Here is a 55,931-nt window from a genome sequence, read left to right as displayed (position 1 = left end):
CCTCATCGAGGTGTCCCTGAGCGGGGCGGACGCCCTCACCGTCATCGAGCGGGCCAGGCAGACCCTCGGCCCCGACGCGCTGCTGGGCGCCGGCACGGTCCTGAGCGCGGACGACGCGAGCGCCGCACACCGAGCGGGAGCCGCCTTCGTGGTGACACCCGGCCTCGGTGACGGCGTCCGCGCCGCCCGGGACCTGGGTCTGCCCGTCCTCGCCGGAGTCCTCACCCCGACCGACGTCATAGCCGCCCGCGCCTGCGGCGCCGAGGCACTGAAGCTCTTCCCGGCCGCGCCCTTCGGCGGTGCGGACTATCTGAAGGCGTTGCGCGGCCCCTTCCCGGACGTGCCCTTCGTTCCCGTCGGCGGGATCGACGCGGCCGCCGCCCGGGCCTGCCTGTCCGCCGGTGCGACCGCGGTCGGTGTCGGCTCACCCCTGGTCGGAGACGCCGCCGACGGAGGCAGTCTCGACGCGCTGCGCGAGCGGGCCCGCGCCTACCGTGTCATCGCGGAGGAGTCCGGCCGATGACCACTCCCGCGCCCACCGCCCGCCCCGACCTGCTGGAACTCGGCGAAGGTGTCCGCTGGACGGGCGAGGAGGTCGTCCTCGTCGACCTCCTCGCCGGTCGCCTGTTCAAGGCACCGGCGGATCCGGCCGCCCCCCTCGAATTGGTGGCCCGACTCCCCTTCCCGGTCGGCGCGGTGGCCCCGGTGGCCGGGCACCCCGGCACCTGGATCGCCGCCGCCGGCACCGGCGTCTGCCTGCTGGCCCCCGGCGGCGCGATCCGCTGGCTCGCCCGGCCCGAGGACGGGGCGCGCTTCCGGATGCGCATGAACGACGCGGTCGCCGACCCGGCCGGCCGCTTCTGGGCGGGCAGCATGGGCTACGACGCCGACGACGACGCCGGTTCGCTGTACCGGGTCGACCACGACGGCACCGTCGTCCGCGTCCTGGACGGCATCACCGTCCCGAACGGACCCGCCTTCACGCCCGACGGCAAGGCCATGTATCTGGCCGACAGCGCGCGCGGAGTGATCCGGCGGTACCCGGTCGACCCGGACACCGGCACCCTCGGCACCCCCGAGGTGTTCACCACGGTCGACGACGGCAGCCCCGACGGCATGACCGTCGACATCGAGGGCGCCCTGTGGGCCGCCGTATGGGGGAGTGGCACCGTACGCCGCTACCTCGCGGACGGCACCCCCGACCGCGTGCTGCGGCTGCCCGCGCGTCAGCCCGCGGGGGTGTGCCTGGAGCACGACGTCCTGCACGTCACCACAGCTCGGCTGGGCCTGAGCGACCCACGCCCCGAGGACGGCGCCGTGTTCTCCGTCCGCGTGGACGTGCCCGGTATGCCGACGCCGGCGTTCCGACTCCACGACACCGTGCCGGTGCCCACGCCCCGGCTTCCGGCCGGGGAGGCCGCGTGAGCGCCCGGTGGCGGCCCGCCCCCGGCCACGTCGTGTGCGTGGGGGAGACGATGGCCGCCCTCGCGCCCGACCCGCCCGGGCCGCTGGAGGACGCCGAGCACCTGCGCCTGACGGTGGCCGGGGCCGAGTCCAACGTCGCGATGTACCTGGCCGACCACGGCATACCGGTGGCGTGGCTCTCCGCGGTGGGCGACGACGCGCCCGGTCGGCGCGTGCGGGCCGCCGTCGCGACGGCCGGCGTGGACGTCAGCCACGTACGCGTCGACCCGGACCGGCCGACCGGCCTGCTCCTCAAGGACCCCGGAAGCGACGGAACCCGCGTCCACTACTACCGCTCCGGCTCCGCGGCCTCCGCCCTCGGCCCCGGCCTGCTGGACACCGAACCCGTACGCACGGCATCCGTCCTGCATCTCAGCGGGATCACCCCGGCGCTGTCCCCTTCCTGTCGGGAACTGGTGACCCGGGCGCTCGGCACTCCGCCCGCCGAACGCCCGTACGCCGTCAGCTTCGACGTCAACCACCGGCCCGCCCTGTGGCGCGACGGCACCGCGAGCACCGTCCTGCGCGACCTGGCCGACCGCGCGGACGTCGTCTTCGTCGGCCTGGACGAGGCCCAGAACCTGTGGGGTGCCGACCTCACTGCCGACGGTGTACGGCACTTGCTGCCGCACCCGAGGATCGTCGTCGTCAAGGACGGCGCCGACCGCGCGACCGCCGACGTACGCGACGGGGACGTACGTATCGGGGACGTGGGCAACGGGGACATCGTCACCGTTCCCGCGTTGCGCGCGTCGGTGGTCGAACCCGTGGGCGCCGGCGACGCCTTCGCCGCGGGATTCCTGGCCGGGCTGCTCCGCGGCGAGACCATGACACGCGCCCTGCGCCTCGGCCACATCACGGCCGTCTCCGCCCTGAAGGTGACGGGCGACCATGGCCCACTTCCCGATCCGGGAGACGTACGCCAACTCCTGGCCCTGTCGGTGGAGGAGTGGGCGCGTGTGCCTGGCGGGGAGGCCACCGGTCAGGGCAGGTGAGCAGCATCGAGCCCTTGCGGTCGGCCCTCGCGCCCCGGCCGAAGAGCTGGACCCGCCGGGCGGGTCCTCATGGTCCTCGACCGCTTGGCGGGGTCTCCGGGAGGACCTCCCGGGGCGCGTCCATCCGCTGGGCGCCTGCCTCGCCCGGCTCATGTGTGGTTGACCCTCCGGTGAACCTCCATGACCGGCTCCCGGGGGGCGATCGCGGACCGGGCGCCGGCGCTCACGCATGGTTCTCCTCGACGGGGTTCTCGGTGGGGCACGGGGCGTCGGCCGGTCCGGCGGCCCATCAGCCGGCGGTCGAGGACGGTCAGCAACAGGACGGCGAAACCGGCCGCGACCAGCACGAGCCCGAGGGTGTGCAGGCCCTGGTCGCTCGCCCCGTCCCGGAAGACGAGGCTGCCCCGTGGATGCGGGCTGCTTGTTTCTCGCCGGGTTTGATCACCAACACCGCGAGCGGCGGTGGCCGGGTCGGTTCGAACCCGAAGCGGGGGAAGTCACGAGGGCCCGCTGAGATTTAGTAGCCATGTACATAGTATCCATGTACTGTATTGAGGGTGAGCTCAGCAACAGCGGAAAGATCGCCGCTGCCCGCTCGCCGGCGGCACCTGAGTCGAACCTTCTACGTTTCCGATCCCGCCCGCACCCCGGGCCCGAACGATCCACGCGCGGTGCGGCGCAAGGCGGTTGACCCGCGAGCCGGCGACCCTGCCCGACGCGCCTCTTGATTCGCACACCGACAACGACCGACCTCGGTCGCCAACCACAAGGAGCAGTCATGACCACCACCGCACCCGCGGTCAACGGCCGGGACATAGCCTTGGCGCACTATGCGGGGCGCGCCCTCCTGGAGGGCGTACTGGCCCGCCACGGCGCCACGTTCCACCAGAGTGTGACGCTCCGGGCCGTCGTGGTCGCGGGCGAGTCCATCGGCCGCGATGAACTCGTCCGCGACGTCACCGGCTCACTGAAGACCGACGAGTCGGTCGTGCGTGGTGTCGTCGAGGAGCTGGTGGCCGCGAAACTGCTGGAGCAGGACCCGGCGGAGGCGTCCCGGACGCGGCTCACGGACGCCGGTCGGGAGCTGCACGAGACCACCGCCGCTGAGGCCGCCGAGATCTCCGTCCGGCTGTACGCCGGTATTCCGGCCGAGGACCTTGCGATCGCGGGCCGGGTGTTGGCCCTGGTCACGGGGCGCGCGAACGCCGAGTTGGCCGGCACCTGAGGTTCTGTCCCGCCGATCATGATCGGTGTCGGCCCGTGCAGGTGAGGGCATCGCCCCCGTATGCACCGCGACCGAAGAGCACCCGAACGGGAAATGGCCCATGGCCCCGAAGCCGTTGCCCCCCTCATCGATGAGCAGCGGCTTCCGCCCCATCCTCCCGACCGTCAGCCTCCGGGACGGTGGCTGACGGTCGGCGTCGAGTGTCGAGTCAGGGCACCACCGTTCCCTCGGCGATGTGCGGCATTCCCTCGCCCGACGCGTTCCAGCTGCAGATGAACACCTGGTAGTGGTGGCCAGGGGTCAGGCCGGTGATGCGGCGCGGGGGTCTCGCCGTCGGGGCGTAACCGTAGACCTTCGCGAAGACCAGCGGGGTGTCCGTGTCGTAGACGTAGACGGCGTAGCGGGTCAGGGAGTCGTCGTGGACCGGGGTCCAGCCGACATCGATCTCACCCGGTCCCGCGGCGCCGGCGGTCACCTCGTCCGGTGGCTTGGGCGTGGTCGGATGGGCGATCCCCGAAACCGGCGTCGACCAGGCTGATGTGAGATTGTCGGCGTCGCCCGTGACCTCCCGTACCCGGACCTCGTAACGACGGCCGTCGACCGGCTGGAAGCTGTACTGCCAGGGCAGGTCCCACCGGTTGAACCGGGCCGGCGGCACGGCCGTCTCCCAGGGCTTTGCCGCGCGGGAGGCGACCTCCCTCCACTGCACGTCGTAGCTGTGCGCGCCGACGATCTTGTTCCATGTCACGGTGACGCCCTGCTGGGTACCGTCGAACACCAGGCCGGTGGGTGTGCTCACCTGCCGGTCGGGGACGCTCGCCGGGCTCTCGGGTGCCGCCGTGCCGATGCCGAACGCGTTGTGCAGGGCGGCGCCGAAGGCGGACGCGATGCGGTACTCGCCCAGTGGGTTCGGGTGGAGCCCGTCATAGGCGGTGGCACAGGCCGTTGAGGCCGGGTTGCAGCCCATCGCGCCGTCGATGTCGGCGATCACGACGGGTGACGTGGGAGAACTCCAGGTGGGTACCGCCCGCGCGAGAGCGGCGTTGTAATCCCTTGTGCGCTGGGGTAGTTGTGGGTTGGCGCTGCCGAGACTGGTCCGCTGCGGGACATCGGCCAGCACGATCTGCACGTTCGGGTTGGCTCTGCGGGCGTTGTCCACGAACGACTTCATGGTGTCGACCAGATCGGCCCCGGCACCCTGCCAGCCGATGTCGTTGAAGCCGAGCTCGACCAGGAGCATGTCGGGCAGGTGACCTTGGGCGCCCTGCGCGGCCATCACCGCTTCGATGGTGCCCACGTCCTGCCCCAGGGTGCGGCCCCACATCGCGTAGTGTGCCGAACCGCCCTGGACGAAGCCCGGATCATTGCTCCGGGCGTAGGCGCCCGTGAACTCCGACGGGTCCGGTTGGGCCGTCACGGTGTCCGGGGCGTTCTCCACCAGCGGTGGCGGCTCCGGCGGATGCGCCGCCCGCTGTTTCTCGGTCCCGGTCAGCGGCCCGACGAAATGGGCCTGCCAGTTCTGGTCGTCGGCCCACTGCCACAGCCGGTACCGCCAGGTCGCGTCGCCTTCGTACCCGTTGCTGACCGAGTCGCCGACGATCATCACGTCGTATGGCTTGTCCGCGGCGTTGTCGTCGCGGACGCACGTTCCCTTGACCACCCCTGTTTGGTGGGAGGTCTGCCGGGCGAACTCGGCCGAGGCGAACCGCCAGATCTTTTTGGCGTGGTCGTCCGGGGCGGCGAAGGGGGGCATCCGGAGGCCCGCGTCCGCGAGACGCATCTCCAGCGTCTTGTGTCCGTGCTGCCGCGCGTACTGCTCGGCCGTGGGTTTGACGCTGTCGTCCTCGCTCCCGCAGGAGCCGACCCGCCCGGTCCAGAACAGGTTGCTGCCCGGCGCGCTCGCCAGAGCGGCCCGCACCTGGTCCTGCGTGGGGATGCCGACGGCGCTCGCACGCGAGGCCACAGCGGTCTGCCCGAGGCCGAGCAGGGTGCCGACCACCATGAGCGTCAGCCGTCTGAGCCGTGACTGCCACGATCGGCTGTCACGTCGGCCGAGACTCGTTGTCAGCACTCGATGCACCCCGCTCCCGGCTGAGCGAGCACGGACGCACGCCGCGTCGCCGCCGCGAACCCGGTCGACCTCATGGGCCGCAGTCGCCCGGCGCCGACGACGGTCCGCGAGGCGGCTGTCCATAAGGGGTGTCCGGCCCGGCCCGCCGCGCCCGCGAACGCGTCCGGGGTCATGAATGCCGTCAAGGGGACTCCTCGGTGGGGGACCGCAGGGGGGCAGAGATCAGCTGCATTATGGAGGCCCTGTCGAGGCTCGGTCGCCAGCGCTGGCGGAGAGGTTGCGCGAAGTAGGACGCTGCCCAACTGTCGGTAGAACAGGCGAGTTGGAGGTTCGCGGCGTTCGAAAGTGATCGTCGCCCTCTCGGTGTCCGGGCCTGCGGTCCGCGGTCCTGCGGTAGAGGTGGCACGTCATGTCGGGTCCGTGCCGGAGTCGTCGGCTGAGCCGTTCGCCGATGCGATGGCTGCGCCACCGACACCGTCGATCCGACCGCTGAGCTCGGCGTTCTGGTTGCCGGTTCGCAGGGCGCGGTGGGTCGGGCGGCGGACTTCCGTCCCTGGACGGTGTGGCGGTGTGCGGGGAGCGGCTGGTCCGTTGGAGGGAAGCCGGCCTGGTCACCACGTTGCCGGGTTCCGGCTGTTCAGTTCCCGCAGGGCATGCGAAGCGGCAGGGTGCCGGGGGCGGGACTGAGGTCACCCGCACCCTCGGCCTGGACTCGCCCGGCCCCGTCATAGCGATCCGCAAGTGGATCTACTTGCTTAAATCGCCTCCGTGGAAAACATTTCGTTCATCGTGGTGGCGGTCATCGCCGCGGCGTTGGTATTCGACTTCACGAATGGGTTTCACGACACGGCGAACGCAATGGCCACGTCCATCGCGACCGAGGCGTTGCGTCCCAAGGTCGCCGTCCTGCTCAGCGGCGTGCTGAACGTCGCCGGTGCGTTCTTGTCCACCGAGGTCGCCAAGACGATCTCCGACGGCATCGTGGACGACAGGAAGGTGACCCCCGCCCTGATCTTCGCGGGTCTGGTGGGTGCGATCCTGTGGAATCTCCTGACCTGGCTGGTCGGCCTTCCTTCCTCGTCCTCGCACGCGCTGTTCGGGGGGCTGATCGGCGCGGTGTGGGTGGGCGTGGGAGCCTCCGCCGTCAACTTCTCCGAGGTGGTCGAGAAGATCATCATTCCCGCGTTCGCGTCGCCCTTCATCGCCGGCCTGGCCGCCTTGATGGCCACGTACGCCGCCTACCGGATCACCGCGCGTGCCGGCGAGCAGACGGTGACACGCGGGTTCAGGCTCGGCCAGACAGCGTCGGCATCCCTGGTGTCCCTGGCGCACGGCACCAATGACGCCCAGAAGACGATGGGCGTCATCACCCTCACTCTCATCTCCACCGGGGCGCTCCCGGCCGGTTCGGACCCTCCGTTGTGGGTGATCGTCACCGCCGGGTTCGCCATCGGACTTGGTACGTATCTCGGTGGCTGGCGGATCATCCGCACGATGGGCAAGGGGCTGACCGACATCGAATCACCCCAGGGCTTCTCCGCCGAGACGTCGTCCGCCACCGTCATCCTCGCCTCGGCGCACTTCGGCTTCGCGCTGTCGACCACCCAGGTGTGCTCGGGCGGCATCATCGGAGCCGGAATCGGCAAGAGGCTGGCCAAAGTACGTTGGGGCACGGCCGGGCGCATGGCGATCGCCTGGCTGGTCACCCTGCCCTCAGCCGGTCTCGTCGGTGCCGTCGCCGCGCTGGGAGTCACGAGCGGTGGCAGCCTCGGCATCGCCCTGGTCGCCCTGTGCGCGCTCGCCGTCGCCGCCGTCATCGTCGCGCTGGCTCGACGCAACGCCGTCACCGCCCAGAACGTCAACGAGGGCCAGTCCGTGCACGTGCGCCCCGTCGCCCAGCCGAGCGGCAACGGCCGGTGACCGGTCGACCGTTCACCTGGCGAGAGAACGAACCGAAGCCGTAAGGGCAAGTGAGCCGTAAGGGCAAGTGAGAGGAAGACGCCGGATGAACTTGCGCTGGGGTGCACTGATCCAGGTGGCCGTCGTAGGCGCGGGGGCATCACTCACCATCGTCGTCATCTTCGCGGCCGGTGTCCTCGCCCTGTCCCACCGGGCTGCCGCCCGCGAGCACAGTGGAACCGGAAACGTGGCGCTCGCGGCTGCGGGCCTGTGCTTCGCCTCCTGCGTGGCAGCGGTCCTCTACGGGATCTACCTGATCGTGCCCCAGTTCCACAGGTGACCAGGTTTCTGACGGGCGCGGAGGCTCGTACGACCTGGTAGGCGAACGGACGAGCAGGCGCGCGTGGTGGGCCGGGGGAGCGAGGGCGCCCCATGAGGACACCTGGCTGCGCTTGATCGTTAATGAGCAGTTTCCCCAAGTGTGGTGCAGTTTTGAGATCTTCACGCTTTCCGCTCTCACACTGCCGAGGAAACCCACATGGCCAAGCTGCCGGACCCGAGTATTGATGCCTCAGAACGGAACGTGTTCACTCAAATCGGCAGCCTCCCCCTGTGGCAGGCGGTGCTCGCGGGCCTCCCCCTGGTTCTGATCTTCCTCGGTGGATTGATCGGTGGCCTCCTCGGCGGACTCGGCACGGCCATCAACGTGAAAATCGCTCGCGGCGGACTGGCCCCCTTCCTGAAGGGACTCTCCATGGCGGGCGTGCTGCTCGGCGCCGTGATCATCGACGTCTGCATCGTCGTGGTGCTTGAGGCGACGTTGTAGGGGGTCTGTCGAAGGAATCGGCCGTCATCGGACTCGCTGCGTGGTGCGCCGGAAATCCAGGTGCGAAGGCCGCGACCGTCTCCTACCGTTTCGCGTATGCGCGTGGTTTTCACCAAGGGTCCTGGTACGAGTTACGGCATAGCGGTGCAGCGCGAGAGCGGGGCACGGCTCGCGCCGCGCAACGGGCCCGGCGGGCATCCGTATCTGCCGCATGACCTGGTGCACTTCCTGGTCGAGGTGGAGGCAGGTATCGAACTCGGGGTCTACGGGCGGCTGGCGGCCGGTGACAACGGCCTGTTCTGGCCCGCTGACCCCGCGGAGCGCGCCAAGGCCGCGCGGCGCCGCAGGTCGAAGCCGGTGAAGCCGTCCCCCCAAGCGCGGGCGGACATGGCCCGGTCGGAACAGTTGGCGGGCATCGCCGTACACGTGTGGGAGGTACGCCACGGCCACGCGCGGGAGTTGTCGGCCAAGGGCGTGGCCGGTGAGATCGCCACGGTGGTCGACCGGATCGTGTCGCGGTTCGACGACTACGCCGACCGCTGGCACACCCTGCCGGTCGGAGGTTCGCTGACCCTGACGTGGTGAGGGCGACCGCTACCCCGGCCGTGCCGACAGCCGGGGCCGAGGGCGACCGCTACTCGACCGGCTGCGCGATGCCGCTCGTCTGCAGGACGGTCTCACGGAACGAGGTGACCACGGGCCGCAGATCGACTCGGTGCCAGGCCGCCCACAGCTGGACGAACCTGTCGTGCCAGGGGAGTTCGCGCACGGCGACGTCCTCGGTCGTCGCGCGGACCATGCTCCTTTGCACCAAGGCCAGCCCGAGTCCGGAGGCGACCAGACCTAGCGCGGTCAGTGGCTCGGCGGCGTCCAGACGGATGTCCGGGGAGAAGCCTGCCGCGCCGCACGAGGCGATGAAGGAGTCACGCCAGGCGGGGTCTTCGGCGTTCTCGATCGCGATCCACGGCTGACCGTCGAGGTCGCCGGGGGTCAGTACTTCCCGCTCGGCGAGTGGATGCCGTGCGGGAAGGGCGAGGAGCAGCGGGTCCTGGAGCAGAGGCGCGGCCAGCAGGTCCGGGTCGTCCGTGGCCGGAGACTCCTGGACCAGCGCGATGTCGAGGCTGCGCTGCCGCAGGCCTTCGAACTGCTCGGCGGCGCGCAGGTTGTACAGGGCGACATGGACGCCGGGGCGCTCCTCGTGCAGCGCGCGCAGTGCCGCCGGCAGGATGCCGGTGTGCATGGCGTCGGCGACGTAGCCGATGCACAGCCCGCCCTCTTCGCCGCGGCCCAGCCGACGGCCCAGGTTCTCCAGACGGTCCGCGTGCCGCAACAGCGCACGGGCTTCGGCCAGGAACACCTGGCCGTCACGGGTGAGCCGGATTCTTCGCTGGTCGCGTTCGAACAGGGTCAGGCCCAGGTTCTTCTCGAGCTGAGCGATCTGTCGGCTCAGCGGTGACTGGGACATGTGCAGGCGCTCGGCGGCCTGGCTGACGTGTTCAGTCTCGGCGACGGTCACGAAATAGCGGAGTTGTCGCAGGTCAAGCATGTAAGACCTCAAAGGACTCAAGTGCGTCCAAGCAAGTCTTGGACAGTCTCAAGTCCCGATCCTAACCTCGTACGTGTCAAGCCGACGGATCAGCTCAAAAGCCGTATCCGTATCATTGCGACATAAAGAGGAATACGGATCATGTCCATCACGTCTTTCCTGCCCGGCCGCCTGGGTTTCGGCACCGCCCCGCTCGGCAACATGTTCCGGGCCATCCCGGACGAGGAGGCCGCGGCCACCGTCGAGGCGGCCTGGGACAACGGCATCCGCTACTTCGACACCGCCCCCTTCTACGGCGCCGGCCTGTCCGAGATCCGGCTCGGTGAAGTGCTGGCCGGCAAGCCCCGCGACGAGTTCGTCCTGAGCACCAAGGTCGGCCGCGTCATCCTCGACGAGACCGAGGATCCCGCGACCCGCGACCTGGGCGAGAAGGGCGGACTGTTCGAGCACGGCCGCCCCAACAAGATCGTCAACGACTACTCGGCGGACGCGACCATGCGCTCCGTCGAGGACAGCCTCAAGCGACTGCGGACGGACCGCCTCGACATCGTCTGGGTGCACGACGTCGCGCAGGACTTCTACGGCGACGAGTGGCTGGCCGCGTACGAAACCGCCCGCACCGGCGCCTTCCGCGTCCTGCAGGGGCTTCGCGACGAAGGCGTCATCAAGGCCTGGGGCCTCGGCGTCAACCGCGTCGAGCCGCTGGAGCTGACGCTCGACCTCGACGAACCGAAGCCGGACGCGTTCCTGCTCGCCGGTCGCTACACCCTCCTCGACCACGAGCGTGCCTCGCAGCGCTTGCTGCCGGCCGCCGAGGCGCAGGGCGTCGACATCGTCGTCGGCGGACCCTACAGCTCCGGCGTCCTGGCCGGCGGACAGCACTTCGAGTACCAGAAGGCACCCGCCTCGATCATCGACAAGGTGGAGCGCATCAAGGCGCTCGCGGCGCGGCACGGCGTGGGCATCAAGGCGGCGGCGCTGCAGTTCTCCCTCGCCCACCCGGCCGTCGTCGCCGCCATACCCGGTGCCACCCGGCCGAGCCGCATCGCCGAGGACGTCGCCGCACTGGGCGAGACCGTCCCGGCGGCCTTCTGGACGGCGCTGCGCACGGAGGGGCTCATCGCGCGGCACGCCCCCGTACCCACCGCCTGACCCCACCCCCACTCCCCACCCCCCAGGAGACGACCATGGCGACGACGGCCGCGACCATCGACCTCCCCGTACCGGCACACCAGGTCTGGCAGCTCATCGGCGGCTTCGACGCCCTGCCGGACTGGCTGCCGTACATCCCCGAGAGCGAGCTCGGCGAAGGCGGCCGGGTCCGCAGCCTCACCAACGACGAGGGAGGTGTCATCGTCGAACGCCTGGAGAAGTTCGACAACGACGCCCGCACCTACACCTACTCCATCCTCCAAGCGCCCTTCCCCATCACCGGCTACCGCTCCACTCTCGCCGTGCACGCGGTGTCCGAGGCGCAGTCCCGAGTCGACTGGTCCGGCACCTTCACCCCGGCCGGCGCGAGCGAGGAAGAGGCGGTCACCCTGTTTCACGGCATCTACACCGAGGGGCTGGCCGCGCTGAAGGACACCCTCGGCGCGTGACACAGGTACGGCATGGGCGGGGGCGGCGTGCGGCTTCGCTCGCTGCCCGACCGGCATGGGCTGACCGACGACGCGGGGCCCTGCGGGGTTCCGCCCGCTGCCGGCCGTCCCGCCCGTCCGCACGAGAGCCGCTCGGCTCCGGCGGTGTCCAGTCGCCGTGTGGTGACGCGGAACCGCCCGGCACCGGCGAGGCCGTCCCGCTCTCCCGGATCGTGCCGTCCAGGACCGACGCGGAACGGCTCTGATCATCGAACGGCTTCGAGCCGTGGCATCGAAGGGCGAGATCGAAGCCGAGGCCGCGCGGTCGTCGCGGCGTCGAAGGGTGTGTCCGCCGGGTTCTGCGGGATCGCTCCCGCAGCCTGGGTGCCGCCTACGGCCCCACGACGAAACGGTAGACCTGGGAATCGCGCCCCTGGAATCCCAGGCGTTCGTACAGTCGATTCGCTGACTGTCGAGACGGCCGTGACGTGAGGTCGACGGTACGCGCGCCGGACGCCTCGGCCAGGCGCAGTGCCTCTTTGGTCAGCGCCGCGCCGACACCGTGACCCCGGGCCGCGTCGTCGACCACGACATCTTCGACGCGGCACCGCAGCCCTGAGGGCAACGGAAACATGATCAGCGTCAGCATGCCGACCACTCGGCCTTCGGCGCGGGCCAGCAGCAGGGTGTTGGCGTCGCTGCGTAGCATCCGGTCCACCGACTCGTGGTCAGGGACGCCGGCCGTACTCGAAAGTTGCGGCAACAGACGTGCGACTGCTGCGACCACCTCGTCGGTCGCCTCGCGGACGACCTCCACCTCGACGCTCATGATCGTGACCCTACCGCCGGGCCCGGCACCTGTGGCCACGACGCCGTGCTCCTGCTCGACATGAGCGCCGCGCCCACCGAGCCAACGGGGTCCGGACCGAAGCGGTGACAGGCCGAACGGGCAGCTCCCTTCCCCCGACGGGAGGTCCAGCTCCGCCTCGAAGTCGGCCACTTGGCGTCGGAACAGGCGGGAAGCCCCGATGACCATAGCGGGCCGACGTATTCGACGCACCAGGCCCGAGGCCCGAGGCCCGAGGCCCGAGGCCCCGAAGCCAGAGGCCCCAGGCCCGTCACGAGCCGAGGTACTCAGCGCGCCCGGCGGGACAGCCAGGCCGCGGCCAGGGCGCCGGAGACGTTGTGCCACACGGAGAAGACCGCGGCCGGCAGCGCGGCCGGCGGGCTGAAGTGGGCGGTGGCCAGCGAGGCCGCGAGGCCGGAGTTCTGCATGCCGACCTCGAAGGCCATGGCACGGCTCGCCGGTTCACCCAACCTGACGATCCGTCCCGCGCCGTACCCCGGTGCCAGGCCGAGACCGTTGTGCAGTACGACGGCGACGAACACCAGCAGGGCGGCCGACTTGATGGCGGAGGCGCTGCCCGCCACGACCACGGTCACGATCAGGGCGACGGTCAGGCCGGACAGCCAGGGCAGCACCGGCAGGGCCCGCTGCACGTGGCGTCCGGCAGGAGGCGCACGGCGAGGCCCGCGAGCACCGGCAGCAGCACTGTCCTGAGGATGTCGGTGACCATGGAGCCCGCGTCGACGGACAGGTATTCACCGGCCAGCAGCAGCGTCAGCGGCGGGGTGAACAACGGGGCCACGAGCGTGGAGACGGTGGCCACGGAGACGGACAGGGCGACGTCACCGCGCGCCAGACAGGTCACCACGTTGGAGGCGGTGCCGCTGGGGGCGCATCCGACGAGGATCACTCCCGCGGCGAGCTGGGGCGGGAGCTGGAGCAGGTGGGCGATGGCCCAGCCGAGCAGCGGCATGATGACGTAGTGCGCCACCAGTCCGAGAGCCACCGCCCAGGGCCGCTCGGCGACACCGCGGAAGTCCTGCGGGGTCATCGTGACGCCCATGCAGAACATCACCACACCCAGCAGGTAGGGCACCGCCTCGCCCCAGCCGGTGAAGCTTCCCGGGATCAGGAGGCCGAGGGCGCCGGCCGCGAGGACGAGGATCGGGAAGACGGTGACGGCGCGCCGCGCGGAGCGGTCGGTGGTCCCGTCGCCGGTGCTCCCCGTCGGGGCGGGTCGCTCGGTGGCGCGGTCTGCGGGTTCTTCGGTGCGGGGCGTTCGGTTCTCACCCTGCGAGACAACCCCTGGTCAGGGACATGACGCAATGGTGTCTCGCGATGTGATCATCGATTACCGGTCGGGCCGTACGGTCACCGCGTGCGAAACCGGCAGGCAGGCGGCAGGTCGGCCGCAGGGTCCGGAGATGAGACAGGCCATCTCACCTGTTGAGAATGGAGTTTGACATTAGGCCACCTTATGGCTGATAAAGAACATGCTTTGGCCATCGATTCACGATCCGTGTCGGCCGTGCCCTTCTAGCTGAGTGAGTCCGCCGTGTCCCAGTCCAACGCCTCCCCGGCCTCCGTCGACCCCGGGGAGGAGTGGAACGCCTGGCGTGCCGAGCGTCGTCGCGCGCTCCCCTCGCCGACCGGGAACCTCGCCCTCGTGGAGACCCGCTGGCTCCCGGCCGGCGAGGAGCCCGACGTCGAGGCGGCCCGCGCCGGACAGCCGGACGGTGTGACCGTCACCACCCTGCGGCGCACCGACATCGTCACCGGCGAACCCGAGCACGGCCTGCGCTTCTGGGACGCGGACGCGCCCGCCATCCGTCACTTCGAGGACGTCGAGGCCTTCCCGTACGACCCGGCCTGGGTCCTGGAAGCCACTTACACGCCCGTGCCCGGCGCCCGTCGCATCGCCTTCGAACACCTCCGGGACAACGGCGGCACCCGCGACCTCGTGGTGCCGGGCGACATCACGGTCACCGTCGACGGCCGCGACTACACGCTCAGCGCCTTCGACGACGACGGCACCCTGCTGCTCGTCTTCGGCGACCCCACCAACGGGGACACCACCTACGACGCCGGCCGCTTCCTGTTCGTCCGGCGCACCGACGACGACAGCCGTGTCGTCCTCGACTTCAACCGGGCCTTCGTGCCGCCCTGCGGGTTCTCCGCTCAGTACAACTGTCCGATGCCGCCGCGGCAGAACCGCTTCCACCTGCCGGTCGAGGCAGGCGAGAAGCGCCCCGTCTTCCGCGACGGCTTCCTCGCGCAGCACTGACCGATCCGCAGCCCGCCCGCCTCTTCCCGCACGAAAGCGCCCTCAGCCATGAGACTCAACAAGTCGACCCTGTATGTCACCGCGACAGCGGCCGCCCTCGCCCTCGCGCTCACCGCCTGCGGCGGCTCGGGCGCGAACAGCGCCTCGGCCGGCACCTGGGACAAGAACGCCACCGTCAACATCGGCTCCCTGTACGAGCCGCAGAACCTCGACAACACCGCCGGCGGCGGCCAGGGCGTCACCGAGGCCCTCAACGGCAACGTGTACGAGGGCCTGTTCCGGCTCACCGACGACGGCAAGGTCGACAAGCTCCTCGCGCAGGACTACCAGGCCAGTGCGGACGGCCTCACCTACACCTTCACCCTGCGCGACGGCGTGAAGTTCCACAGCGGCAAGGAACTCACCAGCGCCGACGTCAAGTACAGCCTGGAGAAGGTCCTCGCGGACGACTCGCAGTCCGCCCGCAAGAGCAACCTCGAGGTCATCAAGGACATCGCCACCCCGGACGCGCACACCGTCAAGGTCACACTGTCCAAGAAGTCGATCTCCTTCGTCTACAACCTCTCCTACGTCTGGATCATCAACTCCCAGGCGAAGGACCTGAAGACCGGCGAGGACGGCACCGGCCCCTACACCCTCGCCAAGTGGACCCGCGGCTCCGCGCTCAGCCTCGACCGCTTCGCCGGCTACTGGGGCGACGCCGCCGCCAACAAGCAGGTCGTCTTCCACTACTACAAGGACGCCACCGCGCTGAACAACGCGCTGCTGACCAACGCCGTCGACGTGGTCACCAGCGAGCAGTCGCCCGACGCCCTGGAGCAGTTCAAGACCAACCAGAACTACAAGGTCAACGACGGCGACTCCACCACCAAGCTGCTGCTGGCCTTCAACGACAAGGCCAAGCCGTTCACCGACGTCAAGGTCCGCCAGGCCGTCTCGGCCGCCATCGACGACAAGAAGCTCCTGGAGTCCGTCTGGGGCGGCTACGGCAAGCTCATCGGCTCGATGGTGCCGCCCACCGACCCCTGGTACGAGGACCTCACGAAGGTCAACGCCTACGACGTCACCCAGGCCAAGAAGCTGCTCGCCGAGGCCGGCTACGCCAAGGGCTTCTCCTTCACCCTCGACACCCCGAACTACGACCCGCACCCCACCGCGGCGACCTTCATCAAGTCCCAGCTCGCGAAGGTCGGCATCACCGTCGAGATCAACACGATCACGCCGGACGAGTGGTACACGAAGGTCTACAAGAACCACGACTTCACGGCCACGCTCCAGGAGCACGTCAACGACCGGGACCTCGTCTGGTACGGCAACCCCGACTTCTACTGGGGGTACGACGACAAGCAGGTCACCCAGTGGGTGGAGCAGGCCGAGGAGGCCTCCACGACCGCCGAGCAGACCGAACTGCTGAAGAAGGTCAACCGTCGGACCGCCGAGGACGCGGCCAGCGACTGGCTCTACCTGTACCCGCAGATCGTCGTCGCGAGCAGCAAGCTCTCCGGCTATCCGCTCAACGGCCTCAACTCCCAGTTCTACGCCTACGACATCAAGAAGAAGGGCTGATGGGGCGCTATCTCCTGCGCCGCCTCGGCTTCCTGCTGGTGTCGCTGGCCCTGGCGAGCGTGGTGTTGTTCGTCCTGCTGCGCCTGCTGCCCGGCGACCCGGCCAACGCGCTCACCTCGGTGGGCGCGAGCCCGCAGCAGATCGCCGCGGCCCGCCACTCCATCGGCTCCGACCGGCCGCTGCCCGAGCAGTTCACCCACTGGCTCGGGCAGCTCGTGAGCGGCGACCTCGGCACGTCCTTCGTCAGCTCGCTGCCGGTCGGCCCCGAGGTGAGCGCCCGGCTCGACGTCACCGTCCCGCTGACGCTGGCCGCGTTCGTCCTGGCCGTCGTCATCGCCGTACCCGTAGGCTTCGTGGCCGCGTACAAACGCCACACCTGGTACGGCGCCCTGCTCAGTGGAATCTCCCAACTGGGCATCGCCATACCGGTGTTCTGGCTCGGCATGATCCTCATAGCCGTGTTCGCGCTGAACGCGGGCTGGCTTCCGTCCGGCGGTTTCCCGCTCGACGGCTGGTCCGCGCCCGCCGACGCCGTCCGCGCCCTCGTCCTTCCGGTCGTCACCATCGCCCTGGTGATGAGCGCCTCACTCATCCGCTACGTCCGCTCCGCCGCCCTGGACGTCCTCGGCAGCGACTACCTGCGTACCGCTCGCGCCCTCGGCGCGTCCTTCCCCGGGGCCATGTGGCGGCACGGGCTGCGCAACGCCTCCGTACCGGTGATCTCCGTCCTCGGCATCGAACTCGCCTCCACGCTGCTCGGCGCCGTCGTCGTGGAGTCCGTGTACGCGCTGCCGGGCCTCGGCTCGCTGCTCGCGACCGGCATCGCCCAGCACGACTACCCGGTCGTCCAAGGCGTCCTGTTCGTGTCCACGCTCGCCGTGCTCGTGATCGGCTTCGTCGCCGACCTGGTCCAGCGCGTCATCGACCCGCGGCTGCGCGGCCGCCTTTCGGGAGGTGCCCGGTGACCGGCACGGACGTCCCGCGCAAACCGACGGCGGCCCGCGGCCGCCGCTCCGTCACCCTGCTGGCCGGCTGCACGCTGACCCTTCTGATCGCGCTGCTCGCCGTCGTCTCGCTCGTCTGGCTGCCCTACGGCGTCGACGACACCTCCGGCGGCCGGCTCGCGGGACCGGGGGAGGGGCACCTGCTCGGCACCGACAAGCTGGGCAGGGACCTGTTCACCCAGCTGATGACGGGCTCCCGCATCGCCGTCGAGGCCGGTCTCGGCTCGGTCCTGATCGCCGCGCTCGTCGGCGTCACCCTCGGCGTGCTCGCCGCGTTCGCGCAGGGCTGGCTGGACGACACCCTCGCCGCCTTCCTCGACATCCTCATCGCGTTCCCGACCCTGCTTCTCGCGATGCTCGTCGTCGCCGCCCGCTCGGCGACCCTAGGCTCCGCCGTCCTCGCGATCGGCCTCGCCCAGAGCGCGATCGTCGCCCGCCTCGTACGGATCCTCGTCAAGCGGGTCCTGGCTCAGGACTACGTCACCGCCGCCCGGACCTCGGGCACCTCCTGGCCGCGCACGGTGGCCGGACACGTCCTGCCGAACATCTGGCCCACCCTGGTGGTCAACCTCGCCCTCCAGTTCGGTCTGGCCGTGCTCGCCGAGGCCGGTCTGTCCTACCTCGGCCTCGGCGCGCCGCCGCCCAACGCCTCCTGGGGCCGCATGCTCCAGGAGGCCCAGGCCACCTTCACCACCGCCCCCGCCGGCGCGCTCGCTCCCGGCATCCTGCTGGTCCTGCTCGTCGTCGGAGTCAACCTCATCGCCGACGGACTGCGCGACACCCTCGACCCGGCGACCCGCCGGAGGCGGACATGAGTCTCCTCGACGTGCGCGGCCTGACCGTGCGAACCGACGACGGGCGCACCCTCGTCGACGACCTGTCCTTCACCGTCGACACCGGTGAACGGCTCGGCCTGATCGGTGAGTCCGGCTCCGGCAAGTCCCTGACCACGCTCGCCGTGCTGGGCCTGCTCCCCGACGGGATGACCGCGACCGGCAGCGTGGAACTGGCCGGAACGCAGATCGTCGGTGCCCCGGAGAAACGGCTCACCGCCCTCCGCGGACGGGACGCGGCCGTGGTCTTCCAGGAGCCCCTGACCGCCCTCGACCCCCTGATGCGGGTGGGCCGCCTGATCGCCGAGCCCCTGGCCCGTCGCACCGGCCTCAAGGGGCGGGCCCTGCGCACGGGCGTCGCCGAAGCGCTGGCCCGGGTACGGCTGCCCGATCCCGAGCGCATCGCCCGCGCCTTCCCGCACGAGATATCAGGCGGCCAGCGCCAGCGCGTCGCCCTCGCCATGGCCCTGGCCTGCGAACCGAGCCTGCTCATCGCCGACGAGCCCACCACCGCGCTCGACGTCTCCGTGCAGGCCGAGATGCTGGAGCTCCTCGACACCCTGGTACGCGAACGGGAGATGGCCGTGCTGTGCGTCAGCCACGACCTCGCCGTCGTCGCCAAGGTGACCGACCGCGCCCTGGTCATGAAGGACGGCCGTGCCGTCGAGGAAGGCCCCGTCCTGGACGTCATCGGCACACCCCGGGCCGCGTACACCAAGGCGCTCGTCGCGGGCGCCCGCAAGCTGGAGTCCGCCCTGGACCTGAGGAGCGCGCCATGACACCCGTGCTGGAGCTGGCGGACGTGGCCGTACGCTACCGAGGCGCCGCCGCCGACGTCGTACAGGACGTGTCGCTCGCCGTGGAGCAGGGGCAGTCCCTGGCCCTCGTCGGTGAGTCCGGCGCGGGCAAGACCACCCTGCTGCGCCTCCTGCTCGGACTCGCCCGTCCCACGGCCGGCACCGTCCGCTTCGACGGCGAGACGCTGTCCCCGCGCGACCGGCAGCAGATGGGCCGCTTCCGGCGCAGCGTCCAGTGCGTGTTCCAGGACCCGTACTCCTCCCTCGACCCGCGTCGGCGCGTGGCCGCGATCGTCGCGGAACCGCTGCGGTCCCTGGGCCTCGACACCCGGACGACCGCCGCGCCGAAGGTGGCCGCGGCGCTCGAACGGGTCGGCCTGCCCGCCGATGCCGCCGCCCGCTACCCCCATGAGTTCTCCGGGGGCCAGCGCCAGCGCATCGCCATCGCTCGCGCGATCGTGTGCGACCCGCGCGTGCTGCTCGCCGACGAACCCGTCAGCGCCCTCGACGTGACGACCCGGGTCAAGGTCGTCGACCTGCTCGCCGAGCTCAAGGAGGAACGGCGGCTGACGCTCGTGATGGTCTCCCACGACCTGTCGGTCGTCGCCTCCCTGTGCGAACGCACGGCCGTACTGGAGCGCGGCCGCCTGGTCGAACAGGGCGACACGGCGCAGGTCCTGGGCGCCCCGGCCCACCCGTACACCCGCCGCCTGATCGACAGTGTGCCGCGCCTGCCGGCCTGAGCGACACGCGAGCCCGCGGCGCGGATCCCTGCCGCTATCTGTCGTGACCGGGCGCCGGACTCTGCCTCCGCGCCGCCCGGACCGGTGCTGCGGAGGCGCCGGTGCTCGCCCTGGCCGGGCACCGACACCCCTGCCCTTGCCCTGACCGGACGGGCACTGACATGTGGACGTTGCCGCGTTCCCGCCGCGGGAGATACGTCGTCCGGTGGCATGGCCGCCGAGTACCGCTCGCGGCCTGCGAACCGCGAGAGGCTGACGCGTCCTTGCCGCCGCGGCACACTGTGCACACGTGCGGGGCGGCGGACGGGGCGAGGGATGCGACGACAGCAGGCGATCGCACTCATCGGCGTGCTCTCCGGCTTGCTGTCCGTATTGCTCGCGGTCGCCGTGAACGTCGCCACCGGGGGCAGTCTGCCCGCCCCGCTGGACACGGTGGCGTGGTTGTCGTGGCCCGCCGTCGGGATCCTGACCGGGGTCGTGGGGTGGCTCGCCGTATGGCAGCAGCGACTGACCGGTCCGGATACCGGGCCGGGCGGCGGCCGGGTCCCGGCGGCCCGGCCGGCCGAACTGCCCGCCGCGCCGACTCTCACGGGCCGGGCACGGGAACTGGCCGACGTCGACGAGCTGATCGAGCGGGGTCGTCGCGTCATCGTGCTCGTCGGCCCGCCGGGCGTGGGCAAGTCCTCGCTGGCGCTGCGTATCGCGCATGACCGACGTGACCATTACCCGGACGGGCAGCTCTTCGCGGCGCTGCGCGGTGCGAGCGCGGACCCGCTCGCACCCGAAGCCGTACTGGCCCGCTTCCTGGGCGCGATGGGCGTCGCCGAGGACGAGCGGCGCGGTGGTGTCGAGGACCTCGCGGCCCGGTTCCGTTCCGAACTGGCCGACCGCAGAGTCCTGTTGGTTCTCGATGATGCCCGGGACGCGAACCAGGTGATGCCGCTGCTCCCGGGCGGCGCGGATTGCCTGGTACTGGTCACCGGCCGCCGTCTCCTCGCGGACCTCGCACAGTCCGCCGCGCAGGTGCTGGGCGGGCTGGCTTCGGACAGCGGGCTGGCTCTGTTCGCCGAGGTCGTCGGGGCGGAGCGGGTGGCCGGTGCCCCGCCCGGTGCCGCCCCCCGCATCGTCACCGCCTGCGGTGGCCTGCCGCTCGCGCTGCGGATCGCCGGCGGCCGTCTACGGGCCCGGCCGTCATGGGAACTCACTGACTTCGCGGTCCAGTTGGAGGATGAACGGCAGCGGCTCGATGCGCTCCGGCTGGGGGATCTGGCGGTCCGGTCCAGCTTCGAAGCGTCGTACAGGGAACTGCCTGTCCTGGATCGCCTGGTCTTCCGGCGCTGTGGTGCGCATCCTGGCCCGGCGTTCGGCCTCGACGCCGCCGCCGCTCTCGCGGGGGGCGAGTCCTCCGCGGTCGCGGCCGCGCTGGAGCGGCTCGTCGACGTACAGCTCGTGGAATCGCCCAGCCTCGGTCGGTACCGGCTGCACGACCTCCTGAGGCTGTTCGCCACGGAGAGAACCGAGGCCGAGGACACCTCTGATGAGCGCGCCACGAGCCTCGCCAGGCTGCTGGCGTGGCTGACGGAACACGTCGCCCCCGGGGCCTGGTTGGCCACGGAACGGGAGAACGCCCTGGCTGCCGTGCGCCGGGCGGTGGCCTGCGGGCTGCACGAACCCGCCTGGGCGCTGGCCGCCGCCGTGGGCCCGCTGCTGGGCCGCGCGGAGGACCACGCCGACCGGCTGGTCCTGTGGCGCGCCGCGACCGAGGCGGCCGAGGCGGCCGACGACGACCTGCGCAGGGCCCGGGCACTGCTCCAGGTGTCGTACGCGTACCGCAACTCCGGTGAGGTGATCCTGGCTCTGGACTCGGCCGCGCAGGCCGTCGCCGTCGCCGAGCCGCTCGGTGACAGAGCCGTACTCGCCGAAGCCATGTTGTGCCACGGGGAGGCCCTGCGTGACCTCTACCGCTTCGACGACGCGGTGAACGTGCTCACCGCGGCGGTCGACTGTTTCGCCGAGCTCGGGGACGAGGGCCAGGAGATACGGGCCCGCACGGCACTCGGCACGTTGTACATGCAGTTCTGGCACGCCGACCAGGCCGTCGCGGTGCTCGAACGCGCGGTGGCGCTGCTGCCCGTGGAGAAGGGACCTCAGCATGTCTGGACCGTGGGCGGGCTGAGCACCGCCTACCGGCTGGCCGGGCGCCGTGCCGAGGCGATCGAACTCAACGAAACGGCGGTGCGGATCGCGCGGAGCGGCGACGAGCACGCGTTCGCTCTCGGCTATCAGCTCGCGGGCCGCGCCTGGCTGGCGCACGAGGACGGCCGACCCGACGACGCGCTGACCGACATGCGGGAGATGCTTGCCGTCTTCGAACGGATCCGGCACGGCACCGGCGTGGGCCTCGCACTCGAAGGGATCGCCGGGATCGCCACGGTCGCCGGCCGCTACGACGAGGCGATCGAGGCGAGCGAAGCCGCTGCCGCTCAGTTCGCTCGCACCGGCGACAGGGTGCGAGCGGGCCGTAGCCGCCTTGTCCAGGCCGCCGCACTCGCCGCGGCCGGACGGGCTGAAGCCGCCGCCGTGGCGTGGCGGACTGCGGAGGACCTCATCGGTGACACGGAACCGCCGGAGGTACCGCCCCTGCGCGAACGGCTCCGCGGCCTCCTCGGCTGCCAGTCTCCGCCTGACCCCGAACCCGACCCGGCGACCGCCTGAGCAAGGGGTGGGTGAGGTATAGGGGACCGGACCGGACCGGCTCGGGCGTCGGCGTTTCGGATCCCGATCCCTACCGGGATTTCCCGGATCCCGGCCGGGCGGTCGAAGCCGCCCGAGAGCGGATGGGGCGGTGCACCGCCCGAGGTGACGCATGAGACGGGTGGGATTAGGCTCTTCGAGTGAAAGCCGCGACGCGGCGGAACACCGGCCGACGAGGTGGCACGACCGCGCACAATCAGGTCCCACGCCCCAGTGTGTCGACTTCTGCCGGGCTTGAGGACGTCTACTTTTACGGCGTCCGCCCACCTGCGACGTGGTGAGCCAAGAGACCGTCGCATGTCCCCCTTATATGGCGGCGGCCATCCGCCTCGCGCCTTCTCTTTCGGGAGTCGCGAGACACGATGAGAGGTACTTTCCCATGCGATCACAACGTGCGAGGCGCGTCTTCGCGGTATCCGCTGCCGGCCTGCTCCTTGCTGGTGGTGCCGCGATCGGCGCGGCGGGAACCGCTTCGGCGAGCCCGAGTCACGGCTACAGCTACAGCAGCTCCCACGACCACGGGGGATCCTACTGGGGCGATGACGATGACGGCGGCTGGGGTGACGGCGGCAACGGCGGCTGGGGTGGCGGCGGCAACGGTGGCGGCGGTGGCTGGGGCGGGGGTGGTGGCGGCAGGTGACTGCCGCTGATTCCCGGCCGGGATGAGGCACGCGGCTCTTTCAACGGGCCGCAACGGGCCGGTTCGTGAGCGCATCGCCACGGACCGGCCCTTCGCCGCAAGGAGATGGCCATCTCGACTTGGCGGGGTGCCCTCGAGGCGGGGGCGGCGCTGCTTGTGGCCAGGACGCGGAGCCTCGGCGTGGACGACGTGGCCTCCTGGACTTTTCCGCCCGAGCCCCTGTCGGTACGCAAGGCCCGCGGCGCGGCTCGCGACCGGCTGACGCGGTGGGGGCGGGAGGAGTTCATCGGCACCACCAACCTGGTCGTCAGCGAACTCGCCACCACGGTGATCCGCCACGCGACGGGCGTCATCAGGTTGCGCTTGATCCGCGACCGCGCGCTCACCGTGGAGGTCCCGGGGCACGTCATGAGGGGATCGGCAAGACCATCTCGGCCGAGCAGGCACCGACGTCGGCGTGACGCGGGTCCTGCTATCCCCTGCAGTGACTGATCGTGACTGATCTATCCGTCAGCAGCGGGCCGCCGCCGCCGGCGTGGGCTGGGCTGGGCTGGGCCGTCCGGCCGCGCTGTCAGCGCTTTGACCTCGTTCTTCTCATGCGGGCGGGCTGTGTCGCGCCGCGGCCGCCGCCGATATCCAGGGGTGGCTGTGCTGTACGGCACCTCGTATCCACGGCGCCCTCCCTTGCACCGGAGGTATGCCTCCGCTTAAAGTGGAGATGCTCCTCCGGTATAGCGGAGGAGTGCTTCCTCTTCAGCGTCCGGCTGCGCGTCTCGCGACGCCCGCCCTGGCTCGGTGCTCATCGGCGCCGCGTTTTCAGGAACAGAAGGCGAAACATCATGGACTACGCACTGACGAACAAACGCGCCCTGGTGACCGGGTCGAGTTCAGGTCTCGGCGCGGCGACGGCGAAGATGCTCGCGGCCGAGGGGGCTGCGGTGGTCGTGCACGGCCGTGACAAGGAGCGTGCCGACGCCGTAGCGGAGCCCGTCGTCGCCGATGGTGGTCGCGCCGACGTCGCCATCGGTGACCTGACCACCGACGAAGGCGCGGACGCGGTGGTGGCGGGGGCGCTGGCCAACGGCCCGGTCGGCATCCTGGTCAACAATGCCGGTTCCTACCGGAATGTGTCCTGGGACGACGCGACCGCCGAAGACTGGAGCGAAGCCTACGAGACCAACGTGATCTCGGCGCGTCGACGGCGGCCTGATCCGATCCCTCTGATCGGGTCGGGTGTCAGCGAAAACAGGCGCCACAGAGTGACGAAAGTCAAGGAAATCATGGAAAAGTCAACTCATCGCGCCAACCTGCGAAGGGTCCGCCTCCCCGGCACTGTGGCCCCGTCCGGGCGGTCCCGGGCGAGTGGAGGACAGCACTTCAGCAACTCGCCCGGCGAACAGGCCGGAGCCTCCGGTGAAGTCGTCGGCGCGGAGACCCTCGTGCGCACGCCCTGCACCGCGCAGGCCATGACGACAGCATGCTGACATCAGTTGGGGCAGAAGCGACGTGACTCTACAACCCTGCGGCGCTGTGGGGTAACGCGATAATCTCGATCTTCCGGTACGGGCCAGGGGGGCGAGGGCTCATCGGGCCGGCAATGTTCCTCGTCAACGGTGTTGCTTTGTATGGGTCGTTGTCGACGACCCTCGGTCCTTCCGGCTGTCGACGTGTGCAGGAGCGGCGGTGCCGCCCCTGTTGTTGCGTGCGACACCGAGACGCTCGGCTGGGAACCCCGGCCGAGCGTCTCGTGAAACTCCTGGCCATCAGCGCGTGTTCAGCTGTGGTGCAGTCACACCTCGCATGCGCCTCCGGGCGGCGGGCCATCAAGGTCTTCGGCGAAGCGGATCACCAGGCAGCTCCTACCAGGTGACCGGCAGCTCGATCGGGAAGCGGCGAATCGTCTCCGTGTCCCAGCGCACCTCCTCAGGCGACACCGCCAGCCGCAGCCCCGGGAACCGGTCCAGCAGCCGCCCGATGGCCACTTCCAGCTCCGCCATGGCCAACGGCACGGCGATGCAACGGTGTCCGCCCCAGCCGAAGGTCATGTGCGGCAAGGGGGGCCGGTCCGGGTCGATGAACTCCGGGTCCGGGTACCGTTCAGCGTCGCGGTTCGCCGTCAGGTACGACACGTGGACGAAGTCACCCTTCCGGATGAGCACTCCACCCATCTCGACGTCCTGCACCGCCACCCTGGGGATGCCGACCCCCTTGCGGAAGGGGATGACACGGAGCAGCTCGTTCAGGACGTCCGTCAGGTCCTCCGGCCGGCTGCTGACGTGCTTCATCAGCTCGGGGCGGGTCAGCAGGAGGTAGCAGATGTTGCTGATCTGGCAGGTCGCCGTGTCCTGCCCGCTGAGCGTCAGCGTCAGCAGCATGACCGCCAGTTCCTCGTCGTCGAGGACGTCCTCGCCGTCCTTGGCGGCCGCCAGCGCGCTGATCAGGTCGTTCCCGGGGGATCTCCGCCGCTGTTCGATCAGTTCGCCGAAGTACGCGCGCAGCTCGGCCTTGGCGGTCGCGGCGCCCTTGCGGCCGTCCGGGCCGGTGGCGAGCAACTGGTGGAAGTGATGCTGGGTCGTGGCCCAGTCGTCTCGGGGGATCCCGAGCAGATCGAAGATGGTCTGCTGGGGGAGGGGGTCCGAGAGGTGGCGCACCAGGTCCACCGACGGGCCCTGTACGGCCATCTCGTCCAGCAGGGTGTCGGCGAGCTTGGTGATCCGCCCGCGCATCTCGTCCGCCCGCCGCTGGGTGAACGCCTGCGACGCCAGGCGCCGGAGGCGGCTGCTGCGCGGGGGATCCATCACGTTGATCGACTCGCGGGAGACGATGGGTTCCGGCGTCAACCGCGGATAGTCGTGGTCGACGATCCCCGCCCTGCTGAACCGCTGGTCGGTGGTCACCTGTCGCACGTCGTCGAACCCGGTGACCAGCCAGGCGTCACCGTCACCGTACGGCAGTCGGATCCGGGTGATGGACTCGCGGTCCATGAGCGCCGTCAGGGAGGGATCGAACTCCAAGCCCTCGCTGAAGTCGAACGGACACGTGATCGCTTTGTCGCCTGAGGTCATCGCGCAGTTCTCCTTCTTACCGAATCTTCCCAGCTCCATGTATATGCCGGTCGGTGGTTCGAGGCCATCGGAAGGCCTCCGGTGCGGTGCGCCGCCCGCATCCCGCGCGGCGGTCGGCCGGCATCGGCCGTACCTGCCACTGGCGCTCTGTCCATAGCGTGCACCGCGGACGGGAATCGCGCGCAGTCGGCGGGCTGTCCGCGGAGACCGGGGCGCCCGACATCTGACGGCCGCCTGCCGACGGGCTGTCGGGCTGGTCCGGCTGTGTCCGGCCGGTCTCGCGGAACGACTGGGCGGAAGGCGAAGGCCACTCGGTTCGGCGCTGCCGACTGGCCGCAAGGTGTGCACGGGGCCTACGGCGGTGGAGTGATGGGCGACCGGTTCGTCGTCGCCCTTCGCAGGGTCCACCCGCTGCCGCGGCACCTACGGCCTTGTGTCGTCATCGACGCGGCCGCCGGTTTCGTACGGTTCACCCGACTGGACGACACACGTGTCGCGTCGCGGCTATGACGGGTGGCCCGCCGCCGCGGCTGCCGCCAGGCTCGGTTGCAGGCGGCGGGCGACATCGAGGTGGTCGGCCGTCCAGATGATACGGACGGCCGTGGCGGTGGCCTGGCCCTTCTCGTCGGTCAGGTCACGGCGCAGGGACTCCACCAACTGTCCCTCGGCCGCGGGATTGCGGGGCAGGGGATCCGGGAGGTCGCCAGCCCGGTTCAGCGCGGCCGCGAGATCTCTGTACCAGCCGCTCACCCGGCCGGCCGCGCCCAGGATGACGAGTCGGGCCTCTGCCCGGTCCGCTTCGGCACGCTGTTCCTCGGCGTGCTGCCACAGACCCAGCACCGCGTCCGCGGCGAGGCGCAGTCCCACGACGCCGGTCACCAGAGTGGACATGTCGGCGAGCGGTACAGGCTTCGCGCCGCGCTCGGCGAGGTAGCTGCGGAAGGCGTCGTCGAGCCGACGTGCCGCCGCGGCCGCCACACGCCCGTCCTCCAGCGCGGCATCCGCCACCGGGGCCGGGCCGGGGCCGCAGCGGCCCACCGCGAACGCCACCGAACCGGCGAGATAGCGGGCGCCGTCGGCGTACGCCTCGGCGAGCGCCCGGTTCACGGCGGCCGTCGCTCCACGCGGCCAGAAGAACAGGCCCACGAGCAGGCTTACGGCGCAGCCGATGGCGATGTCCTGGATGCGCAGCAGCACGATGTGCCAGTCGGGGTCCTGGCCGATGTTGAACAGGACGACCAGGGTGATCGTGAACGACGCCTGGCCTGCGGCGAAGGAGATGACGGAAGGGGCGGTGCCGGCGAGCAGGACGGCGAGGGGCAGCAGGATCCAGAGCACGGTGCCGTGATGGCCGATCAACTGCAGCAGCAGGGCTCCGATCAGCGAACCCGCGACGGTGCCGCCGACGGCGCGGATCGCGTTCTGCCCTGTGTTGAGGGCGTTCGAACGCAGTACCGACAGGGTTCCGAGGACCACCCAGAAGGAATGCTGGACGCTGGTCAGGTTCGCGAGGGCGACCGCGACACCGATGCCGAGCGCTCCCCGGAGGCTGTTGTGCAGCCACACGGACTGCGGCTGGAGGTGGGCGGCGGCGCGCTCGCGCGCCGAGGCCAGGGGCGCGGTCACGGTGCCGGGCTCACTGCCGAGGAGACGATCGTGCCAGGAGCGGCGATCGGCGGCCGCCGCGCGATCCACGTTGCTCGCGATCTGCAGCGTCGCGAACCCCACTTCCTGCGCGCGGAACGACAGGTCCAGGAACCCGATCACGGGGTGCACCCGGGACGGCGTGCCGGTCCCCTCCTTGTGCACGGGAAGTCTCAGGGTGGCGTTGCGCTCCATGTCCTCGAGTGTCGTGCGCAGGCGTTCCGACGCGGAGCGCAGTGCCTGTGGGGAGTTGCGCGGGGTGTCGAGCAGGACGGCCGCCTCGTCCAGCACCGCGGCGGCGGCCCGCCTTGCCTGGTGCGCGGCCGCGTCGCAGGCCGGCTGGCCGTCCGGCGGAGGCGTACTGTCGGCGAGAATGCTCCCGAGCCAGGTCAGTTCGTCGACCAGACGGACGAGCGCCCTCGAGCCGCTGGACAACCCGGTGGGTCGGTAGGGGGTGGCGTCGAAGACGGCGCGCAGCTCGTCTGCCGCAGCCGTGGCTTCGGCTGCCGTGACCCTGCATTGGGCGGGGTTCGGGCAGTGTGGTTCGTCCGCCAAACGGCTGGCGTCGCTGCGCAGTTGCTGCGCCGCGGCCCGGCATACGCGGGCAGCGGGTGCGCTGAGCGGGTCCGTCCCGGGCCGGGGCCACAGCAGGGAGATCGCGAGCATGGCGGTGACTGCCGCCAGCGCCGCCCCGACGAGTCGGTCCGGGAGCTGGGACAGCGGCGCGGGCGAGGTCGCCGGGAGGACGAAGGCCAACAGCAGCGCGGTGGAAGCGCCCGCGAGGACGGAGCTGACGACTCCGGAGAACAGCACCAGGAAGGCGATGACGACGGTGACGACGACCGCCAGCCAGGTGTGATGAGCCACGAGCGTGCCCAGGCAGATGAGGACGACCCAGGCGACCCCGAGACCGAGGTGCGCCCGCAGGCGCTCGGCCATGGGACCGGTGAAGTCCACGAGCAACAGCATCGCGAACGAGGCGAAGGCGGCGTAGGTCGCCATCGCGGGCGAGCCGATCACCTGGCTGCACAGGGCGAACAGACCGGGCATCACCAGGGCGGCGCGCCCGGCACGTCGGGTCGCCGCCAGCTCGGGGTCGCGGGCACGGAGCCATGAGACGGCCGCCCTGAGACGGCTGTCCGGGTCTGATGTCTGCACGAGCCCGCTCCTCCTGGCGACGGGGACCCCACCTCACCAGGGCCTCCTCCACAGACGATGACATGGGATCACAGCCCCGGCCCTGATCATCGTGGCCGAGTTCTCCATGGTCAGCGAAGGCCGCGGGCTTCGCGCACGGTGAACCGCCTTCGCCGGACGTGGCGGTCGTGGGGTACTGGGGAGACGGGGCGGTGCGCCCGGCTGCGGCGGCAACCGCCGTCCGCACCATGGATCAGCGAACTCGGACGCGCTCCCTGCTGTGGTTCGTTGACGCCGCGCAGGTCATCGAACCGTAAGGACTTCCCCAAAGGGCTTTCCTGCAGACACGGTTGCCACCATGATCCAACCATGGTCGACGACAACTCACCCGTGTACGAGGCGCGGTACGGCTGGGACCTCAAAACCACGGGGGTCGTAGCGGTGTGTGCCGGCTTCACCGCGGTCCTGCTTTTCTCCGACACACCGCCGCTCATGCAGGCACTGGGCCTGCTCCTGTTCGGCGGGGGCGGAGTGTTCATGGCGTTCATGGCGCTGAGCCGCAAGGTCGCCTTCCGGGTGGACGAGACAGGCGTGCTGCTCGGCGGCAGTCCGGCCCGGTACGCGGCCACCACCGCTCATGTGCCCTGGCAGGACGTCACGGCTCTTGTGCTCTGGCGACAGACCGTGCGCAGCGCCTCCGTGCCCTACGTCGGGGTCAGCCGTCGAGAGGATGCTCCGGCCCTGCCCGGGGACGGCCCCAAGCGCCGTGCCGTCCTGGAGCGCATGGTCCCGGTGCCGGCCGATGTCGCCATCGCGTCCCGGGCGGTGACGGGGTGGCGTCTCGACCAGGACCGGCTCGCCACCGCCGTCGCCCACTTCGCGCCCGACGTCCCTGTCCGTGACCACCGCTAGTGCTGTGACCGCGTCGGGTCGGTCGTCTTGACGGTCGGATGTGCGGCCCCGCGGGCGTGGTGGTCGAGAGTGCCGACCTGACGTCTGTGCGGGATCCCGTCGGACGTCCCGGGTCGGAGCCGCCTGGCCACGTTTCCGGGGTGGGCTGCGCGCCGTGTGCGTGGTGTGGGCAGGCGGCCCGTCCCCGGAGCGGAGAGTGGACGAGAGGTGGGGCTCAGCGGTTGCGGAGGGCTGTGGTGGCGAGGAATCCGGTGGCTGCGGCGGTGATGAGGGCGCAGACGGCGAGGAGCTTGGTGCGGTGCATCGGAAGCCTTTCCTGTGACGGGTGGGGTCCTGTGTAACGCGGTTTGTGCCGAGGTGGGTTCGGTGGTGTGCGGCGATGTGACCCGTTTGGATGCGGCCGGCACCTGGTGGACGCGGACACGCCGTCTCCGCGACGCCGCGGATCCGGTGGGCGGGTGGCGGAAGCGGAGGCGGATCGCCACAGGGGGCGCCCTCGCTCCGGCGCCTGATGATGCGCGCGGCCACCCCCGAGACCCTGGGGCGTCTTTCGGCTACCCCGCACGGCGGCTGCTCCGCGGAGGCCATGAGGTGCAGTGGGCAGCCGTGCGGTGGTGCGGCATCATCCACGGGTGATCACTGTGCAACCCGTCCTGGAGATCTGTGCTCCCGAGGGCTTCGACCTGTGGCCGGTCGTCGAGTTCGAGCCCTGCGCCTTCCTGGCACTCGGCGGATCGCTCGCGCCGGACGAGGTCGGCACCGCGGTGATGGCGCTGGCCGCCTGCAACGACATCGACCCGGGAGACGAACGTCCTCCGCGTCCGGCCGATCCGGTCGGGGGCTTCCTGCACGGGCTGCTGACCATGGATCCGCTCTTCGCGTCGGGCGGGCTCAAGGTGACCGACGCCGTGACCGGGAGGGTTCTGTTGCCGGGCTGCTGCAGCGGGCTGGAGGACCGGGGCGACTGGCTGGAGGTCGTCAACAGCGACGGCCGTGCCGCGTGGTTCGGCCACGATCCCTCACCGGGTGCCGGACGGCACGGCGACATCGTCCGCCTCACGTGCGACGGAGACGTGGACACCAGCCCGGTCATCGAGGTGCCCGTGACGGAGCTACGGCACCTGCTGGCGGGCGTGGAACGCGATCTGGCCGACTTCTTCCGCCTGGCCGTGCTCTGGGCGGGGACGCACCTGCCTGATCGTTGCGAGCAGGTCTCCGGCGCGATTTCCCGTGCGCTGGCCTTGTCGGCCCGGTAGCCCGCTCCTGGCCGGGGGTCCGAGCCCGTACCGAACTCTCCTGGGCGCGGACCGCGGTGTCGCCGGAGGCTTGGCGCGGCCGGCGCAGAGCGTCGCGCGCGCCCCTGATCGCGCTCTCGGCGGACGAGAATGCCGTCCCGTACGGGGCGGCGCCTCCCGCCGTCCCGTACGGGGCGGCGCCTCCCGCCGTCCCGTACGGGGCGGCGCCTCCCGCAAGGGCCCCAGACCTTGGTAACAGCTGTTACCATCAAGGCATGGCGAAGACACAGCTGGGTGCGCGCGTCGATGACGAGGTCAAGAAACTGGCGGAAGCCCGCGCCAGGGACCGCGGCCTGAGCCTCGGCGACTACCTGAGCGTCCTCGTGCGGGAGGACGCCGACGGGCTGCGGCAGCGAGGACTGGACGCCGCAGAGCGCTTCCTCGCCGAGCACCAGGACGTCTTCGACGAGGCCGAGGACGCCGACCGTCGCACGCCCGGAGCGCACGCCGCGTGATGGACCTGCACATCGACGTCCCCTGGATCCTGCAGGTCGCGGAGATCGCGGGAGCCGGGGATCCCGCCCCCGACGACTACGGGGTGCCCGCGGCCGCCGTCGCCTGTCACCGGGCCGAACTGCTGGATCAACCCGTCTACCACGGCATCTACGCCCGCGCCGCCGCCCTGGTGCACATCCTCGGCCGCTGCCGCTGGCTGGAGCGCTCCAACATGGCCGTCGCCGCGGCGACCGGCGTGATGTACCTGGAGGCGTCCGGTGTCCCGGTCAAGCCCACCAGGGAGGACGCCGTCGCCCTGCGCGACCTCTTGCGTGATCCCGCCTGTACCGCAGCGAGGATCGCCGTCCTGCTGCGGGCCTGGCCACAGGCCACCTGAAAGTTCCTCACCACCTTCCCCGCGGTCGTCGCGGCGGGCCGGTCGGCCGTCCAGCGGTGAACGGAGCCCGCTCAGAGCAGGCGCCACAGGTGGTCGTCGGTCCCGTTGTCGTCGAACTGCACGACCTGGGCGCTGTTCTGGGTCGACATCCCGTCCACGCCGAGGACCTTCCCGCTGTGCCGGTTGCGCAGGAGGAACCAGCCCTCGCCGCGGTCGACCTGGGTCCACAGGTGGTCGTCGGTCCCGTTGTCCTCGTACTGGACGACGAGGGCGCTGTTCTGGGTCGACATCCCGTCCACGCCCATGACCTTGCCGCTCTGGCCGTTGCGCACCAGGAACCAGCCGTCGCCCTTGTCGATCAGCTGCCACGCATGGTCCCCGGTCCCGTTGTCGTCGAACTGCACGACGCGCGCGCTGTTCGCCGTGGACATCCCGTCGACCGCGAGCACCTTTCCGCTGTGCTTGTTGAGCACGCGCCGGTACCGAGGCTCCGGCACCCACGGCCTGCCGTCCGGGGCGGCCGTCGGGAACGAGGTGATCCGCAGCCTGGCCGCGCCCATCGGGACGAGCGTCACCTGCTCCACGGCGCCGCTCGCCCGTGCCGGGCTCTGCTGGAGGGGAGCGACCACGTGCTCGTCGTCGGCGACCCATTCGGCGACGCGGCGTGCCTCGGCGGTGAGGGTGATCGGGGTGGTCCCGTGGGTGAACGGGTTGGCCGCGAGCGGGCCGGGGGCGCGGTGCAGCACGGGCGAGGTGCCCGGTACCAAGCCGTAGTTCCAGGGTGTCGTGGCGTGGACCTCGTACTCGGGGAAGGTGTCGTCGCCCGCGTATCGGACGTACTGCTCGCCGATCCTCAGCGCGTAGGTGAGCGGGCCGCGTTCGACGCTCACGGCATCGCGGTTGGCGTGCCAGGTACGCAGTGTGGTGCGCTGCGGCAGGGTCAGTGTGACGCGGTCGCCGTTCCGCCAGGTGCGGTGGACGCGTACGAAAGCCGGCCCGGCCGGGGCGTCGACGGAGCGGCCGGCGACCTGCAGCCGGGGCGCCGTGCACCAGCCCGGCACCCGCAGGAGGAGGGGGAACGACACGGGACGCGGGGTGGACACGGTCAGGGTGACGGTCTCGTCGAACGGGTAGTCCGTGTCCTCGGTGACGGTGACCGTCGTGCCCGAGACGGTGGCCTGGACACGGCTGGGCGCGTACATCGCGGCGGCCAGTCCGCCGTCCGGTGTGGCCAGCCACAGCTCCTCGCCGAAGTACGGCCAGCCCATGCCGTAGTTGTGCGGACAGCAGCGGTACCGGTCGACGCCGGGCTGGTAGGACTGCATGGCGAAGCCGTTCTGGAACTGACCCTGGGTCTTGCGGACGTCGTCGAGGTCCACGCTGTTGGCGCTGGTGATGTAGTGCACCCCCGTGCCCTCGGGGTCGAGGGAGGCGGGCAGCAGGTTGAACGCCAGCTCCTCGCAGCGGTCCGCCCACACGGGGTCGCCGGTGATCCGGGTCAGCAGCTCGTGGCTGGCCATGAACTCGACGATGCCGCAGGTCTCGAAGCCCTGCCGCGGGTCGCCGAAACCCGGTCTGATGTTCTCGTCGCCCGCGATACCGCCGCCCGGGAACTGACCGTAACCGCGGAGGACTTGCTCGTAGGTACGGTAGGTGGCCCCGGTCAGGTCGGTGGCGCCGGAGCGCTGAGCGTACTGGGCCGGCTCGCGGAAGCCCTGTGCGATGTTGACGTTGTGCGGGCTGGGCAGCGGGCCGGTCCAGTCGGCGCCCCAGTTGTGCATCTTGTCGACGAGGTCGAGGAGGAAGGTCTCACCGGTGCGGCGGTAGAGCCACAGCGCGATGTCCATGCCGTCGCCCCAGCGCAAGGACACCCAGCTCGTGTCGAACGCGCCGGGTCCCTGGGCGTTCATGAAGCGCAGGAAGCGGCCGAGGAAGGGGACGATCCGTTCGTCGTGCGTGTACTCCTCGTAGGTGCGCAGCGCCTGGAGCAGCGGTAGGAAGGGCCAGAAGTCGGGGCCGCCGTTCAGCGACGTGCGCAGGGCCCGCGGGCCGAAGAAGCCGTCGGTCTGCTGGGTGGCGAGGACGCCGTCGATCCAGCGGCGCGCCTGGTCGAGGGCGGCGGTGTCGCGGGTGGCGATGGCGAGGGGGACGTAGCCACGCAGCCAGTAGGGGAGTTCCTCCCAGCTGTTGTTGCCGGGGTGCACCCAGCCGCTGGTCGCGAAGTCGAGGAAATGGGAGCGCTCGGTATATCGGCCGCACAGGCCGGCCAGCTGCATGCGCAGCTGACCGTCGAGCCAGCCCCGGGCGGTGATGCTGCCGGGCGGCAGCCGGGTGAAGGCGTCGGGGGCGAGGCCGTCCGCCGCGGCGGCGGGTGCCGCCGGGAGGGAGACGCCGACGGCCAGGGAACCGACGGCCAGGCATCCGGTCTGCAGGAAGTGTCGCCGGGTTGGAGGCATTCGGCTTCTCCTGTCGGGGGAGTCGGGTACGGGCACGGTCGGGACGAGGGCTCCCCGTGGCGAGCCGGACCACGGAGCGTTCGTCCGAGGCCCTGTACGAACCTGTGTCGAAGGCTCTGTCCGAGCCCGTTCTGGAGGTCCGGTCCGAGTCCGTGTCGGAGGTCATGTCCGGCCCGTGTCGGAGGGCCTGTCTTTGGGTTGTCGTGGTCCCGCGGCCGTGGGGTGAGGAAGCCGGGGGACTTCCCCGTCCGTCGGCCACCGGGCCGCGGTCGCAGTGCGGTCCGCCCGCCCGCCGCTCGGCGAGTGAGCGAGCGGGCGGACCGCACCGGGTGCGCGGATCAGCGCACGGCTCTCGGCGGGTGGCGGGGAGGCGTCCGCCGAGGCCGCTTCGAGGTCAGGCGCACCCGGCGGGTGTCGCCCGTGAGGCGTCGTCGATCAGCGCCCGCTGGGCCGCGTCGAGTCGCTCGACATCGGGTTTGACGACCTTGCGGTCGTACGTCATCAGGCCGTTGAGCTCGCCCTCGACGTCCGAGATCTGGGTGTAGACGGCGCCGTTGCCGCCCCGGCAGGCCAGCGCGTGCACCTCGGCCAGCTTGTCGAGGTAGTCGTCCGTGTAGGTCGAGGGGTCGACGTCCACGTACGACTGCTGCACCGACCAGGCGTGACCCGGGACCGCGAGCCCCAGACCGCCGTACTCACCGGCGACCAGGGCCCGTTCGCCGTCCGGGTGGGGCGGCAGCGCCGGGCTCGGGTAGCCGTGCTCGTCCATGATGTCGCCGGTGCCTCCGTCGGCTCCCAGGTTGAGGCCCGACATGCTGTTGACCAGCCGGGTCGGGTCCCAGGCCTTGGCCTGGTCGGCGATGCGGGCCATGTCGTACTGACCCCACCCCTCGTTGAAGGTGACCCACATGACGATCGACGGGCTGCTGATGTGCTCGTCGATCACCTGCTTCATCTCACGCTCGTACTCGGCGCGGGCCGCGGTGCTCGGGTTCACCCCGGCCGCCATCGCGGGCATGTCCTGCCACACCAACAGGCCCAGCCGGTCGGCCCAGTAGAACCAGCGGTCGGGTTCCACCTTGATGTGCTTGCGGACCGAGTTGAAGCCCATGTTCTTGTGCATCTTCAGGTCGTGGGCGAGCGCCTGGTCGGTCGGCGCGGTGTGCAGGCCGTCCGGCCAGAAGCCCTGGTCGAGCGTGGCCATCATGAAGACCGGCGTTCCGTTGAGCACGGTGCGCGGCACGCCGTTCACCTTCTCGACCTTGATCGACCGCATCCCGAAGTAGCTGCCGACGCGGTCGCCGCCGACGCTCACCCTCAGGTCGTACAGGAAGGGGTCGTCGGGCGTCCACAGGTGGGCCTTCGGGATCCGCAGCGTCAGAGCCTGGCCGCTGCGGCCGGTGACCGTGCCGACTCTGCGCTTTCCGGCGTACGCGGTGGCCGTGACCGGCAGTCCGTCCCGGACGCCCTGCGACTCGATCGTCACGGTGCCCGCGTCCACGTCCGGGGTGAGCTTGAGCGTGTCGACGTGGTCGGTGGCCACCGGCTCCATCCACACGGTCTGCCAGATGCCGGAGGACGGGGTGTACCAGATGCCGCTCGGGTCCAGGCGCTGCTTGCCCATCGGCGGGTTCTCGCCGTCGGCGGCGTCCGTCGGGTCGTAGACGCCGACGATCAGCTCCTGGGTGCGGCCGGGCTTGAGGGCCTGGGTGATGTCGGCGCTGAACTTGTCGTAGCCGCCCTTGTGTTCGGCCACCTCGGTGCCGTTGACGTACACCTCGGCCTGCCAGTCGACGGCGCCGAAGTTCAGCTGCAGGCGCTTGCCGGAGCCGATCTTCCAGCCGGCCGGAACGGTGAAGGTGCGCCGGTACCACATGCGGTCCTCGTGCCGTTCGATGCCGGACAGCTGTGACTCGACGGGGTAGGGGACGAGGATCTTCTCGCCGAGGTTCTTGCCCACCGGCGGCTGTTCCCCGGCCTCGGCGGCGGCGAACTGCCAGGAGCCGTTGAGGTTCTGCCAGGAGTCACGGGTCAACTGCGGGCGCGGGTACTCCGGGAGGGCGTTACGAGGCGAGACCTCGTCGGCCCACTTGGTGCGCAGCTCGTAGGTGGACGTGTTGGCGCCGCTGCTCCAGAAGGCTTTGACAACGTTGCCGTCCTTGCCGGTCAGGCCACCCTCGCCGTCGTATCGGACATCGGCGAGACCCGGGGCCGTTCCGGTCTTGTTGCCGACGACGGGCTCCTTGAGCGCGATCAGGAGCGACTTGGGGTCGGCGGGGTCGAGCCGGGCCGTGCCGAGCGGCCAGGTGGCGCCGCCGATCACGGCGTCGAGGTGATCGGTGAGACCCGCCGGGGGAGCGGAGAGGGGCTGCGCGAAGTCGAGCCGGAGCGTGCGGCCGTCCGCGCCGACGGCGGTGGAGACGGCTCCGTCGTAGTCGAAGCCGTCGGGCAGCCGCAACGCGGACTGCGGGACAGCGGTCTTGCTGCCGCCGGGCGGGGTCCAGCGCAGGTGGAGGTTGGAGCCTCCGTAGTGCTCGAAGTACTCGACCTTGATGTCGTAGGCCTGGCCTGCGGTCAACTCGACCGGTTGGCCGGTCTGTTCGCGATCCCAGTCGTCCACCCAGTGGTCGATGACCAGGGTGTCGCCCACCCAGAGACGGAAGCCGTTGTCCCCGATGATCGAGAAGGTGGTGGGGCCGGTCTTCTCCGGCACGATCTTTCCGGTCCAGCGGACGCTGACGTCGTCCGACCGCCCGGTGGCGAAGTTCAGGCGCGGCTCCAGGGTGTCGAAGTCGAGTTTCGGGTCGAGTCCGGTCGCCTTGAGCTCGTGGAAGTCGAAGGCGCCGGGAGCCGACTGCGTGTAGTACTCGCCCTTGAGCCCGTGGACCACCACGGGGTCGTCGGCCACGCCGGCGGCGGGCGTCGCGGCGAGTCCCGCGGCGCCCAGTGCCGCGGCGAGCAGCAGGGCGAGGCGTTGGGTGAGGGGTCTGATGCGCACGGATCCTCCTTGGCTGAGGAAGGGTGGCGGCTCGTTGCTTCAGTCTGTACAACGTTGGAAGGAACGGCAGTTGGCATGAGAGCACGGCTCCCGGCCGCTGTCCAGGGTCATGACAAAAGGCTCCGAGGACGGGCCACCCATCGACGCTGAGGAGATCCCTTGCGGGTCAGCCTGAAGGACGTGGCGGAACGCGCGGGCGTTTCGATCAAGACCGTGTCCAACGTTGTGAACAACTATCCGCACGTCACCCCGGCGATGCGGGCCCGGGTGCAGTCGGCCATCGACGAGCTCGGCTACCGTCCCAACCTGACCGCGCGCCATCTGCGCAAGGGGCGTACGGGGATCATCGCGCTGGCCGTTCCCGAGCTCGGCAACCCGTACTTCGCCGAGCTCGCCGGCGCCGTGATCGACGCGGCCGCCGAGCACGAGTTCACCGTGCTGCTCGACCACACGAGCGGCGAGCGGCGCCAGGAGATCCTGGTCAGCCAGGGTTTCCGGGCCCGGGTGATCGACGGGCTGATCCTCAGCCCGCTGGAGCTGGAGTCCGAGGATCTGCAGGGCCGTTCCGACGACGTGCCGTTGGTGCTGCTCGGTGAGCGAGAGTACGACGTGCCCTACGACCACATCGCGATCGACAACGTGGCGGCGGCCCGGTGCGCGGTCCGTCATCTGCTGGGCCGCGGCCGGACCAGGATCGCCTATCTCGGCGCGCGCACCGACTCCGCGAACCGGCCCGCCCACCTGCGGCTGGCCGGGTGGCGCCAGGAGCTGGCCGCGGCCGGGGTGCCCGCGCCGGACAGCCTGGTGGTGCCGGTGGGCGGCTGGGACCGGGACGACGGGGCGCGCGCGATGGCCGAGCTGCTCGACTCGGGGGTGCGCCCGGACGCCGTCTTCGCGTTCAACGACCTGATCGCGATCGGGGCGATGCGGGTGCTGCACGAACGGGGTCTGCGGGTGCCCTGGGACGTGGCGGTGGTGGGTTTCGACGACCTCGCCGAGGGGCGCTTCGGGGCCGTCACGCTGACCACGGTCTCGCCGGACAAACAGGCCATCGCCCGCATGGCCGTCGCCTCGCTGCTGCGCAGTCTGTCGGGGCGCGAAGTGCCCGGTGGACGCGAACTCACCGCGGAATTCAGGCTGGTGGAGCGGGAGAGCACGCTGGGGCGACGCTGACGGGATTTCGGGCGGAGGGGTTTACAGCCTCCTTCCAACGATGTAAAAACCTCCCCGGAACGACGTGCACGCCGAGTTGACCGCAAGAGCCAGCCTCCCCGAGAGCGCTCTCACGCCCCGGGGCCGCGCCGTTTGGGGGACTCCCATGAAGCCCACCGCAGTTGTCCGTCGCCTCTCCGCACGACACCTCCTCGCAGCAGGCCTCGTGACGAGCCTGGCGCTCGTGACCGGATGCACCAAGTCCGAGGACGACTCGGGCAAGAAACCCTCCGCCTCCGAGCCGGACGGTGCCGGGCAGGTGGTCGCCTCACCGAGCACCGGCTCCGGACCGACCTGCACCATCGACGCCTACGGCGGCAAGAAGCTCGACCTGAAGGGCGCCACCGTCGGCTTCTCCCAGTCCGAGAAGGAGGCCAACCCCTTCCGGATCGCGGAGACCGCGTCCATCAAGGCCGAGGCGCAGACGCGGGGCGTCAAGCTGCTCACCGCCAACGCGCAGTCGCAGTTCTCCAAGCAGATCAGCGACGTCCAGGATCTCATCGCCAAGGGCGCCGACCTGCTGGTCATCGCGCCGCTGAACTCCGACGGCTGGGAGCCGGTGCTGCGATCCGCGGCCGCCAAGCACATCCCGATCGTGACGATCGACCGCAAGATCAACGCCACCGCCTGCAAGGACTACGTGAGCTTCATCGGCTCCGACTTCGTACAACAGGGTCGGCGGGCCGCGGACCAGATGATCGAGGCGACCGGAGGCAAGGGCGAGGTCGCCATCCTGCTCGGCGCCGCGGGCAACAACGTGACGACCGAGCGCACCAAGGGCTTCGAGGACCGGATCAAGGAGAAGGCGCCCGGCCTGAAGATCGTGTTCCGGCAGACCGGCGAGTTCGCCCGCGAGAAGGGCCAGTCGGTCACCGAGAACCTGATCCAGTCCAAGCCCGGCATCACGGGGATCTACGCCGAGAACGACGAGATGGGCCTCGGTGCCGTCAACGCCCTCAAGGGCGCGGGCAAGAAGCCGGGCGACGTGAAGATCGTGACCATCGACGGCACCCGCAACGCCGTGCAGGGCATCGTGGACGGCTGGATCCACGGCGTCATCGAGTCCAACCCGCGCTTCGGGCCGCTCGCCTTCCAGACCCTCGACACCTTCACCAAGGGCGAGAAGGTCGGCCAGGACATCGTCATCCAGGACAGCTCCTACGCCAAGGGCAACGCCCAGGCGGACCTTGGCAAGGCCTACTGACGTGCTCGCGGTGACCCGGCTGTCCAAGTCCTTCCCCGGCGTGCGCGCGCTGTCCGACGTGGACTTCACCGCGCACGCCGGTCAGGTGCACGCGCTCGTCGGCGAGAACGGCGCCGGCAAGTCGACGCTCATCAAAGTGCTCACCGGGGTGTACCGGCCCGACGCGGGCGAGGTGTCGTACGACGGAGCTCCGGTGCGCTTCGCCACCCCGCTCCAGGCCCAGCAGGCGGGTATCTCCACCATCTACCAGGAGGTCAACCTCGTCCCGCTGATGAGCGTGGCCCGCAACCTCTTCCTCGGCCGTGAACCGCACGGCCGACTGGGCCTGATCGACTTCCGGCGCATGCACCGTGAGGCCGACGAGGCCCTGCGCCGGCTCGGCATCCGGGTCGACGTGCGCCGTCCGCTGCGTGAACTCGGCGTCGGCGCCCAGCAGATGGTCGCGCTCGCCCGGGCGGTGGCCGTCGATGCCCGGGTCGTCATCATGGACGAGCCGACCTCCTCGCTCGAACCACGGGAGGTGGCCACCCTGTTCGAGGTGATCCGGATGCTGCGCGAGCGCGGCGTCGCGGTGATCTACGTGAGCCATCGCATGGACGAGCTGTACGAGATCTGCGACGCGGTCACCGTCCTGCGCGACGGACGCGTGGTGCACACCGGTCCGCTGGCCGGCTTCGACCGGCTGCGGCTGGTGGCCATGATGCTCGGCCGGGAGATCGGCGAAGTGCGCAAGGAGGGCCTGACGAAGTTCTCCGGCTCGCACGACACCGCGGCGGAACCCGTGCTGCGCGCGGACGGACTGACGGTGCGTCACTGTCTGCGCGACGTGTCACTCGCGCTGCGGCCCGGCGAGGTGGTCGGGCTCGGCGGGCTGCTCGGCTCGGGCCGCAGCGAGACGGCGAAGGCCATCGCCGGGGCGCTGCCCACCGACGCGGGCCGGGTGGTCGTCGGGGGAGCCCCGGTACGGGCCGGCTCCACCGCCGCCGCGATCCGGGCCGGCATCAGCCTGCTCCCGGAGGACCGTAAGGCCGAAGGCATCGTGCCGGGACTGTCGGTGCGCGAGAACATCGCGCTCGCCGCGCTGCCCGCGCTGTCCCGTTTCGGCCTCGTCGACGACTCCCGCATCGACCGGATCGTCGAGACCTTCATGAAGCGGCTGCGCATCAAGGCGGCGGGCCCCCACCAGAAGGTCGGCGAGCTGTCCGGCGGCAACCAGCAGAAGGTGTTGCTGGCCCGCTGGCTCGCGCTGCATCCCAAGGTGCTGCTGCTGGACGAGCCGACGCGCGGCATCGACGTCGGCGCCAAGGCGGAGGTGCAGGCACTCATCGACGAACTCGCCGACGACGGGCTCGCGGTCCTGCTGATCTCCTCCGACCCCGAGGAACTGATCGAGGGAAGCGACCGCGTGATCGTCCTCAAGGAGGGCGTGGTGGTCCGCGAACTGACCGGCGACGACGTCACCGAGGACGGCCTGATGCGCGCCATCGCGGCCGTTCCCGCGGGAGGACACGATGACTGACCTCGCGCTCGCGCGCGGCTCCCTGGACCGCGCGCGACTGCTGCGCCTGCTGCAGGAGTACGGCGTCTACGCGGGCGTCGTGGTGCTGCTGCTGTTCAACTTCGCCTTCACCCCGTACTTCCTGTCCACGGAGAACTTCCGTACCCAGGCTGTTCAGGTCGCCCCCGTCCTCGTCGTCGCCCTGGGCATGGCGCTGGCGATCGGCACCGAGGGCGTCGACCTGTCGGTGGGTTCGGTGATGGCGCTGTCCACCTCGCTGCTGTCGCTGTACCTCGGCTACGGGCCGTGGTTCGCCGCGCTGATCGCGGTCGTCGGCGGCATCGTGGTCGGCCTGGCGAACGGCGCGCTCATCGCCTTCGTGGGCGTCCAGCCCATCGTCGCCACACTCGCCCTGATGGTCGCGGGACGCGGACTGGCCCTGGTGCTGCTCCCTCAGCTCAAGGACGTGCGCGATCCCGGCATGGCGGCGCTCGGTTCCGGGGACGTGCTGGGCGTGCCGTACCTGGTCCTGATCGCCGCGGCGCTCGCGGTACTGGTCGCGTTCGTGATGCGCCGCACCACCTTCGGACGTCAGGTGCTGGCCATCGGCGACAGCCGTCCGGCGGCCCGGCTCGCCGGACTGCCGGTCAGCAGGGTGCTCGTGGTGGTCTACGTCTGCTCCGGCGCGCTTGCCGCGGTCGCGGGCATCCTCGCCACCGCGCGCCTGACCGCGAGCGACCCCACCTCGCTCGGCACCCTGATGGAACTGTCCGCCATCACCGCCGTGGTCGTCGGCGGCACCCCGCTCAGCGGCGGGCGGGTGCGCATCGGCGGCACCGTCGCGGGCGCCGTACTCATCCAGTTGCTCACCACCACCCTCATCAAGCACGATCTGCCGCCGTCGTGGACCCAGATCGCCCAGGCCATGGTGATCGTCCTCGCCGTCTACGCGGCCCGGGAACGAGGCAGGCGATGACCGCGCACACCGAGGAGGCCGGCGTGCCGGTCCCCACCACCGGCCGGATCCAGGACGATCCCCCGCGCGCGAGCCGCTCCGAACGGCTCAGCGCCCTGGCGCAGCAGCACGGCGCGCTGGTGACCCTGGTGATCGCCATGATCGTGGCGTCACTGAGCTTCGACACGTTCCTGACCGGCGACAACCTGGAGAACATGGCGCTGTCCTCGGCGTTCCTCGCCGTGGTCGCCCTCGGCATGACCTTCGTGATCGTCACCGGCGGGATCGACCTGTCGGTGGGCTCGTTGTTCGCCCTGGGCGGGGTGCTCGCGGCCTGGGGATCGCAGTACGGGACCGTCGTGGCCCTCCTGCTCCCGCTCGCCGTGTGCGGGCTGATCGGACTCGTCAACGGGCTGCTGATCGCACGGGTACGGCTGGCCCCGTTCATCGTCACCCTGGCCGCCATGCTGGGCGCCCGGGGACTCCTTCTGGCGATCACCGACGAGGGCTCGACGACGTATCTGGTCGACAAGGGCTCGTACTTCGCGACCCTGGGCCAGGGCTCGCTGATCGGCATCGGGGTGCCCGTGTGGATCACCGTGGCGCTGTTCGTTCTGGGCGCGATCGTGCTGCGGCGGAGCCGGTTCGGGCAGTACGTGTACGCGGTCGGCGGCAACGAGGACGCCGGGGCGCTGATGGGCGCGCCGGTGGCCCGTACGAAGATCACGGTCTACACGCTGTCCGGGCTGTGCGCCGGGCTCGCCGGCGCGCTCAACGCGGCCTGGCTGGCGTCCGGCGTGACCATCCTCGGCACCGGGATGGAACTGGAGGCGATCTCGGCCGTGGTCATCGGCGGCACCCTGCTGAGCGGCGGTTTCGGTTTCATCAGCGGCTCCCTCGTAGGGGTGCTGCTGCTGAAGGTCATCCAGAACGTCATCAACCAGATCGGCTCGCTGGACTCGGCCTACCAACAGGTCGTCAGCGGCGCCTTCCTGGCCGTGGTGGTGGTCGCGCAGACCTGGCTGGGCCGCCGGCGAAGGGTTCTGTGACCGGTGGAGCTGTCGTCGCCGGCCGGTCGAGGGGACCGGTCGGCGACGACGCAGGACCGCTCGGACGTGCGGCGAGGGCTCGTGCTCCGTGGTGCGGCCCTCGTCCTGCTGTGGCTCCCGAGCGGCCGACATGGCCCTGCGCGCCGACAGGTGACGCAAGGAGAGGGCGGGGACGGGCCCGCAGGGCTGCCCCCGCCGGTGTTTCGGATGGGTTCCCGGGTCAGAGTGTGTGCAGGAACGCCTCGACGATCGCGCCGAACTCCTGGGGCTTCTCCATGTTCAGATAGTGCCCGGCGCCCTCGACGACCACGGAACGGCCGTGCCGGACGGTGTCGGCCAGACGCTGTGCCGCGGTGATGACGTCGGCGGTGTCGAGGGCACCGTTCACGGTGAGGACGGGGACGTCGACCTTGGGCAGGCGGGCCCAGGTGTTGGTGACGCGAACGTGCCGGTCCGGCTCGCCGGGCGTGTGCTTGGCGACGGTGTGCAGGGCCATCTCGCGCAGTCGGCGGGGGATGGCGGGGTCGATGTCGTCGAGCGTGCGGTGCGGGCCGGCGACGTAGCTGAGGAACGCCTTGAGCCAGCCTTCGATGTCACCGGCGGCCAGCGTGCGGGCGGTCTCCGCCTGGATCTCCTGGTGCCAGGGATCGGAGTCCTGGAACTCGCCGGTCGAGGCTCCGGCCACGACGGCGGCGCGGACCAGTTCCGGGTGTTCCAGCAGCATGTCGCTGACGACGACGCCGCCCATCGACACACCCACGAGCACCGCGGGGCCCGCGTCGAGGTGGCGCAGCAGGTCCGCCAGGTCGTCGGCCCAGCGGAACGGGGCGGAGGCGTTGGCGGAGGCGCCGTGGCCGCGGATGTCCGCCGCGATCACCCGGTGGGCGGCGGAGAGGGCCGGTATCACCTCGTCGAAGACGCGGTGGTCGACGAAGCCCGAATGGAGCAAGACCACGAGGTCCCCGGTGCCGGTCTCGCGGTAGGCGAGGTCGCCGTCGGCCGACGCGAAGTGGTTCATGGCCGGGTACTTCAGTTCCGAAGCAGCAGTCATGACAACCAAGGTGTCATCATGTCGTCGGTTTGGCAACCAAGGTGTCATCATGGCCGGGTGAACGACACCGGCAGCCCGCTCCCGCCCGACGAACTCGGCCACCGCCTCGTCGAGGTCTTCGACCTCGTCGGACCGCTCTACCGGCGCGTACTGCGCAAGGTGGAAGAGGGCGAGGCGGTGGAGGGGGCCTCGGTCGGTGTGCGCTCCGTACTGGACCTGCTGCGCAGGCAGGGCGACATGACGGTTCCTCAGATGAGCCGACTCCAGGCGCTGAGCCGGCAGTTCGTGCAGCGGATGGTGAACGACGCGGCGGAGCACGGGTGGGTGGAGAGCGTCCCCAATCCAGCGCACCAGCGGTCGTCGCTGATCCGGATCACCGAGGAGGGCCGGGCGCTCATCACCGTCGTACTCGAACGCGAGCACGCCCTGAACCGCCAGGTCGGCGGCGGCCTCACCGACGCCGAGCTACGGGCCTGCGTGCGGGTGCTGACCGAGATGCTGAGGACGTTCGACCATGTCGACGTGGGGGACCAGGGCGTGACGTCCACTCATGTTCCGCGGAGCTGACGCGCGCTGCACCGGGCGTACCGCCCGCTCGGGCCGTCCTGGAGGCGGCCGTCGGTGACGAGGTGATCCGGCGCGGGGCTGGTGCCGCAACAGGCGACGTTCGCCCCGTCGCGACGCCCGGCACGCACTCACGCCGCACCGGCCGAAAGCCCGAGTGCGCCCGGTACGAGGACTTCCGGCCGGCACGCCAGGAGCACGCACGGGACGCCGCTCCTTCAGGGGCGAACGGTGCCTGCCACGGCACTAGGATCCAGGACATGGCCCTGACCATGAACGACGTGGACCGGTTCGAGGCGTCCAGGCCCCGCCTGGAGGCCGTCGCCTACCGCCTCCTCGGCTCCGCGAGCGAGGCCGAGGACGCCGCGCAGGAGACGTTCCTGCGCTGGCAGGCCGCCGATGTCGATCTCATCGAGGTCCCCGAGGCCTGGCTGACGAAGGTTCTCACCAACCTGTGCCTCAATCAGCTCACTTCGGCCCGGGCGCGGCGTGAGACCTACGTGGGCCAGTGGCTGCCCGAGCCGCTGCTCGCCGGGGACCCGATGCTCGGGCCGGCCGACACCGCCGAGCAGCGCGAGTCGGTCTCGTACGCGGTCCTCGCCGTACTGGAGCGCCTTTCCCCCAACGAGCGGGCGGTGTACGTGCTGCGGGAGGCGTTCGACTACCCGCACCGGGAGATCGCCGAGATCCTCGACGTCAGCGAGGCCGCCAGCCAGCAGATCTTCCACCGCGCCAAGAAGCACGTCGCGGAAGGCAAGGCCCGCACCGAGGTCGACGAGGCCGCCGCCCGGAGGATCATCGACGAGTTCCTCGCGGCCGCCACCAGCGGCCGGACCGAGCTGCTCGTGCGGCTGCTCACCCAGGACGCCGTCGCGGTCGGCGACGGCGGCGGGAAGGTCCCGGCTCGCGCCAAGGCGTTCGAGGGCGCCCTCGCGGTCGCGAAATTCATGCGAGGCCTGTTCAAGCCCAGCCAGGCCAAGCGCACTCTGGCCGGCGGCTCACCCGAGGTCCACGCCGCGACCGCCAACGGCGATCCCGCCATCGTGGCGGTCGTCGACGGCCGGGTCATCGGGGTCATGTGTCTGGAGATCACCGACGAGGGCATCGCCGCGTTCCGCAACCAGGTCAATCCCGACAAGCTCGAACGCGCGACCCGGCGATGGGCGTCCGACGACCACGGCGAACCCCTGCTCCACGCCTTCTGACCTCGATGTGAGGTGCTTCACACCGCGTTCCTGTCAGGAAACGGCGGGCCGCCCGGTTCAAGGGGCGAATCCGCTCAAGACAGGAGCCAGGAAATGCAGCACCGTATCGTCGTGCTCGGAGCCGGATACGCCGGGGCCGTCGCCGCCGGACGCCTCGCCAAGCGGCTGCGCCGCGAAGACGTCGCCATCACTCTCGTGAACGCCGAGCCCGACTTCGTCGAGCGCGTCCGGATGCACCAGCTCGCGGTCGGCCAGAACCTCAGGTCCCGGCCGTTCACGGAGATGTTCGCGGACACCGGCGTCGAACTGAAGCTCGCGAAGGTCACCGGCGTCTACGTCGACCGCAAGAGCGTAGCCGTCACCGATGGGAACGGTGCCGAGGAACTGGAGTACGACACCCTCGTGTACGCCCTCGGCAGCGGCTGGAACGACCAGGGTGTCCCCGGCACCACCGAACACGCCCACGAGATCGCCGCCCGCCCCGGAGCGCTCCGGCTGCGCGAGCGCCTGGCCCGCCTGGACGCCGGACAGCCCGTGGTCGTGGTCGGCGGTGGCCTCACCGGCCTCGAGTTCGCGACCGAGCTCGCCGAAGGCCGACCGGACCTCGACGTGGCCCTCGCGGTCCGCGGCGGTCTCGGTGACTGGCTCTCGCCCAAGGGCCGCCGGCACCTGCGCGAGGTCCTCGCCAGGCTCGGCATCACCGTGCACGAGCACGCAGCCGTCACGGGCGTCGAGGCCGACCGCGTCGCCACCGCCGACGGCACGTCCATCGCGGCCGCGGTCACCGTGTGGACCACCGGCTTCGCCGTTCATCCGATCGCGAGGGCCACCACCCTGGAGGTGACCGACACCGGCCGGATCGTGGTCGACGGGTCCATGCGCTCGGTCTCCCACCCCGACGTGTACGCCGTCGGGGACGCGGCCATGGCGATGGGCTCCGGCGACAAGCCGCTGCGGATGTCGTGCGCCTCGGGCACCCCCATGGCCTGGCAGGCCGCCGACGCCATCGCGGCCCGCCTCACCGGCGGGAAACTCCCGAACGTGCCGCTGCGCTACTTCAACCAGTGCATCTCGCTGGGCCGCAAGGAAGGCCTGATCCAGTACGTCACCGCCGACGACCGGGCCGTCCGGGCGGCCCTCACCGGACGGCTCGCCGCCGTCTACAAGGAACTGGTCTGCAAAGGCGCGGCCTGGGGCGTCGCCAACCCGACGCTCGGGATTCCGAGCCGGCGTCGCCGCGTCGTACGGGAGCCGGACCGGACGGACCCGGCGGTCAAGACCACTGCCTGAGGCGCACGGCGACAGCGGGCGCCCTCGATCTGGAGGCGAGGACGCCCCGACCCGGAGTCGCCGAGGTTCAGATGTGGGCCCGGATCTGCCGTACTGGGTGCCCCAATGCGTCCCCGAGTGCTGTCAGTTCGTCCTCGCCGAACCAGAGGCGTTCGGGGTTCCATATCGCGATCTCGAAGCGGGCGAACCCACAGGGCCAGTCGTACTCCAGGGCGTCCAGAGTGATCGACCCTCCGCAGCACGGGACTTGGATCGCGAGTGTGGTGAAACCGTCGTCGCAGTGGTCCTCAAGTAGGTCTCGCCACCACTCCGTGGCGATGGACGCCCGGCACAAAGGGCAGCCGACGCTCTGCAGATCGCCCCCGCAGTCGACGACGGTCACCACGTCGTGCCACATCACGTCGATCTCCACGTCCGCGCCGTCGACGACCCCGGGAGCCGGCTTCTCCGCGAGCGAGACGGCACGATCGACCGCATCGCGTTCCGGCTGCCACCGCGGATCGGTCGGGATGATCGACAGGACGTCGTCGCTCATGGTTTCCTCCCCTGGTCGGGCACGACGGCGAGCACGGGTAGGCGCAGTTCGAAGAGCGCGCCGCCGGAGGGTGCCCCGCCCGCGGTGAGCGTACCGCCGTGGCGGCGTGCGATGTCCCGGGCGATGGCCAGACCGAGCCCCGCGCCGCCGTCGTCACGGGTGCGTGCGTCGTCCAGGCGTACGAACCGCTGGAAGACCCGTTCGCGTTCGGTGGCCGGTATGCCGTCGCCGTCGTCTGCGACGGTGAGGACGATGCGCTCGCCCTGCCGTCGCACGCGTACGGCTACCGAATTGCGCGCGTGCCGTTGCGCGTTGTCGAGGAGGTTGCCGATCACCCGCGCCAGCTGATGGCGCGATCCGGCTACTTCGCGTCCTTCGTCGGCGTCGGCGTCGGCGACGGCGTCGAAGGATACGGGCGTGCGGTCTGCGGGGCGGCGCTCCACCTCCTCGCGGACCAGCTCGACCAGGTCGACCCGCCCCTGCGCGGGCCGCTGCCCGGCGTCGAGCCGGGCGAGCAGCAGCAGATCGGCCGCGAGGTGCTGCAGCCGCTCGGTGTCCTTGACCGCACCGGGTACGTCCAGCAGATGCGGGTGGGCCGAGCCGACTTCGAGTTGGGTGCGCAACGAGGCGATGGGGCTGCGCAGTTCGTGGGAGGCGTCGGCGACGAAGCGGCGCTGGCGGTCGACGGCGGCCTCCAGCGCGGTCAGCGTCTCGTTGGTGGTGTGTGCCAGGCGGGCCACCTCGTCGTGGGAGGCGGGTTCCGGCACACGGCGGGAGAGATCCTCGGATGCGGTGATCGCCGCCATTTCCCTCCGGATGCCCTCCACCGGGGCCAGCGCGCGCCGCGTCACGAGCCAGGTGACCCCGCCGACGACCAGCAGCACGAGGGGCAGTCCCGCCAGCATCGCCGTCCCGGTGCTGCGGACGGCGCTCTCGCGGGCCGCCAGTGAGGCGCCCGCGTGGACGAGCACGGTTCGGCCGCCGAGATCGGTGGCCTTGACGGTGGCGAACCGGTACGGGGCGCTGCGTCCGTCGACCACCGCCCGCCCGGAGCCCTCCTGGACGGTGTCGCCGATGGTGCCGATGGCCGGGTCGTCGGTGGGGGGCGTCGCGCCGTCGTCGGAGCCGTGACCGCCCGATCCGCTCCCGTTCGAACCGTGGTCGTCCGAGCCGGCGTCGTCTGATCCGTGGGAGTCCGAGCCGCCGTCGTCCGGTCCGCTGTCGTCGCTCACGCGGTCCCTGTTCCCGCCTTTGCCACGCCCGCTGCCGTGGTCGTCGGCCGTCGTGCCGCTGCGGTCGGCCACGGGGGTGGGCCGCGTGGACGGAAGCGCGGTGGCGGACGTGGACCGGGAGGGGATCGGAGTGGCCGGGGTCGCGGGAGCACGCGGCACGCGCACCGAACTCACCCCGGTCCCGCTGATGCTCTGCAGCCCTCGGCCCACCGCCAGCAGCCTGCCGTTCTCGTCCGTCACCTGCACCGGAACCCCCTCCCGCACCCCCTCGGGCAGGGGCAGCCGGGTGCCGCCACCGGGCCAGGTGGCGACACCGAGGGCGATTCTGCGGGCCGTGTCGTTGGCCTGGTTCTGCGCCTGCTGGGTGAGGCTGGCGTGCAGCGACATCAGCACCGCGAGCCCGGCGGCCACCAGCGCGACGCCGACCACGGCTGTCGCCCCCAGGACCATCGTGGCCTTCACGGAGCCCGGCAGCCGCCGCCTCACGGCGCCACCATCCGGTACCCGGCGCCGCGCACGGTCTGGATCGTGTCCGTGCCGAGCTTTCGGCGCAGCGCGCTGACGTAGACCTCGACGATGTTCGGGTCGCCGTCGTAGGCGAAGTCCCAGACGTGCTCGAGGATCTCGGGCTTGCCGACCACCTGACCGGCCCGTGTCGCGAGCTGTTCCAGCACGGCGAACTCCTTCGCGGTGAGCGTGACTTCCGTCTCGTCCCGGCACACCCGGCGGGCTGCCGTGTCGACGACGAGCCCTCCGACGCGCAGTACCGGCGACGCGCCCGCTGTGCCGCGGCGGCGCAGCAGCGCCTTCACTCGGGCCACCAGCACGACGTAGGAGAACGGTTTCGTCAGGTGTCGTCGGCCCCGGTGTCCAGGCCCTCCGCCTCGTCGTACTCGCCGTCCTTGGCCGTGAGCATCAGGATCGGCATGTCGTGGCCCGCGGCGCGCAGGGCAGCGCAGACGCGGTAGCCGTTGAGACCCGGCAGCATGATGTCGAGCAGCACCAGGTCGTGGACGCCCTCGGCGGCCCGGTGGAGCCCCTCGTTCCCGTCGTGGACGACGTCCACGGCGAAGCCCTCGGCCCGCAGGCCCTTCGCCAACGAGAGCGCGAGCCGCTTCTCGTCCTCCACGATCAACAGGCGCATGTGCCCAGCCTCCCAAACGGAACCTGAAGGAATCTTCAGGTGGCTTCAGGTCCCCTTCAGCTTCCCCCGGGCACATTGGCGTCACCGAACAGTCAGGACACAGACCCGACACAGGCCGGGCAACTGCCGGGCCGGGGAGGCTCATCATGAAGCGCACCGCAGCCATCGCCACCGCTTTCGGAGCCGCCGTCATCATAGGCGGCGGGAGTTACTCGGCGCTCGCCACGAGCGGCAGCGACCGGCACAGCGGCGGCCGTGAGGATCGGCCGGCGGTGACGGCGTCGCCCTCGCCGTCGGGATCATCGGTGACGGCGCCGCCTTCGCCGTCGGGGTCGTCGGTCACGGCCGCCCAGGCGGCGGCCGCCGCACGGAAGACGTACCCGGGCACGGTCGTCAAGGTCGACCTCGACGCCGACCACCCGGGCTACTGGGAGGTGTACGTCGTCGGCGCCGACCACGTCCGCCGCGAACTCCGGGTCGACGCCCGCACGGGCGCCGTCACCGTGGACCGGCGCGGCGGTGACGACCTCGCGGGTGACGATCGCCGTGGGCACGCCGGGGGAGACGACCGCGGTCGCGGAACCCGCGGGCAGGACGACCGGCCGGGGGACCACCACGGTGGTGCCACGGGCGTCGGTGACGACCTCCCGGGTGACGACCACGGCGTGCACGCCGACGGCGACGACCATGGCGGTGACGACCACGTCGGTGACGGCAAGGGCCGAGGTCGTGACCGGGGCCGTGACGGTCACGGCGGCGACGATCGCTGACGGGACGCGACGGCCGCTGACGGCCCGCGGCGGAGCGGGCGGGACGGGCCGCGCCTGTCTCCGGGTGCGGTCCGTCGGTGGCCGGTCCGGTAGGGCGTCGGAGCCGGCCGGCGGTCTCAGGCATCCCGCACGGACGCACCAGGCTCCTGGTCGCGTCGCGGCCAGGACGTACCGAGGTCCCGGCGCATGGCCACCTGCGCTTCCTCGGTCGCAGCGAGATAGTCGCGAGTCTGGCGGCGGAAATCCGGGTCCCGCGTGGTGACGCCCGTCGAGACGAGGTCACGGAGGTCACGGATCTTCCAGAAGGCCTGATTGGTCGGATCCATCACCTCCCATGGAGCGATCAACGCAAGCTCGTAGCGCAGCGGATACACCTTGCTGGACACGAACACCTCATGGGCCGCCCTCCGTGCTTCCTCTGCCGGGTGATCGTCGCGCGCTATCTCGTGCAGCCGGGTGTACGCGTCCGACAGTGCTCCCATGAACGCCGCGTACGCCTGCCGACGTGTGTCCTGGTTGAGCGCCGCACGGTCACGGCGCCAGCGAAGTCGGTCGGCGAGAAGTGTGGAACCGACGCCGATCGCGGCGCCGGTCAGTGTGTTCATCGGGGCCAACCAGTCCATGGACGGGACCTTATGGGGAGGCCGCTCGGCGCCGGAAGCCACCAGCCCCAGCGACGCGCTCGACCGACCGGCTGAAGTACCCGGTCCTGCTTCGGCACAGGCCGGGCCAACCCGCTCCACATCCGGACGGTGCCGTCGCCTTGTCGAGCCAGGTCCGATCCGGAAGAGGATCGGCCGCTTCTAAGCCCCGCGATATTCAGTACAGGCAGGTGGGTTGTAGGAATGGATCCACACAGAAAATCTACGCGCAAGTGCATGGACGAACGGGCGAGGGGCACACGGTTGCTCGGAGGTTGATAACTATGGTTCCCCTGCTTCTCGTTCTTCTGCTCGCGGTAATTCTGTTCGGCGCCGGTTTCGCGGTCAAGATTCTCTGGTGGGTCGCGATCGCCGTACTGGTGCTGTGGCTGGTCGGGTTCGTCGCCCGCCCGAGGGGCGGTACCGGTCGTTGGTACCACTGGTAGCGGAACCCTCGGCGAGATATCCGGCACTCTGGGCCCACCCCTCTACCGGGGTGGGTCCCGCCGTCGTATCCACGGGAAAACGGAATGCGTCGCCGGACTCCTTTTCTCTCGTCGGGCCCGATGATTTTGCTGCTTTCGGGTACGCGAGGGTTAACCGGGGTGGTGCCGTGACGCAGTCGGGAATCGGTTGCCTCCACCGATCGGCGGCCACCCCGGCCTGCAATCGGATGGGCGGCAACGCGGGACAGCGTCGAGGCCGGGCCCGCGGTTACGAGAGCAGGAGGGGCAGGCTGGCGGTCAGGCGTTTGCCGACACTCTCTTGGCGTGCGGTGAACTTCTCGACGACGGCCATGACGATCTCCAGGCCGTGCTGGCCGATCCGCCCAGGGTCCGCCGCGCGGGCGGCGGGAAGTACCGGGTCGCTGTCCCAGACTTCGATCTCCACCACGGCGTCCACCAGACGCAGACAGAGCAGGGCGGGGCCGTGCGCGTACTTGTAGGCGTTGGTGACGAGTTCGCTGACCACGAGCTGCGCCAGGTCCATGGCCCGCGCGGTGACCGGCATGCCGTGCTCGGTCTGCAGCCGGGTGAGAAAGCCGACCGTGAGCCGGCGTGCTTCGGCGATCGAGCTGCTGTCGTTCTCGAGGGCCGCGGTGAATTCGACAGGGTCGGGACCCGCTCCGGAAGAACCCTCCATGACCCTGTCGGGGTCCATCCACACCACTGCCCCTCCGTGTTGCCCCAGCGCACCGATACCCCTGCAGCGCCCTTCCACACTCTCGCACAGACTTTCAGTGCAAAGGCCAGTGACAGGCGTCAGTCCTAGGATGGCTGGGCAGTGACAGACAAGCACCGACGAGACCGTAACCGAGGGCGGCAGAGGCAGAACTGTGGCAGATATCCCGAACACGACGGGGCACGGTGGGCTGTCGGTCGACCGCCACACCACCGACGGCATCACGGTCGTCACCCCGCACGGCGAGGTGGACTTCCAGGCCGTCCCCGCTCTCCAGGCCGCCCTGCCCCCGACCGCCCCGGTGACCCGACCGCGCATCGTGATCGACCTCAGCGACGTCACCTTCATGGACTCCAGCGGCATCAACGTCCTCATCACCGCGCACCGGACCCTCCCCGAGCAGGGCTGGCTGCGCCTGGCGGCCGCCCGGACCGCCGTCCTGCGCACCCTCGAACTCGTGGGCCTCGACGCCATCATGACGGTCTACCCCACCGTCGACGACGCCCTCACCGATCCGGCGGACAGCGACACCCCACCTCCCGGCACGGCGTGACCGCACGATGACGCCCGCCGAGCCGTCGGACGGCGTCACGAATACCAACGCGAATTCCCGGCCGCAGCGCGGGACACAGGTCTGACACCCGCCGCGTCGCCGCCGAACGTGAGGTTGAACAGCGGACAGCCAGTTGATCAGCGCTGCCACAGGAAGGAGCCCTCACCGCACGGCGCGCAGGCGAAGGCGTATCCGCAGCCGCCTCCGCCGAAGTTGATCGCCGTCCGGTGGTCGCGACCCTCCTCGAGCTGGGCGACGAAGCTCATCGGCTGAGTGCACGTCGGGCATGCCGGGGTCTCGTCGTGCTGCAGCCATGACGGGACGCCGCCCAGCCGGCCGAGGACATCCTCCAAGGGACGGCCGTGAGCCTGGGCCCAGTGGCTGCGTGCCTCGTGGTACGACGCCATGTCGATGGCCGTGCGGTCGATGCCGCAGGTCTCCGGCAGCAGGGTCTCGCCTTCCGTCGGTACCGGGGCCGCCGTGAGTCCGGCGCGGGGGAACAACAGCGCCAGGTTGCCGCCCGCGGACGGGTCCCACTCGTCGCACAGCCCTGGATCGTTCTGGCACATGAAGACCGACAGGACACCCTCGGTCGGCAGTGCAGGTCCGGCTTCCCGGCCGCCGGGGTCGGTTCCCCACAGCTGCGCGAGGAACTGCATCGGCCCCGAGCACGCGGCGCACAGCGGCCAACTGAACCCGGCAGGTACCAGCGGCACGCCGCCTGTACGTGTCACCGGTGCCCGCTCATCGACCGGACCGGCGTACGTCATCAAGGTGGTGGTCATGACCGGGAAGCCTAGATCAGCCTTGCGACAGTCTCTTGGGCCCGACTGTCAGGAGGACGCCGCTGCGCTGCTGTCCCCAACGAACCTCGACTGTTCCTCCCTGCGCTCAGCGCATGTGCCCCGGATGACCTGCTACCGCGACCAGGCCCACATGTCCGTCTTCCCGGTTCGCCTGCCGCCCTTCGGGTTGATGGCTACGTTCGTGCGTGGCGGGCCGGAAGGCCCATGGGGTTGGGGAAGGGGATGACGCCGGAAGCCAGGATCTGATCGGTCGGCCGGCTGAGCAGGCGAAGGGCCTGGGCGGCTTCGGTCCGGGTCAGGGCGCGGTAGGGCCGGACGGCGAGGTCATCGGTGCGGGCCTCGATGTGGGCACGCAGGGCGCGTCCCGCGGCGGTGGGGTGCGCGTCGTCCTCCAGCAGTCCCCGTCCGACGAGGCGGTCCACGGCCGCCTGCCAGTCGTCCTCGGACCAGCCGCGGTTGTCCCTCAGCGTCGCCGCGGGCACGTTCTCGCTCACGGCGAACAGGACGTGGGCCTCGCAGCCGTCCAGTCCCTCGGCGGTCAGCACGGCGACGTGGCCGTCACCGCGGTGCTCGCGCAGTGCCGTGGCGGCCTGCCAGAGGGCGGTGACGGGGTCTTCGGGCGTGGGCAGGCCGCGGTTGGCGGCGAACAGGGGTCGCCCCGCGCCGTCCGCGGCGGCGACGGTCCGCTCCAGCAACGGGACGAGGTCTGCCGTCACCCGCGCCGTCGCCGGCGCCACTCGGCGCAGTGCCGCGGTGGCCGCTTCGGCGCGGGCGCGGAGCACGGCCTCGGGTGAGGCGAATTCCCATGCGTCGGGGATGGCACGTCGCACCATGGAGGGGTGGAAGTTGAAGAAAGCCGCCTCCACCACACCTGCCGTGACCGCTCCCAGCGGCGCGGCGCGGCCCGCGAAGTAGCCCATCCAAAAGCCGCGCAAGCCGACCAGACGGTTGGCCTCGCGGCTTTCAGCGGCGAAGTACGTGACCGCGTGTATGGGTTCCAGGACCTGCCAGAGCGTTCGGGCGATTGCCGTGTCCACGTGCGTCAGTCTCCCAGACGGCCCGGCATCGGGGTGGCAGTCGGCGCCGTGTATCCGGACGGGCCGGCGGCCGGTACTGAAACCGAGTTCGACGGTCCGTTCCCGCACCTGGGGCCGGGCAAGACGGCGGACCCCGACCAGGTGCCGTCGGATTTCGTACGAGGAACAGTTCGGCGGACTGGCCTGCCTGCCAGCGGAACGTCGCGTGGGATGACATGGTTTGGAGGCCGCAGTCACGAGAGGACTACGGTCGGTGTCGACACGGCGGCACCGTCACATGGCACAAAAGGATCGAACTGATGGCAACAGGCATCGTGAAGTGGTTCAACGCGGAGAAGGGCTTTGGTTTCATCCAGCAGGATGACGGCGGCCCGGACGTCTTCGTCCACTTCTCCGCCATTCAGACCACCGGCTTCAAGGAGCTGGCAGAGGGCGCCAAGGTCGAGTACGACGTCACCCAAGGACCCAAGGGGCCGCAGGCGGAGCGGGTCGTCAACCTGTAGGGCGTCGCGTGGTGGGCGGGGGGCGCGGCGGGGACCCCGGGCCCCAGCCCCCCCCGGGGGGGGGCGGCGGGTCCCGCCCCCCCGGGG

The 55,931-nt window shown here is 70.7% G+C and carries 49 protein-coding genes and 2 pseudogenes (1 of these 51 only partly in view); 35 read left to right on the top strand and 16 right to left on the bottom strand.

Annotation, left to right across the window (positions count from 1 at the left end; translation table 11 throughout):
* The 4 genes from ACFV0T_RS24605 to ACFV0T_RS24590 all read left to right on the top strand — a co-directional run.
* Nucleotides 1-523, top strand: the 3' portion of a protein-coding gene (locus tag ACFV0T_RS24605; protein ID WP_385782944.1) for a bifunctional 4-hydroxy-2-oxoglutarate aldolase/2-dehydro-3-deoxy-phosphogluconate aldolase. Its footprint begins 110 nt before the window's first position; only the last 523 of its 633 coding nucleotides appear in the window; its start codon lies beyond the left edge, outside the window; it ends in the stop codon at nucleotides 521-523.
* Entirely contained in the window at nucleotides 520-1,425 is a 906-nt protein-coding gene (locus tag ACFV0T_RS24600; protein WP_385782941.1) for an SMP-30/gluconolactonase/LRE family protein, read from the top strand. The genes ACFV0T_RS24605 and ACFV0T_RS24600 overlap by 4 nt, the downstream gene beginning before the upstream one ends.
* On the top strand, nucleotides 1,422-2,459 hold the full coding sequence (locus ACFV0T_RS24595) for a sugar kinase (protein WP_385782938.1): 1,038 nt from the start codon (nucleotides 1,422-1,424) through the stop codon (nucleotides 2,457-2,459). The genes ACFV0T_RS24600 and ACFV0T_RS24595 overlap by 4 nt, the downstream gene beginning before the upstream one ends.
* A gap of 778 nt (nucleotides 2,460-3,237) precedes the next feature.
* Nucleotides 3,238-3,684, top strand: a complete 447-nt coding sequence (locus tag ACFV0T_RS24590) for a MarR family transcriptional regulator (protein ID WP_385782935.1) — start codon at nucleotides 3,238-3,240, stop codon at nucleotides 3,682-3,684.
* 208 nt (nucleotides 3,685-3,892) lie between these two features.
* Here ACFV0T_RS24590 and ACFV0T_RS24585 read toward each other — a convergent pair whose 3' ends face one another.
* On the bottom strand, nucleotides 3,893-5,686 hold the full coding sequence (locus tag ACFV0T_RS24585; RefSeq protein WP_385782932.1) for a GDSL-type esterase/lipase family protein: 1,794 nt from the start codon (nucleotides 5,684-5,686) through the stop codon (nucleotides 3,893-3,895).
* 837 nt (nucleotides 5,687-6,523) lie between these two features.
* On the opposite strand from ACFV0T_RS24585, the gene ACFV0T_RS24580 reads away from it, so the two are divergent.
* The 4 genes from ACFV0T_RS24580 to ACFV0T_RS24565 all read left to right on the top strand — a co-directional run bounded on the left by ACFV0T_RS24580 (nucleotide 6,524) and on the right by ACFV0T_RS24565 (nucleotide 9,065).
* The gene (locus ACFV0T_RS24580) at nucleotides 6,524-7,675 is read left to right on the top strand and encodes an anion permease (RefSeq protein WP_385782930.1); all 1,152 of its coding nucleotides are present in this window, start codon (nucleotides 6,524-6,526) and stop codon (nucleotides 7,673-7,675) included.
* Nucleotides 7,676-7,760: 85 nt separating this feature from the next.
* Nucleotides 7,761-7,994, top strand: coding sequence for a hypothetical protein (locus ACFV0T_RS24575; protein ID WP_385782927.1), 234 nt, complete (start codon nucleotides 7,761-7,763; stop codon nucleotides 7,992-7,994).
* Nucleotides 7,995-8,192: 198 nt separating this feature from the next.
* A complete protein-coding gene (locus ACFV0T_RS24570) occupies nucleotides 8,193-8,480 on the top strand; it encodes a hypothetical protein (RefSeq protein ID WP_385782925.1) in 288 nt (95 codons plus the stop codon).
* A gap of 96 nt (nucleotides 8,481-8,576) precedes the next feature.
* Entirely contained in the window at nucleotides 8,577-9,065 is a 489-nt protein-coding gene (locus ACFV0T_RS24565; RefSeq protein WP_385782923.1) for a hypothetical protein, read from the top strand.
* 49 nt (nucleotides 9,066-9,114) lie between these two features.
* On the opposite strand, the gene ACFV0T_RS24560 is transcribed toward ACFV0T_RS24565, so the two are convergent.
* Nucleotides 9,115-10,026, bottom strand: a complete 912-nt coding sequence (locus ACFV0T_RS24560) for a LysR substrate-binding domain-containing protein (protein WP_385782921.1) — start codon at nucleotides 10,024-10,026, stop codon at nucleotides 9,115-9,117.
* Nucleotides 10,027-10,167: 141 nt separating this feature from the next.
* Between ACFV0T_RS24560 and ACFV0T_RS24555 the strand changes: the two genes are divergently transcribed.
* A complete protein-coding gene (locus ACFV0T_RS24555) occupies nucleotides 10,168-11,178 on the top strand; it encodes an aldo/keto reductase (protein WP_385782918.1) in 1,011 nt (336 codons plus the stop codon).
* Between the two features lie 35 nt (nucleotides 11,179-11,213).
* Complete coding sequence (locus ACFV0T_RS24550) at nucleotides 11,214-11,627, top strand: SRPBCC family protein (protein WP_385782916.1); 414 nt, start codon at nucleotides 11,214-11,216, stop codon at nucleotides 11,625-11,627.
* Nucleotides 11,628-11,997: 370 nt separating this feature from the next.
* Here ACFV0T_RS24550 and ACFV0T_RS24545 read toward each other — a convergent pair whose 3' ends face one another.
* On the bottom strand, nucleotides 11,998-12,435 hold the full coding sequence (locus ACFV0T_RS24545; protein WP_385782913.1) for a GNAT family N-acetyltransferase: 438 nt from the start codon (nucleotides 12,433-12,435) through the stop codon (nucleotides 11,998-12,000).
* A gap of 305 nt (nucleotides 12,436-12,740) precedes the next feature.
* Nucleotides 12,741-13,618, bottom strand: a pseudogene (locus tag ACFV0T_RS24540) (bile acid:sodium symporter family protein).
* A 375-nt stretch (nucleotides 13,619-13,993) separates the two neighbouring features.
* Here ACFV0T_RS24540 and ACFV0T_RS24535 point away from each other — a divergent pair.
* The 9 genes from ACFV0T_RS24535 (at nucleotide 13,994) to ACFV0T_RS24495 (ending at nucleotide 24,558) form a co-directional block, all read left to right on the top strand.
* Nucleotides 13,994-14,737 (top strand): DUF1684 domain-containing protein, encoded by a 744-nt coding sequence (locus ACFV0T_RS24535; protein ID WP_385783054.1) that lies wholly within the window; start codon nucleotides 13,994-13,996, stop codon nucleotides 14,735-14,737.
* A gap of 48 nt (nucleotides 14,738-14,785) precedes the next feature.
* Nucleotides 14,786-16,303 (top strand): ABC transporter substrate-binding protein, encoded by a 1,518-nt coding sequence (locus ACFV0T_RS24530; protein ID WP_385782911.1) that lies wholly within the window; start codon nucleotides 14,786-14,788, stop codon nucleotides 16,301-16,303.
* The gene (locus ACFV0T_RS24525) at nucleotides 16,303-17,268 is read left to right on the top strand and encodes an ABC transporter permease (RefSeq protein WP_385782908.1); all 966 of its coding nucleotides are present in this window, start codon (nucleotides 16,303-16,305) and stop codon (nucleotides 17,266-17,268) included. Before ACFV0T_RS24530 ends, ACFV0T_RS24525 begins: the two co-directional genes overlap by 1 nt.
* Nucleotides 17,265-18,122 (top strand): ABC transporter permease, encoded by an 858-nt coding sequence (locus ACFV0T_RS24520; RefSeq protein WP_385782904.1) that lies wholly within the window; start codon nucleotides 17,265-17,267, stop codon nucleotides 18,120-18,122. Before ACFV0T_RS24525 ends, ACFV0T_RS24520 begins: the two co-directional genes overlap by 4 nt.
* Nucleotides 18,119-18,919, top strand: coding sequence for an ATP-binding cassette domain-containing protein (locus ACFV0T_RS24515; protein WP_385782901.1), 801 nt, complete (start codon nucleotides 18,119-18,121; stop codon nucleotides 18,917-18,919). Before ACFV0T_RS24520 ends, ACFV0T_RS24515 begins: the two co-directional genes overlap by 4 nt.
* Complete coding sequence (locus tag ACFV0T_RS24510) at nucleotides 18,916-19,680, top strand: ABC transporter ATP-binding protein (protein WP_385782898.1); 765 nt, start codon at nucleotides 18,916-18,918, stop codon at nucleotides 19,678-19,680. The genes ACFV0T_RS24515 and ACFV0T_RS24510 overlap by 4 nt, the downstream gene beginning before the upstream one ends.
* Before the next feature lie 315 nt (nucleotides 19,681-19,995).
* On the top strand, nucleotides 19,996-22,395 hold the full coding sequence (locus ACFV0T_RS24505) for an ATP-binding protein (RefSeq protein ID WP_385782896.1): 2,400 nt from the start codon (nucleotides 19,996-19,998) through the stop codon (nucleotides 22,393-22,395).
* A gap of 418 nt (nucleotides 22,396-22,813) precedes the next feature.
* Nucleotides 22,814-23,074: a hypothetical protein gene (locus tag ACFV0T_RS24500; RefSeq protein WP_385782893.1), complete on the top strand. Its 261-nt coding sequence runs from the start codon at nucleotides 22,814-22,816 to the stop codon at nucleotides 23,072-23,074.
* An 839-nt stretch (nucleotides 23,075-23,913) separates the two neighbouring features.
* Complete coding sequence (locus ACFV0T_RS24495; RefSeq protein ID WP_385782891.1) at nucleotides 23,914-24,558, top strand: SDR family NAD(P)-dependent oxidoreductase; 645 nt, start codon at nucleotides 23,914-23,916, stop codon at nucleotides 24,556-24,558.
* 375 nt (nucleotides 24,559-24,933) lie between these two features.
* Here the strand turns inward: ACFV0T_RS24495 and ACFV0T_RS24490 are convergent, their stop codons facing one another.
* Entirely contained in the window at nucleotides 24,934-26,139 is a 1,206-nt protein-coding gene (locus ACFV0T_RS24490) for a cytochrome P450 (RefSeq protein WP_385782888.1), read from the bottom strand.
* A gap of 504 nt (nucleotides 26,140-26,643) precedes the next feature.
* On the bottom strand, nucleotides 26,644-28,941 hold the full coding sequence (locus ACFV0T_RS24485; RefSeq protein WP_385782885.1) for an FUSC family protein: 2,298 nt from the start codon (nucleotides 28,939-28,941) through the stop codon (nucleotides 26,644-26,646).
* 348 nt (nucleotides 28,942-29,289) lie between these two features.
* Between ACFV0T_RS24485 and ACFV0T_RS24480 the strand changes: the two genes are divergently transcribed.
* From ACFV0T_RS24480 to ACFV0T_RS24465, 4 genes are all read left to right on the top strand, one after another.
* Entirely contained in the window at nucleotides 29,290-29,832 is a 543-nt protein-coding gene (locus ACFV0T_RS24480; RefSeq protein ID WP_385782883.1) for a hypothetical protein, read from the top strand.
* Nucleotides 29,833-30,464: 632 nt separating this feature from the next.
* On the top strand, nucleotides 30,465-31,088 hold the full coding sequence (locus ACFV0T_RS24475; protein WP_385782880.1) for a hypothetical protein: 624 nt from the start codon (nucleotides 30,465-30,467) through the stop codon (nucleotides 31,086-31,088).
* Nucleotides 31,089-31,342: 254 nt separating this feature from the next.
* Nucleotides 31,343-31,582, top strand: coding sequence for a hypothetical protein (locus tag ACFV0T_RS24470; RefSeq protein ID WP_385782877.1), 240 nt, complete (start codon nucleotides 31,343-31,345; stop codon nucleotides 31,580-31,582).
* Nucleotides 31,582-31,959: a fic family toxin-antitoxin system, toxin component gene (locus tag ACFV0T_RS24465; protein ID WP_385783051.1), complete on the top strand. Its 378-nt coding sequence runs from the start codon at nucleotides 31,582-31,584 to the stop codon at nucleotides 31,957-31,959. Before ACFV0T_RS24470 ends, ACFV0T_RS24465 begins: the two co-directional genes overlap by 1 nt.
* Nucleotides 31,960-32,030: 71 nt before the next feature.
* Here ACFV0T_RS24465 and ACFV0T_RS24460 read toward each other — a convergent pair whose 3' ends face one another.
* Entirely contained in the window at nucleotides 32,031-34,415 is a 2,385-nt protein-coding gene (locus tag ACFV0T_RS24460; RefSeq protein WP_385782874.1) for an RICIN domain-containing protein, read from the bottom strand.
* Nucleotides 34,416-34,809: 394 nt separating this feature from the next.
* Nucleotides 34,810-37,413 carry a PA14 domain-containing protein gene (locus tag ACFV0T_RS24455; RefSeq protein WP_385782871.1) on the bottom strand — a complete coding sequence of 868 codons (2,604 nt, stop codon included), beginning with the start codon at nucleotides 37,411-37,413 and terminating at the stop codon, nucleotides 34,810-34,812.
* 159 nt (nucleotides 37,414-37,572) lie between these two features.
* Between ACFV0T_RS24455 and ACFV0T_RS24450 the strand changes: the two genes are divergently transcribed.
* From ACFV0T_RS24450 to ACFV0T_RS24430, 5 genes are all read left to right on the top strand, one after another.
* Entirely contained in the window at nucleotides 37,573-38,586 is a 1,014-nt protein-coding gene (locus ACFV0T_RS24450) for a LacI family DNA-binding transcriptional regulator (protein ID WP_385782869.1), read from the top strand.
* Between the two features lie 145 nt (nucleotides 38,587-38,731).
* Nucleotides 38,732-39,829 (top strand): ABC transporter substrate-binding protein, encoded by a 1,098-nt coding sequence (locus ACFV0T_RS24445; protein WP_385782866.1) that lies wholly within the window; start codon nucleotides 38,732-38,734, stop codon nucleotides 39,827-39,829.
* A 1-nt stretch (nucleotide 39,830) separates the two neighbouring features.
* A complete protein-coding gene (locus ACFV0T_RS24440; RefSeq protein WP_385782863.1) occupies nucleotides 39,831-41,348 on the top strand; it encodes a sugar ABC transporter ATP-binding protein in 1,518 nt (505 codons plus the stop codon).
* On the top strand, nucleotides 41,341-42,303 hold the full coding sequence (locus ACFV0T_RS24435; protein ID WP_385782860.1) for an ABC transporter permease: 963 nt from the start codon (nucleotides 41,341-41,343) through the stop codon (nucleotides 42,301-42,303). The genes ACFV0T_RS24440 and ACFV0T_RS24435 overlap by 8 nt, the downstream gene beginning before the upstream one ends.
* A complete protein-coding gene (locus tag ACFV0T_RS24430) occupies nucleotides 42,300-43,331 on the top strand; it encodes an ABC transporter permease (protein WP_385782857.1) in 1,032 nt (343 codons plus the stop codon). The genes ACFV0T_RS24435 and ACFV0T_RS24430 overlap by 4 nt, the downstream gene beginning before the upstream one ends.
* A gap of 220 nt (nucleotides 43,332-43,551) precedes the next feature.
* Here ACFV0T_RS24430 and ACFV0T_RS24425 read toward each other — a convergent pair whose 3' ends face one another.
* Nucleotides 43,552-44,382, bottom strand: a complete 831-nt coding sequence (locus ACFV0T_RS24425; protein ID WP_385782854.1) for an alpha/beta fold hydrolase — start codon at nucleotides 44,380-44,382, stop codon at nucleotides 43,552-43,554.
* Between the two features lie 57 nt (nucleotides 44,383-44,439).
* Between ACFV0T_RS24425 and ACFV0T_RS24420 the strand changes: the two genes are divergently transcribed.
* The 3 genes from ACFV0T_RS24420 to ACFV0T_RS24410 all read left to right on the top strand — a co-directional run bounded on the left by ACFV0T_RS24420 (nucleotide 44,440) and on the right by ACFV0T_RS24410 (nucleotide 47,441).
* Nucleotides 44,440-44,949, top strand: coding sequence for a MarR family winged helix-turn-helix transcriptional regulator (locus ACFV0T_RS24420; protein ID WP_385782851.1), 510 nt, complete (start codon nucleotides 44,440-44,442; stop codon nucleotides 44,947-44,949).
* 257 nt (nucleotides 44,950-45,206) lie between these two features.
* A complete protein-coding gene (locus ACFV0T_RS24415) occupies nucleotides 45,207-46,151 on the top strand; it encodes an RNA polymerase sigma-70 factor (RefSeq protein WP_385782849.1) in 945 nt (314 codons plus the stop codon).
* A 93-nt stretch (nucleotides 46,152-46,244) separates the two neighbouring features.
* The gene (locus ACFV0T_RS24410) at nucleotides 46,245-47,441 is read left to right on the top strand and encodes an NAD(P)/FAD-dependent oxidoreductase (RefSeq protein ID WP_385782847.1); all 1,197 of its coding nucleotides are present in this window, start codon (nucleotides 46,245-46,247) and stop codon (nucleotides 47,439-47,441) included.
* Nucleotides 47,442-47,508: 67 nt separating this feature from the next.
* On the opposite strand, the gene ACFV0T_RS24405 is transcribed toward ACFV0T_RS24410, so the two are convergent.
* From ACFV0T_RS24405 to ACFV0T_RS24395, 3 genes and pseudogenes are all read right to left on the bottom strand, one after another.
* Nucleotides 47,509-47,976, bottom strand: a complete 468-nt coding sequence (locus ACFV0T_RS24405; RefSeq protein WP_385782845.1) for a hypothetical protein — start codon at nucleotides 47,974-47,976, stop codon at nucleotides 47,509-47,511.
* Nucleotides 47,973-49,658 (bottom strand): sensor histidine kinase, encoded by a 1,686-nt coding sequence (locus tag ACFV0T_RS24400; protein WP_385783048.1) that lies wholly within the window; start codon nucleotides 49,656-49,658, stop codon nucleotides 47,973-47,975. The genes ACFV0T_RS24405 and ACFV0T_RS24400 overlap by 4 nt, the downstream gene beginning before the upstream one ends.
* Nucleotides 49,659-49,690: 32 nt before the next feature.
* Nucleotides 49,691-50,352, bottom strand: a pseudogene (locus tag ACFV0T_RS24395) (response regulator transcription factor).
* A 146-nt stretch (nucleotides 50,353-50,498) separates the two neighbouring features.
* On the opposite strand from ACFV0T_RS24395, the gene ACFV0T_RS24390 reads away from it, so the two are divergent.
* Complete coding sequence (locus tag ACFV0T_RS24390; protein WP_385782842.1) at nucleotides 50,499-51,122, top strand: PepSY domain-containing protein; 624 nt, start codon at nucleotides 50,499-50,501, stop codon at nucleotides 51,120-51,122.
* A 116-nt stretch (nucleotides 51,123-51,238) separates the two neighbouring features.
* Here the strand turns inward: ACFV0T_RS24390 and ACFV0T_RS24385 are convergent, their stop codons facing one another.
* Nucleotides 51,239-51,745, bottom strand: coding sequence for a hypothetical protein (locus ACFV0T_RS24385; protein WP_385782839.1), 507 nt, complete (start codon nucleotides 51,743-51,745; stop codon nucleotides 51,239-51,241).
* A gap of 302 nt (nucleotides 51,746-52,047) precedes the next feature.
* On the opposite strand from ACFV0T_RS24385, the gene ACFV0T_RS24380 reads away from it, so the two are divergent.
* Nucleotides 52,048-52,209: a hydrophobic protein gene (locus ACFV0T_RS24380; RefSeq protein ID WP_385782837.1), complete on the top strand. Its 162-nt coding sequence runs from the start codon at nucleotides 52,048-52,050 to the stop codon at nucleotides 52,207-52,209.
* A 268-nt stretch (nucleotides 52,210-52,477) separates the two neighbouring features.
* Here ACFV0T_RS24380 and ACFV0T_RS24375 read toward each other — a convergent pair whose 3' ends face one another.
* Nucleotides 52,478-52,924, bottom strand: coding sequence for an ATP-binding protein (locus ACFV0T_RS24375; protein WP_385782834.1), 447 nt, complete (start codon nucleotides 52,922-52,924; stop codon nucleotides 52,478-52,480).
* Nucleotides 52,925-53,099: 175 nt separating this feature from the next.
* Between ACFV0T_RS24375 and ACFV0T_RS24370 the strand changes: the two genes are divergently transcribed.
* Nucleotides 53,100-53,498: an STAS domain-containing protein gene (locus tag ACFV0T_RS24370; RefSeq protein ID WP_385782832.1), complete on the top strand. Its 399-nt coding sequence runs from the start codon at nucleotides 53,100-53,102 to the stop codon at nucleotides 53,496-53,498.
* 137 nt (nucleotides 53,499-53,635) lie between these two features.
* Here ACFV0T_RS24370 and ACFV0T_RS24365 read toward each other — a convergent pair whose 3' ends face one another.
* Both ACFV0T_RS24365 and ACFV0T_RS24360 read right to left on the bottom strand, forming a co-directional pair.
* On the bottom strand, nucleotides 53,636-54,283 hold the full coding sequence (locus ACFV0T_RS24365) for a DUF1963 domain-containing protein (protein ID WP_385782830.1): 648 nt from the start codon (nucleotides 54,281-54,283) through the stop codon (nucleotides 53,636-53,638).
* A 194-nt stretch (nucleotides 54,284-54,477) separates the two neighbouring features.
* Nucleotides 54,478-55,341: a hypothetical protein gene (locus ACFV0T_RS24360; RefSeq protein ID WP_385782827.1), complete on the bottom strand. Its 864-nt coding sequence runs from the start codon at nucleotides 55,339-55,341 to the stop codon at nucleotides 54,478-54,480.
* Nucleotides 55,342-55,640: 299 nt separating this feature from the next.
* Here ACFV0T_RS24360 and ACFV0T_RS24355 point away from each other — a divergent pair, with 299 nt between their 5' ends.
* Nucleotides 55,641-55,844 carry a cold-shock protein gene (locus ACFV0T_RS24355; protein ID WP_385782824.1) on the top strand — a complete coding sequence of 68 codons (204 nt, stop codon included), beginning with the start codon at nucleotides 55,641-55,643 and terminating at the stop codon, nucleotides 55,842-55,844.
* The last annotated feature ends 87 nt before the right edge of the window (nucleotides 55,845-55,931 follow it).

Source organism: Streptomyces sp. NPDC059582, assembly GCF_042735715.1.
Taxonomy (GTDB): domain Bacteria; phylum Actinomycetota; class Actinomycetes; order Streptomycetales; family Streptomycetaceae; genus Streptomyces.
Note: the sequence above shows the minus strand (reverse complement) of the source record. Positions and strands in the feature narration are given on the sequence as shown.

Excerpts from the sequence above, each read along its gene's own strand:
- ACFV0T_RS24460 (WP_385782874.1), bottom strand. The coding sequence starts at position 34,415 with ATGCCTCCAACCCGGCGACACTTCCTGCAGACCGGATGCCTGGCCGTC.
- ACFV0T_RS24385 (WP_385782839.1), bottom strand. The coding sequence starts at position 51,745 with ATGGACTGGTTGGCCCCGATGAACACACTGACCGGCGCCGCGATCGGC.
- ACFV0T_RS24525 (WP_385782908.1), top strand. The coding sequence starts at position 16,303 with ATGGGGCGCTATCTCCTGCGCCGCCTCGGCTTCCTGCTGGTGTCGCTG.
- ACFV0T_RS24565 (WP_385782923.1), top strand. The coding sequence starts at position 8,577 with ATGCGCGTGGTTTTCACCAAGGGTCCTGGTACGAGTTACGGCATAGCG.
- ACFV0T_RS24375 (WP_385782834.1), bottom strand. The coding sequence starts at position 52,924 with ATGGACCCCGACAGGGTCATGGAGGGTTCTTCCGGAGCGGGTCCCGAC.
- ACFV0T_RS24405 (WP_385782845.1), bottom strand. The coding sequence starts at position 47,976 with ATGAGCGACGACGTCCTGTCGATCATCCCGACCGATCCGCGGTGGCAG.
- ACFV0T_RS24530 (WP_385782911.1), top strand. The coding sequence starts at position 14,786 with ATGAGACTCAACAAGTCGACCCTGTATGTCACCGCGACAGCGGCCGCC.
- ACFV0T_RS24355 (WP_385782824.1), top strand. The coding sequence starts at position 55,641 with ATGGCAACAGGCATCGTGAAGTGGTTCAACGCGGAGAAGGGCTTTGGT.
- ACFV0T_RS24430 (WP_385782857.1), top strand. The coding sequence starts at position 42,300 with ATGACCGCGCACACCGAGGAGGCCGGCGTGCCGGTCCCCACCACCGGC.
- ACFV0T_RS24585 (WP_385782932.1), bottom strand. The coding sequence starts at position 5,686 with ATGGTGGTCGGCACCCTGCTCGGCCTCGGGCAGACCGCTGTGGCCTCG.
- ACFV0T_RS24365 (WP_385782830.1), bottom strand. The coding sequence starts at position 54,283 with ATGACCACCACCTTGATGACGTACGCCGGTCCGGTCGATGAGCGGGCA.
- ACFV0T_RS24390 (WP_385782842.1), top strand. The coding sequence starts at position 50,499 with ATGAAGCGCACCGCAGCCATCGCCACCGCTTTCGGAGCCGCCGTCATC.
- ACFV0T_RS24570 (WP_385782925.1), top strand. The coding sequence starts at position 8,193 with ATGGCCAAGCTGCCGGACCCGAGTATTGATGCCTCAGAACGGAACGTG.
- ACFV0T_RS24505 (WP_385782896.1), top strand. The coding sequence starts at position 19,996 with ATGCGACGACAGCAGGCGATCGCACTCATCGGCGTGCTCTCCGGCTTG.
- ACFV0T_RS24415 (WP_385782849.1), top strand. The coding sequence starts at position 45,207 with ATGGCCCTGACCATGAACGACGTGGACCGGTTCGAGGCGTCCAGGCCC.
- ACFV0T_RS24480 (WP_385782883.1), top strand. The coding sequence starts at position 29,290 with ATGGTCGACGACAACTCACCCGTGTACGAGGCGCGGTACGGCTGGGAC.
- ACFV0T_RS24425 (WP_385782854.1), bottom strand. The coding sequence starts at position 44,382 with ATGACTGCTGCTTCGGAACTGAAGTACCCGGCCATGAACCACTTCGCG.
- ACFV0T_RS24545 (WP_385782913.1), bottom strand. The coding sequence starts at position 12,435 with ATGAGCGTCGAGGTGGAGGTCGTCCGCGAGGCGACCGACGAGGTGGTC.
- ACFV0T_RS24515 (WP_385782901.1), top strand. The coding sequence starts at position 18,119 with ATGAGTCTCCTCGACGTGCGCGGCCTGACCGTGCGAACCGACGACGGG.
- ACFV0T_RS24435 (WP_385782860.1), top strand. The coding sequence starts at position 41,341 with ATGACTGACCTCGCGCTCGCGCGCGGCTCCCTGGACCGCGCGCGACTG.
- ACFV0T_RS24380 (WP_385782837.1), top strand. The coding sequence starts at position 52,048 with ATGGTTCCCCTGCTTCTCGTTCTTCTGCTCGCGGTAATTCTGTTCGGC.
- ACFV0T_RS24445 (WP_385782866.1), top strand. The coding sequence starts at position 38,732 with ATGAAGCCCACCGCAGTTGTCCGTCGCCTCTCCGCACGACACCTCCTC.
- ACFV0T_RS24600 (WP_385782941.1), top strand. The coding sequence starts at position 520 with ATGACCACTCCCGCGCCCACCGCCCGCCCCGACCTGCTGGAACTCGGC.
- ACFV0T_RS24500 (WP_385782893.1), top strand. The coding sequence starts at position 22,814 with ATGCGATCACAACGTGCGAGGCGCGTCTTCGCGGTATCCGCTGCCGGC.
- ACFV0T_RS24410 (WP_385782847.1), top strand. The coding sequence starts at position 46,245 with ATGCAGCACCGTATCGTCGTGCTCGGAGCCGGATACGCCGGGGCCGTC.
- ACFV0T_RS24555 (WP_385782918.1), top strand. The coding sequence starts at position 10,168 with ATGTCCATCACGTCTTTCCTGCCCGGCCGCCTGGGTTTCGGCACCGCC.
- ACFV0T_RS24575 (WP_385782927.1), top strand. The coding sequence starts at position 7,761 with ATGAACTTGCGCTGGGGTGCACTGATCCAGGTGGCCGTCGTAGGCGCG.
- ACFV0T_RS24470 (WP_385782877.1), top strand. The coding sequence starts at position 31,343 with ATGGCGAAGACACAGCTGGGTGCGCGCGTCGATGACGAGGTCAAGAAA.
- ACFV0T_RS24400 (WP_385783048.1), bottom strand. The coding sequence starts at position 49,658 with ATGGTCCTGGGGGCGACAGCCGTGGTCGGCGTCGCGCTGGTGGCCGCC.
- ACFV0T_RS24490 (WP_385782888.1), bottom strand. The coding sequence starts at position 26,139 with ATGACCTCAGGCGACAAAGCGATCACGTGTCCGTTCGACTTCAGCGAG.
- ACFV0T_RS24560 (WP_385782921.1), bottom strand. The coding sequence starts at position 10,026 with ATGCTTGACCTGCGACAACTCCGCTATTTCGTGACCGTCGCCGAGACT.
- ACFV0T_RS24495 (WP_385782891.1), top strand. The coding sequence starts at position 23,914 with ATGGACTACGCACTGACGAACAAACGCGCCCTGGTGACCGGGTCGAGT.
- ACFV0T_RS24465 (WP_385783051.1), top strand. The coding sequence starts at position 31,582 with ATGGACCTGCACATCGACGTCCCCTGGATCCTGCAGGTCGCGGAGATC.
- ACFV0T_RS24550 (WP_385782916.1), top strand. The coding sequence starts at position 11,214 with ATGGCGACGACGGCCGCGACCATCGACCTCCCCGTACCGGCACACCAG.
- ACFV0T_RS24510 (WP_385782898.1), top strand. The coding sequence starts at position 18,916 with ATGACACCCGTGCTGGAGCTGGCGGACGTGGCCGTACGCTACCGAGGC.
- ACFV0T_RS24590 (WP_385782935.1), top strand. The coding sequence starts at position 3,238 with ATGACCACCACCGCACCCGCGGTCAACGGCCGGGACATAGCCTTGGCG.